The sequence below is a fragment of the Acidobacteriota bacterium genome (assembly GCA_030697165.1).
In the GTDB taxonomy this organism is placed as follows: Bacteria; Acidobacteriota; Vicinamibacteria; order Vicinamibacterales; family UBA2999; genus 12-FULL-67-14b.
This window is the reverse complement of record JAUYQQ010000010.1, coordinates 56,518-114,188: the sequence shown is the minus strand read 5'-3', so window position 1 is coordinate 114,188 and position 57,671 is coordinate 56,518. Positions and strand designations below refer to the sequence as shown.

General features: G+C 66.4%; 51 protein-coding genes (2 of these 51 only partly in view). 33 read left to right on the top strand and 18 right to left on the bottom strand.

Annotated elements, in window-relative coordinates; genetic code table 11:
• The 3 genes from Q8T13_10730 to Q8T13_10720 all read right to left on the bottom strand — a co-directional run.
• Positions 1-452 carry the 5' portion of a sigma-54 dependent transcriptional regulator gene (locus Q8T13_10730; protein ID MDP3718228.1) on the bottom strand. 919 nt of this gene lie to the left of the window's left edge, so only the first 452 of its 1,371 coding nucleotides appear in the window; it begins with the start codon at positions 450-452; its stop codon lies off the left edge, out of view.
• Complete coding sequence (locus Q8T13_10725; GenBank protein MDP3718227.1) at positions 452-844, bottom strand: response regulator; 393 nt, start codon at positions 842-844, stop codon at positions 452-454. Before Q8T13_10725 ends, Q8T13_10730 begins: the two co-directional genes overlap by 1 nt.
• 68 nt (positions 845-912) lie before the next feature.
• The gene (locus Q8T13_10720) at positions 913-1,386 is read right to left on the bottom strand and encodes a response regulator (GenBank protein ID MDP3718226.1); all 474 of its coding nucleotides are present in this window, start codon (positions 1,384-1,386) and stop codon (positions 913-915) included.
• A gap of 110 nt (positions 1,387-1,496) precedes the next feature.
• Here Q8T13_10720 and Q8T13_10715 point away from each other — a divergent pair, with 110 nt between their 5' ends.
• Positions 1,497-1,988, top strand: coding sequence for a universal stress protein (locus Q8T13_10715; GenBank protein MDP3718225.1), 492 nt, complete (start codon positions 1,497-1,499; stop codon positions 1,986-1,988).
• Positions 1,989-2,000: 12 nt separating this feature from the next.
• On the opposite strand, the gene Q8T13_10710 is transcribed toward Q8T13_10715, so the two are convergent.
• A complete protein-coding gene (locus Q8T13_10710) occupies positions 2,001-4,118 on the bottom strand; it encodes an acetate--CoA ligase family protein (GenBank protein ID MDP3718224.1) in 2,118 nt (705 codons plus the stop codon).
• A 170-nt stretch (positions 4,119-4,288) separates the two neighbouring features.
• On the opposite strand from Q8T13_10710, the gene Q8T13_10705 reads away from it, so the two are divergent.
• Positions 4,289-5,200 (top strand): universal stress protein, encoded by a 912-nt coding sequence (locus Q8T13_10705; GenBank protein ID MDP3718223.1) that lies wholly within the window; start codon positions 4,289-4,291, stop codon positions 5,198-5,200.
• Here the strand turns inward: Q8T13_10705 and Q8T13_10700 are convergent.
• Positions 5,194-5,742, bottom strand: coding sequence for a hypothetical protein (locus tag Q8T13_10700; protein MDP3718222.1), 549 nt, complete (start codon positions 5,740-5,742; stop codon positions 5,194-5,196). The genes Q8T13_10705 and Q8T13_10700 overlap by 7 nt on opposite strands.
• Positions 5,743-5,757: 15 nt before the next feature.
• The gene (locus Q8T13_10695) at positions 5,758-6,192 is read right to left on the bottom strand and encodes a PA2169 family four-helix-bundle protein (GenBank protein MDP3718221.1); all 435 of its coding nucleotides are present in this window, start codon (positions 6,190-6,192) and stop codon (positions 5,758-5,760) included.
• Positions 6,193-6,480: 288 nt separating this feature from the next.
• Between Q8T13_10695 and Q8T13_10690 the strand changes: the two genes are divergently transcribed.
• Both Q8T13_10690 and Q8T13_10685 read left to right on the top strand, forming a co-directional pair.
• Positions 6,481-7,272, top strand: a complete 792-nt coding sequence (locus tag Q8T13_10690; GenBank protein ID MDP3718220.1) for a universal stress protein — start codon at positions 6,481-6,483, stop codon at positions 7,270-7,272.
• Between the two features lie 113 nt (positions 7,273-7,385).
• Positions 7,386-8,480 (top strand): AAA family ATPase, encoded by a 1,095-nt coding sequence (locus Q8T13_10685; protein ID MDP3718219.1) that lies wholly within the window; start codon positions 7,386-7,388, stop codon positions 8,478-8,480.
• A gap of 182 nt (positions 8,481-8,662) precedes the next feature.
• On the opposite strand, the gene Q8T13_10680 is transcribed toward Q8T13_10685, so the two are convergent.
• From Q8T13_10680 to Q8T13_10655, 6 genes are all read right to left on the bottom strand, one after another.
• The gene (locus Q8T13_10680; GenBank protein MDP3718218.1) at positions 8,663-9,103 is read right to left on the bottom strand and encodes a peptidase dimerization domain-containing protein; all 441 of its coding nucleotides are present in this window, start codon (positions 9,101-9,103) and stop codon (positions 8,663-8,665) included.
• A gap of 14 nt (positions 9,104-9,117) precedes the next feature.
• Positions 9,118-10,713, bottom strand: coding sequence for a peptidase M20 (locus tag Q8T13_10675; GenBank protein MDP3718217.1), 1,596 nt, complete (start codon positions 10,711-10,713; stop codon positions 9,118-9,120).
• 163 nt (positions 10,714-10,876) lie between these two features.
• Positions 10,877-11,527: a DedA family protein gene (locus tag Q8T13_10670; GenBank protein MDP3718216.1), complete on the bottom strand. Its 651-nt coding sequence runs from the start codon at positions 11,525-11,527 to the stop codon at positions 10,877-10,879.
• Positions 11,528-11,617: 90 nt separating this feature from the next.
• Complete coding sequence (locus Q8T13_10665) at positions 11,618-12,958, bottom strand: amidohydrolase family protein (GenBank protein ID MDP3718215.1); 1,341 nt, start codon at positions 12,956-12,958, stop codon at positions 11,618-11,620.
• Positions 12,959-12,981: 23 nt separating this feature from the next.
• Positions 12,982-15,621, bottom strand: coding sequence for an amidohydrolase family protein (locus Q8T13_10660; protein ID MDP3718214.1), 2,640 nt, complete (start codon positions 15,619-15,621; stop codon positions 12,982-12,984).
• A gap of 71 nt (positions 15,622-15,692) precedes the next feature.
• Entirely contained in the window at positions 15,693-17,684 is a 1,992-nt protein-coding gene (locus tag Q8T13_10655) for a S9 family peptidase (protein ID MDP3718213.1), read from the bottom strand.
• A 204-nt stretch (positions 17,685-17,888) separates the two neighbouring features.
• On the opposite strand from Q8T13_10655, the gene cmk reads away from it, so the two are divergent.
• Genes cmk through Q8T13_10640 form a run of 3 tightly spaced genes read left to right on the top strand, consistent with a single transcriptional unit; the run spans position 17,889 to position 21,399 of the window.
• On the top strand, positions 17,889-18,551 hold the full coding sequence (gene cmk, locus Q8T13_10650) for a (d)CMP kinase (GenBank protein ID MDP3718212.1): 663 nt from the start codon (positions 17,889-17,891) through the stop codon (positions 18,549-18,551).
• Positions 18,551-19,978 carry a pyridoxal-dependent decarboxylase gene (locus tag Q8T13_10645; GenBank protein ID MDP3718211.1) on the top strand — a complete coding sequence of 476 codons (1,428 nt, stop codon included), beginning with the start codon at positions 18,551-18,553 and terminating at the stop codon, positions 19,976-19,978. The genes cmk and Q8T13_10645 overlap by 1 nt, the downstream gene beginning before the upstream one ends.
• Positions 19,979-20,025: 47 nt before the next feature.
• The gene (locus tag Q8T13_10640) at positions 20,026-21,399 is read left to right on the top strand and encodes an NAD-dependent succinate-semialdehyde dehydrogenase (protein ID MDP3718210.1); all 1,374 of its coding nucleotides are present in this window, start codon (positions 20,026-20,028) and stop codon (positions 21,397-21,399) included.
• Positions 21,400-21,445: 46 nt separating this feature from the next.
• Here Q8T13_10640 and Q8T13_10635 read toward each other — a convergent pair whose 3' ends face one another.
• A complete protein-coding gene (locus Q8T13_10635; GenBank protein ID MDP3718209.1) occupies positions 21,446-22,195 on the bottom strand; it encodes a DUF6335 family protein in 750 nt (249 codons plus the stop codon).
• A 161-nt stretch (positions 22,196-22,356) separates the two neighbouring features.
• Between Q8T13_10635 and Q8T13_10630 the strand changes: the two genes are divergently transcribed.
• From Q8T13_10630 to Q8T13_10615, 4 genes are all read left to right on the top strand, one after another.
• A complete protein-coding gene (locus tag Q8T13_10630; GenBank protein MDP3718208.1) occupies positions 22,357-24,135 on the top strand; it encodes a 30S ribosomal protein S1 in 1,779 nt (592 codons plus the stop codon).
• Positions 24,136-24,234: 99 nt separating this feature from the next.
• Positions 24,235-24,576, top strand: a complete 342-nt coding sequence (locus Q8T13_10625) for an integration host factor subunit beta (GenBank protein ID MDP3718207.1) — start codon at positions 24,235-24,237, stop codon at positions 24,574-24,576.
• Positions 24,577-24,615: 39 nt separating this feature from the next.
• Positions 24,616-25,104, top strand: a complete 489-nt coding sequence (locus tag Q8T13_10620; protein MDP3718206.1) for an HIT domain-containing protein — start codon at positions 24,616-24,618, stop codon at positions 25,102-25,104.
• A 46-nt stretch (positions 25,105-25,150) separates the two neighbouring features.
• Positions 25,151-25,801, top strand: coding sequence for an acyl-CoA dehydrogenase family protein (locus tag Q8T13_10615; protein ID MDP3718205.1), 651 nt, complete (start codon positions 25,151-25,153; stop codon positions 25,799-25,801).
• 64 nt (positions 25,802-25,865) lie between these two features.
• On the opposite strand, the gene Q8T13_10610 is transcribed toward Q8T13_10615, so the two are convergent.
• Positions 25,866-27,029: an acyl-CoA dehydrogenase gene (locus Q8T13_10610; GenBank protein ID MDP3718204.1), complete on the bottom strand. Its 1,164-nt coding sequence runs from the start codon at positions 27,027-27,029 to the stop codon at positions 25,866-25,868.
• A gap of 181 nt (positions 27,030-27,210) precedes the next feature.
• Between Q8T13_10610 and Q8T13_10605 the strand changes: the two genes are divergently transcribed.
• The 10 genes from Q8T13_10605 (at position 27,211) to Q8T13_10560 (ending at position 40,420) form a co-directional block, all read left to right on the top strand.
• Positions 27,211-29,301, top strand: a complete 2,091-nt coding sequence (locus Q8T13_10605; GenBank protein MDP3718203.1) for a VWA domain-containing protein — start codon at positions 27,211-27,213, stop codon at positions 29,299-29,301.
• A 218-nt stretch (positions 29,302-29,519) separates the two neighbouring features.
• Entirely contained in the window at positions 29,520-31,193 is a 1,674-nt protein-coding gene (locus Q8T13_10600; GenBank protein MDP3718202.1) for a methylmalonyl-CoA mutase family protein, read from the top strand.
• A 45-nt stretch (positions 31,194-31,238) separates the two neighbouring features.
• Positions 31,239-31,640: a cobalamin B12-binding domain-containing protein gene (locus tag Q8T13_10595; protein MDP3718201.1), complete on the top strand. Its 402-nt coding sequence runs from the start codon at positions 31,239-31,241 to the stop codon at positions 31,638-31,640.
• Between the two features lie 48 nt (positions 31,641-31,688).
• On the top strand, positions 31,689-33,131 hold the full coding sequence (locus Q8T13_10590; GenBank protein ID MDP3718200.1) for a response regulator: 1,443 nt from the start codon (positions 31,689-31,691) through the stop codon (positions 33,129-33,131).
• A gap of 105 nt (positions 33,132-33,236) precedes the next feature.
• The gene (gene valS / locus Q8T13_10585) at positions 33,237-35,828 is read left to right on the top strand and encodes a valine--tRNA ligase (GenBank protein MDP3718199.1); all 2,592 of its coding nucleotides are present in this window, start codon (positions 33,237-33,239) and stop codon (positions 35,826-35,828) included.
• Positions 35,828-36,670, top strand: a complete 843-nt coding sequence (nadC, locus tag Q8T13_10580) for a carboxylating nicotinate-nucleotide diphosphorylase (GenBank protein MDP3718198.1) — start codon at positions 35,828-35,830, stop codon at positions 36,668-36,670. Before valS ends, nadC begins: the two co-directional genes overlap by 1 nt.
• Positions 36,670-37,461 carry a biotin--[acetyl-CoA-carboxylase] ligase gene (locus Q8T13_10575; protein MDP3718197.1) on the top strand — a complete coding sequence of 264 codons (792 nt, stop codon included), beginning with the start codon at positions 36,670-36,672 and terminating at the stop codon, positions 37,459-37,461. The genes nadC and Q8T13_10575 overlap by 1 nt, the downstream gene beginning before the upstream one ends.
• Before the next feature lie 58 nt (positions 37,462-37,519).
• Positions 37,520-38,311, top strand: coding sequence for a type III pantothenate kinase (locus Q8T13_10570; protein MDP3718196.1), 792 nt, complete (start codon positions 37,520-37,522; stop codon positions 38,309-38,311).
• Positions 38,312-38,337: 26 nt separating this feature from the next.
• Entirely contained in the window at positions 38,338-39,060 is a 723-nt protein-coding gene (locus tag Q8T13_10565; protein ID MDP3718195.1) for a hypothetical protein, read from the top strand.
• A gap of 97 nt (positions 39,061-39,157) precedes the next feature.
• Positions 39,158-40,420: a TRAM domain-containing protein gene (locus Q8T13_10560; protein MDP3718194.1), complete on the top strand. Its 1,263-nt coding sequence runs from the start codon at positions 39,158-39,160 to the stop codon at positions 40,418-40,420.
• Here Q8T13_10560 and Q8T13_10555 read toward each other — a convergent pair.
• Entirely contained in the window at positions 40,401-41,093 is a 693-nt protein-coding gene (locus tag Q8T13_10555; GenBank protein MDP3718193.1) for a gamma-glutamyl-gamma-aminobutyrate hydrolase family protein, read from the bottom strand. The two genes, Q8T13_10560 and Q8T13_10555, sit on opposite strands and share 20 nt — an antisense overlap.
• Positions 41,094-41,107: 14 nt before the next feature.
• On the bottom strand, positions 41,108-43,135 hold the full coding sequence (gene argS / locus Q8T13_10550; GenBank protein ID MDP3718192.1) for an arginine--tRNA ligase: 2,028 nt from the start codon (positions 43,133-43,135) through the stop codon (positions 41,108-41,110).
• Positions 43,136-43,204: 69 nt separating this feature from the next.
• On the opposite strand from argS, the gene Q8T13_10545 reads away from it, so the two are divergent.
• From Q8T13_10545 to prfB, 6 genes are all read left to right on the top strand, one after another.
• Entirely contained in the window at positions 43,205-43,795 is a 591-nt protein-coding gene (locus tag Q8T13_10545) for a hypothetical protein (GenBank protein ID MDP3718191.1), read from the top strand.
• 2 nt (positions 43,796-43,797) lie between these two features.
• Entirely contained in the window at positions 43,798-45,420 is a 1,623-nt protein-coding gene (locus tag Q8T13_10540; protein MDP3718190.1) for a tetratricopeptide repeat protein, read from the top strand.
• 25 nt (positions 45,421-45,445) lie between these two features.
• Positions 45,446-46,111, top strand: a complete 666-nt coding sequence (locus Q8T13_10535; GenBank protein MDP3718189.1) for an SPOR domain-containing protein — start codon at positions 45,446-45,448, stop codon at positions 46,109-46,111.
• Positions 46,112-46,120: 9 nt separating this feature from the next.
• Positions 46,121-46,810: an inorganic pyrophosphatase gene (locus Q8T13_10530; GenBank protein MDP3718188.1), complete on the top strand. Its 690-nt coding sequence runs from the start codon at positions 46,121-46,123 to the stop codon at positions 46,808-46,810.
• A gap of 9 nt (positions 46,811-46,819) precedes the next feature.
• Positions 46,820-48,358 carry an apolipoprotein N-acyltransferase gene (gene lnt, locus Q8T13_10525; protein ID MDP3718187.1) on the top strand — a complete coding sequence of 513 codons (1,539 nt, stop codon included), beginning with the start codon at positions 46,820-46,822 and terminating at the stop codon, positions 48,356-48,358.
• 37 nt (positions 48,359-48,395) lie between these two features.
• Positions 48,396-49,527 (top strand): peptide chain release factor 2 gene (prfB, locus tag Q8T13_10520; GenBank protein ID MDP3718186.1). Its coding sequence is split into 2 segments (ribosomal slippage): positions 48,396-48,464 and positions 48,466-49,527, totalling 1,131 coding nucleotides; the frame shifts between segments, so codons are not numbered across the junction.
• On the opposite strand, the gene Q8T13_10515 is transcribed toward prfB, so the two are convergent.
• Both Q8T13_10515 and Q8T13_10510 read right to left on the bottom strand, forming a co-directional pair.
• Positions 49,528-49,890 carry a hypothetical protein gene (locus Q8T13_10515; GenBank protein MDP3718185.1) on the bottom strand — a complete coding sequence of 121 codons (363 nt, stop codon included), beginning with the start codon at positions 49,888-49,890 and terminating at the stop codon, positions 49,528-49,530. It lies immediately after the preceding gene.
• A 110-nt stretch (positions 49,891-50,000) separates the two neighbouring features.
• Positions 50,001-52,268, bottom strand: coding sequence for a PBP1A family penicillin-binding protein (locus tag Q8T13_10510; protein MDP3718184.1), 2,268 nt, complete (start codon positions 52,266-52,268; stop codon positions 50,001-50,003).
• 126 nt (positions 52,269-52,394) lie between these two features.
• Here Q8T13_10510 and dnaK point away from each other — a divergent pair, with 126 nt between their 5' ends.
• The 6 genes in view from dnaK to hemW are tightly spaced (at most 60 nt apart) and all read left to right on the top strand, a layout consistent with a single transcriptional unit that may run on beyond the window.
• Positions 52,395-54,317 carry a molecular chaperone DnaK gene (gene dnaK / locus Q8T13_10505; GenBank protein MDP3718183.1) on the top strand — a complete coding sequence of 641 codons (1,923 nt, stop codon included), beginning with the start codon at positions 52,395-52,397 and terminating at the stop codon, positions 54,315-54,317.
• A complete protein-coding gene (locus Q8T13_10500; protein ID MDP3718182.1) occupies positions 54,317-55,429 on the top strand; it encodes a J domain-containing protein in 1,113 nt (370 codons plus the stop codon). Before dnaK ends, Q8T13_10500 begins: the two co-directional genes overlap by 1 nt.
• Positions 55,426-55,860 (top strand): helix-turn-helix transcriptional regulator, encoded by a 435-nt coding sequence (locus Q8T13_10495; protein MDP3718181.1) that lies wholly within the window; start codon positions 55,426-55,428, stop codon positions 55,858-55,860. Before Q8T13_10500 ends, Q8T13_10495 begins: the two co-directional genes overlap by 4 nt.
• A 60-nt stretch (positions 55,861-55,920) precedes the next feature.
• Positions 55,921-56,562 (top strand): sigma-70 family RNA polymerase sigma factor, encoded by a 642-nt coding sequence (locus Q8T13_10490; GenBank protein MDP3718180.1) that lies wholly within the window; start codon positions 55,921-55,923, stop codon positions 56,560-56,562.
• A 24-nt stretch (positions 56,563-56,586) separates the two neighbouring features.
• Entirely contained in the window at positions 56,587-57,438 is an 852-nt protein-coding gene (locus tag Q8T13_10485; protein ID MDP3718179.1) for an ATP-binding protein, read from the top strand.
• A 26-nt stretch (positions 57,439-57,464) separates the two neighbouring features.
• Positions 57,465-57,671, top strand: the beginning of a protein-coding gene (gene hemW / locus Q8T13_10480; GenBank protein MDP3718178.1) for a radical SAM family heme chaperone HemW. It continues 939 nt past the right edge of the window; 207 of the gene's 1,146 nt are visible here — the first part of the coding sequence; it begins with the start codon at positions 57,465-57,467; its stop codon lies off the right edge, out of view.

Here is a 57,671-nt window from a genome sequence, read left to right as displayed (position 1 = left end):
ACGATCGGCGCGCTGTCACCGACGATGCTGCCGGGGCCGTAGGGCTGCGCCTGGCGCGCCCGCAGCGTGCGGACCTCGCGCCGCAGGTGCGTCGTCTCGAGCGCCTTCTCGACCAGCAGCACGACTTCGTCGAGATCGAACGGCTTGGTGGCGTAGTGAAAGGCGCCGGCCTTCATCGCCTCGACCGCGGTCTGCACGCCGGTCTGCCCGGTCAGCATGATGACCAGCGTGTCGGGATCCGATTCCTTGATCTGCTTGAGCACCGACAACCCGCTCGCGTCGGGCAGCCCGATGTCGAGCAGCACCAGGTCGACGCCCTCGCGGTGTTGCGACAGCGCTTCGGCGGCGGTGGCGGCCTCGAGAGTGCGGTAGCCCTCGTCTTTCAACCGGCTGGCCAGCGACCATCGAATCAGTTGCTCGTCGTCGACGATCAGGATGGTGGCGTGTGGCATCAGGATGGCCGGGGTGTGCCGGTCAGGCCGAGAAGCTGGGCGAGCTCGGTGAGCTCGAACGGCTTGTTGAGGACGCCGATCACGCCGAGCTCGAGGGCCGCGGCGACGATCTCGGCCGTGCCGAACGCAGTCATCAAGACCACCGTTGACAGCGGCAGCAGCTCGCGCACACGGCCGAGCAACGACAGGTCGTTGACATCCGGCAGCCTGAGGTCTAGCACCACGACATCGAACGCCGTCCCGGCGTCGCCGATGGCACTAAGCGCACTGGCCCCGTCGGCCGCCTGGGCGACGACGAAGCCCAGGTCGCTGAGGGTCTCGCTGACCGACCAGCGGATCAACGCCTCGTCATCGACCACCAGGGCCGTGCGCGGCCGCGGACGGTCGGACAAACGGGATTCTTCGCCTGCTGAAATGGGCTGCACGAAGCCGCCAGTATGGCCCATGTTGGCGCCATCCATCAACGCGCCGGGGTCAACGCCTCCACCACGACGCGGCTCAACTCGCTCAGTTCAAATGGCTTGTTCAGGACGGCACGTACCCCCAACTGGCGGGCGGTGAACATGACTTCGGGCGTGCCGAAGGCGGTCATCAGGACCACCGGCGTTTCGGGCAGCAATTGGCGGATGGTGGCCAGCAGCGACAGGTCGCGCATGTCCGGCAGCCGCAGGTCCAGCACGATCACATCAAAGGGCAGGGCCGTGGTGGTAATGGCCTGTAAGGCCGAGGCGGCGCAGTCGGCCTGCTCCACATCAAGGCCGAGGTCGGCCAGGGTCTCGGTGACCGACCAGCGAATCAGCGGTTCATCGTCGACGACCAGCACGTGGAGTGGGTGTTTTTTCACGGCCGTCCTCAGAATCTCTCGCGCCGTCCGGACCGGTATCGGTGAATCAAACCCGATAACCCGAGCGAACGTGGTGGCGATCGCGTCCATGCCGAATCTCGTTTCAATAATCGGGCCATGGCTGGAGCCGGAGGATGGCATGTATTGTGCTCACCTGGTGGTCGCCGGCGCATCCGCCGCGCGATTTGATGAGGCTTCCAATGGTTGTGCTGAAGAACATTCTCGTGGCCACCGACTTCGGCGAGCCATCAGCCGTCGCCATGGCGTACGGCCGTGATCTCGCCCGCTCCTACAACGCCACCCTCCACGTGCTGCATGTGGTGGAAGACGTGATGATGCGCTACAGCCCCGAGGTGGGTTTTGCCATTCCGGACCTGCAGCGGGACCTCGAGAAGGCCGCGAAGCGCGACCTCGAGGCGTCGATCACCGAGGACGACCGCAAGACCCTCAAGTTGGTTGAGGTCGTGCAGACCGCCTTCAACGTGCCCGGCGGCGTCACCGAATACGCACGCGCCAACGCCATCGACCTGATCGTGGTCGGCACGCACGGCCGCGGCGCCGTGAAGCAGTTGTTGCTCGGCAGCGCCGCCGAGCGGATCGTGCGCACGGCGCCGTGTCCGGTGCTGGCGGTGCGCGCGAACGAACGCGACTTCATCGCGCCCGACGCGCTGGTCGCGGCCGCGAAGGCCTAGCGCATCACCGCGTTAGCCCGGTGGGCGTGGCTGAACGGCGTCGACCCGCACGCGCACGTCGATCGCCGACACGCCCCCGGGCAACACCTTCACCGGGTTGAGATCCAGTTCCTGGATCTCGGGGCACAGGCCGACCAGCGCCGAGATGCGCAGGATGGCGTCCCGGAACGCCGGTTCGTCCGCGGGTTCGGCGCCGCGGAACCCGCGCAGCAGGCGCACACCCTTCAGCGACTCGACCATCTCGTGCGCATCGCGATCGGTCACCGGGTGCAGCCGGCACGCCGAGTCGGCGAGCAGATCCACGAGCACGCCGCCGCTGCCGCAGACCACGACGTGGCCGAAGACGGGGTCGTTGATCGCGCCGATCATCATCTCGGCGCCGCCGTTCACCATGGGCTGCACCAGCAGCCCCTCCATGCGGTCGCCGAGCGCGCCGGTCAGTTCGGCGGCGGCCTGGCGGACCGCCAGCCTGGACTCGAGATTGAGCCGCAGGGCCCGGTGTTCGGTCTTGTGAAGCAAGGACGCGCCGACGGCCTTCAGTGCCACCGGCAGCCCGACCTTTACCGCCGCGTCGACGGCCTCGTCGATCGAGGTGGCGAGAAGGGATCGCGGCGTCGTGATCCCGGCCGCTGAAACCAGCGCGTTCGCCTCGACCGCCGACAGCCAGCCACCACCGCGCCGCACGGCCGTGTCGACGACCGCGCGCGCCAACCCTTCCTGGATGTCGGGAAACGCCGGTGCGTCACTCGGTGGCTGCCGCCGCCACTCGCCGTAGGTCGCGACCCGCGACAGCGCAATGGCCGCCGGTTCCGGGAAGGCGTAACACGGTACCGCCGCCAGCGATTCGGGCGCCGCATGGCTCCGCATGAACACGCCCGACACGGGCTTGCCCGACTCCGCCGCTGCGCCGGCAATGGCCGTGGCGACGTCATCGGCGCTGGTGATCAGGGGCGGAATGAAGATGACGATGGCGCTATCGACGTTGGGGTCGGCCAACAGCAACTGCAAGGCCTGCCGGTACTGGGCCGGCGAGGCCGAGGCGAGCATGTCGACCGGGTTGTGGACGGCGGCCGCGGCCGGCAGCAATGTCTTGAGCCCGACCTTGGTCTCGGCCGTCAGCTCGGCGGCGAGCAGGCCATGCGCCAGGCAGGCGTCGGCGGCCAGGATGCCTGGACCGCCGGCATTGGTCAGAATCGCGACCCGGCGCCCCTGCGGCAGCGGTTGTCGCGACAGCAGGGTCGCCACATCGAACAACTCGGTGACCGTGTCGGTCCGGATCACGCCGGCCTGGTGAAAGAGCGCGTCGACGAAGTCGTCGCTCGAGGCCAGCGCGCCGGTATGCGAGGCGGCGGCGCGCGCGCCAACCGGTGAGCGTCCCGACTTGAGCGCCACGATCGGCTTGGTGCGGCTGATGCGGCGGGCGATGTGGCTGAACTTCGACGGGTTGCCGAAGCTCTCCAGGTACAGCAGGATGACCGCCGTGCTCGGATCCGTTTCCCAGTAGAGCAACAGGTCGTTGCCCGACACGTCGGCCTTGTTGCCCACCGAGACGAAGGTCGAGATGCCGATGTTCAGCTGGCGGGTGTAGTCGAGAATCGCGAGGCCGAGCGCGCCGCTTTGTGTCGACATCGCCACGCCGCCCGCCGGCGGATACACCGGCGAGAACGTCGCATTCAATGCGAAGCGCGCATCGGTGTTCAGCAGGCCCATGCAGTTGGGGCCGATCAGCCGGCTGCCGGCACTGCGAATCTTCCGGACCATTTCGCGCTCGACCGCGCGGCCCTCCTCGCCGCACTCGCCGAAGCCGGCGCTGATGATGCAGATCGCGGGCACCTGTTTCGCGAGGCAATCGTCCACCGCCGCCGGCACCTGCGCCGCGGGTACCACGATCACCGCCAGGTCCACCGCCGAAGGGATGTCGGCGACCCGCGGATAGGCGGTCAGGCCCTGGAGAGTGGCGGCAGTGGGATGCACCGGCACCACCGCGCCTGTGAAACCGGTGGCCAACAGGTTATGAAGCACTTCCGACCCGATCTTGTTGCGCTCGCGGCTCGCGCCGACCACGGCGACACACGACGGCTCGAAGAACGGGGTAAGGGCCTGGCGGGATGGAGGGGGCAACTCGGGCAAACTCGGATCCTCGGCTCAACCCATGCACGGACCGGGCCAGCGCGGAATATTACTCAGGTGGCTGGAAATGTCGCGGTTCGAACGCCAGCCAGACCGGCCGGCGGGGCTTTTCTGATGGCATGGAGGTTGCCCTCAAAATCAGTAACGGTCATCCAGAAAGGGACCAGGTCATGAGCCCCGACATCAAGAGCATTCTCGTTCCGGTGGACTTCAGTTCGAACTCCTCTCGCGCCCTCGACTACGCCCACACCCTGGCGACGCGTTTCAGCGCGTCACTGCATCTCGTTCACGTCTGCGAGGTGCCGTCGCTGACCACCGGGTCGATGGACGCGTACGCGGTTGCATACTCGAACTGGAGCCAGCAACTGGGCGAAGAGGCCGAACGCGAGCTCCTGAAGCTGTTGCCGAAACTGACCGGCATCACCGTGACGACGGAAGTGCTGTTCGGCAGCCCGGCACGGGCCCTGGTCACGGCGGCGACCAATCGCAAGGTCGACCTCATCGTGATGGGCACGCACGGGCACGGGCCCTTGATGCATGCGCTGATGGGCAATGTCGCCGAGCGCGTGGTGCGCACGGCGCCCTGTCCGGTGCTGACGGTACGTGAGCCGAAGGAAGCTCAGCACCGGTCGGCGTCGGCCACCGTCATCACGGCCGCCTTCCTGGCTGCCGCACTGCTCCTGCCCGGAGCTGCCATCCCGGCGACGGCTCAGCAGGCCGCCTCGCAACCGGCCACGGAAATGCGCCAGCGAGTGACCGGCGGTGAAGTGTATCGAACCTACTGCGCCACCTGCCACGGAACAACGGGCCGCGGCGATGGTCCACTGGCTAGCTCCATGCGGCGCCCGCCGACCGACCTCACCGAGATCGCCAAGCGTAATGGCGCGGAGTACCCGTCAGAGCTGGTGTTCCGCACCATCGACGGCAGGACGCCGGTGCGCGGGCACGGTGGGCCCGACATGCCGGTGTGGGGTGATGCCTTTGCCCGTTCGCGCGATGGCGGCGATGCGGCGGCGGTGAAGGAACGGATCGATTCGCTGGTCGAATTCATCCGCACGCTGCAGGTGAAGCCGGCTCACTGACGCGAGGGAATAACGCGGACCGACATCTGGCTGAGGCGATCGAAGCGGCTCGCCTCGGCGCGAATAGGCCACCAGTCGTAGAGGAACACCTCGAGCGGCCGCCACATGGCGACCCAGCCGCCGATTAGCAGGCTCTCGCGGAAGATCCCGCCGAAGCGGTTGTCGGCCAGGGTGGTAGCGACCAAATCACCGAGCACGATCGACGCGGTCAGCGCCGCGAGTCCAATCATCATGCTGGTGCGCCCGACCCGCAGCACCTGGCGCAGCCGCCGGCGCGTGACGAGCGCCCGCTGCTTGAAGAACTCGCCGATGGCCTCGCGCAGCATGGCCGCGTCGGCCGGTGTCGGGTCGACCCGATCGATGTGGACCACCAGGCACAGAGGCGGCTCGCCGTGCAGTTCAGTGGCCCAGCCGACAATGAACTCCTCCGCCCTGGGATCGAGGTCGCGCTCGCGAAACGGCGTCGGGTCGAGCGAGTTGAACAACTGCTTCAGCTCGCCGACGTGCACCTCGATCAATCCCCGTTCCGTGGTCTGCGGCACGACGCCTACATTACGCTAGGTGAGGTTTTCGGCCAGCGCTTCCTCGCTACGGCAGACCTCTGCGTATTGCCGCTCCACCATGTCGCGAACTGACGCCGGCAGAACGCCCGCCAGCGCGTCCCTGAACGCGGCTACCGTCATGCTGTTGCCGCGCCGGGTTTCGGCCAGGATCGCGCGATCATCGTGTCCGCTCCAGTTGTCGCGCACGTCCATCCACTTGCGATGCAGTGAGGCGGCGGTCGTGCCATCGGCCGCCTCGGACCCGCCAAATCGCTGCGCGTGCGGCTGTAGCTCTGCCGCGACCTGCGAGCGACGACGAGCGAGGTCGGTGAAGAGCGTCTTGAACGCGGGATCACTCACCAGCTCGGCAGCGTGGCGGAAACCAGACTCGCTGTCCTTGCAGGTTTCGATCAGGTGATTCAGGATCGCTCGAGAACTGGAATCGGGCATGACTTCCTCCTGGCGCGATGGCAGCGACGCGCCGCCGACGCCACCGCGACCAGATGCACAGTTCGCGCCACGCGAGTTCGGGCTAGGCCACCGTCAAGGCCGACTGGTGATCGCACCCATGGCCATCGAAATGCGTGCCGACGCGGCCGTGCGACCGCCAGGACCGCCGTGTGGGGCTTCCGTGGGGGAAATCCCCCGTTTGTCGCGATATTCCCCCACGCGAGGCTGGGTGCGGTCCCGGTGATCCCCTGACTTGACGCGCCTGGCGGCGGCACGAACCTTGCCCTAATGTCGGTCGTGATCCTTTGTGCCATCGATCTGGGACCGCTCACGGGGCGGGTCTTGTTTCACGCCTACGGCCTGTCCAGGGTGCTCGACGCAGACCTGCGCGTCCTGCACGTCAGCACCGACGATTCGGAGGACCTCAAGGAGCGCGTGCTGGCTGAATGCGCCCGCGCGGTGCCGTACGAGGTGAACCTCGACAGCGCGAAGGTGATCGTCGCCACGGGTCGCGTCTCGGAAGCCATTCAGCGCGAGGCCTTGCACCACCACGCCACGCTCATCGTCGTTGGCTCGCGAGGACACGGCGGCCTGGCGCGGCTGCTGCTCGGCTCGACCAGCGAGGCCTTGTTGGGGCTGGCTCGTACGCCGGTGCTGCTGGTGCCGCCCACCGAAATCAACATCGTCAGCGCGGGCGATCGGCCGGCCCTCACGTGCGGCCCGGTGGTGGTGCCAGTCGACCTGGCCTGGCCGTGTGACCACCAGCTGCAGCTGGCCAGCCGCGTCGCACGGATCGCCGCCCAGGACCTGATCCTGATGACCGTGGCGCGCAGCAAGCTTTCCGACCACGATGCCGCCGCCCGGTTGCGGCGCCTCGCGCACGGCCTTACGCCCGTCAAGCCGAGGTCGTTGATCGTGAGGCGAGGAGACGTGGCCGAGGAGATCTCGCGATGTGCCGTAGCGGAAGGCGCCGGCCTGGTGGTGATGGGGCTGCGGGAGCCGCCCAGGGGCCGCCCCGGGATCATTGCGTCGGCGGTGCTCAAGACCGGCCGCGCGTTCGTGCTGGCGGTGCCCGGCTAGTGCCTCCAGATCCTCAGCAAAATGCCGTTATGGCGAAATTACACGTGAGTAATTTTGCCCTCCAGTGAAAACAGTCGTAGACCGGACTCGTGGCCGCGCTTACCCGTTACCTCATGCCCCAGGTCCGACGCGATCTGGCCAGGAAGATGGTCTTCGTCGCGGGTCCGCGACAGGTCGGGAAGACCACACTCGCCAAGCGCCTTCCAGGAGGAACGGCGGGCTATCTGAACTGGGATGTCGCCGAACATCGCGAACGCATCCTCCGTCGCGAGCTGCCCGCCACGAAGCTGTGGGTGCTCGACGAGCTCCATAAGTACCGTACCTGGCGGAATTCTCTCAAGGGTCTGTTCGATGGCCGTTCGCGCGGGCAGCAGATTCTCGTTACCGGCAGCGCGCGGCTGGACTTCTATCGCTTCGGAGGCGATTCGCTCCTGGGCCGCTATCACCTGCTTCGCCTGCATCCCTTGTCGGTCGCGGAGTTGGGCCTGACCAAGCCCGCGGAGTTGCAGGATCTCCTCAATCTTGGAGGCTTTCCCGAACCGTACTTCAGTGGCTCGGCTACGGAGGCGCGTCGCTGGTCACGCGAACACCGCACCCTGCTGGTCCGCGAAGAAGTCGCGACGCTCGAACGCGTCCAGGACTTGGGCAATCTCGAGTTGCTGATGCTTCGCCTGCCGGAGCTGGTCGGCTCGCCGTTGTCGATCAATGCCCTGCGCGAGGATCTTCAGCTCACGCACAAGACGGTCGCGAACTGGCTCCAGATTCTGGAGCGGCTCTATGCCATCCATCGGCTCCCGCCGTTCGGCGCACCCCGCATTCGGGCCGTCAAGAAGGAACAAAAGCACTACCACTGGGATTGGAGCGTCGTGCCAGAGCCGTCGCTGCGATTCGAGAATCTGGTGGCCGGGCACCTTTTGAAATGGACGCATCACGAGCAGGATGCCAGGGGTCGGGACGTCGAGCTGCGCTACTTCCGCGATACCGACCGCCGCGAGGTGGACTTCGTCGTCGTCGAAGGAGGGGCGCCACAGTTGATGGTTGAATGCAAGTGGGCCGATACCGAGGTCGATCGCAGCCTGAAGTACCTGAAAGCACGGTTCCCAAAATACGAGGCGCGGCAGGTATCGGCGGTCGGTACCAAGGACTACGTCACACCAGACGGCATTCGCGTGGCCCCGGCGACGAAGCTCCTTCGCGGGCTGGTGTAGCCGACGCGCCTTTCGTAGACGCCACGATATTCCCGATCGGGAAAATCGTGCCATGCCTAAAATCAAAAGTCGACAAATATCCCGATCGGGAATACTTGTGCAAGACCACGAGAACAAAACATCTCGTTATCTCCTTACCTCCTGTTGAAGGGCGTCGTGAGAACCCGTCCTGATCTCCGACTTCAGAACGGCTTCACCGAAGACCGGACCGTCGCCGGCGCTCCGGCCGTCAAGTCTCCGGCCTTCACGCCACGGAACTTGTTCTCAGCGTCGGCGCCGTCAGCCGCGGCTTTCGACACGGCCGCTACCAGCGCCTGATATGCGGCGGCATTGGCGGCGGTCAGCCTCATCTCGATGAGACCGTCGGACGCGATCGAATTCACCGAGTTCCCGCCAGTGAGGTTCGTGATTTGGTAACTGCCGGTGGGCAGTGCCTGTTGAATCAGGATGACTGCACGAGCGGCCGCGTGAAGGGCGCTGACACGCCCATAGGCGCCGGAACTATGGCCGCCGGGCCCCTGGAACTCGACGCGCAATCCTCCGGACTGCTGGGCCGAGGCGGGCATACCGGAGGCGGCGAGACCGGCTGCGAATGCGATGGCAACGATCAAACGCTTCATCATGCGATGCTCCACTGTTACCGGGCGACTTCGCGCGTTCGCTTGCCAATCGGGCCGGTGGCTGGTGGCACGACGGTGCCGTCCGCAGCGTGGTACCCAGACACGATCAGCGCTGCCGTAAGCACGCGGTGCATGCGGGCCACCTCCGTCGCAGGCAGGCCTCGCGTCCCCCACTCCCAGAACGCATGTCCGCCGGCGCCGGCGGCCGAGGACGCCAGGGTGAATTGATAGGTGGGGATGCCGGTGTTGGCCGGCACGTTGTCGTTCAAGCTGCCCGATCCGGTGCCGACCACCGGCGACGTGAGGACCCCCAACTGCATGCCCGATTGAAGACCCGCATGTACAGCCACGTTATCGACGCTGTCTGCCACGAACGCCGGCCGCAAGCCAAACCACATCAACTCCAAGGTGATTCCTTCCGGGCTGCCATCCTTGCGCCCATACCGGGCGTTCTCTGCCGACGCGCCCGCCTGAAACATGGGCTCGATCGTGTTGCGCATGACGTCGAGCGGCTCCTTGCGCGTCGAGCGCATGTCCACCTCGAGCGAGCAACTCGGCACGACCGTGCCGCCCGCCGGCGGTGGCTCGCAGCTCGCGCGGCCGACGGTGTAGGTGGTGCGCGGCGCGCCGGCCTGGAGATCCGACGGGGTCTTGACGTCGGCAATCTTCGCGATCGCGGCGGCCATTGCCTCGGGCGCACTCGGGCTCTTACCGCCCCCGCGGGGCACCGGCGCCTTGAACTTCATCTCGAAACGGTAGCTGCCGGTGAAGTTGACGGTCCCGCCGCCCTCGAGGCCGAAGTTGGCGACGATGTTGAGGGGATTGGATCCGGTGCCGGCCTTCTGGTCGAAGCCGTAGAGCTGCTTGACGCCGGCCAGGTTGCCCTTGCCTTCCTCTCCGGCGGTGCCGCAAATCCAGATGTCGTAGACCGGCCGAATTTTGTGTTTCTTCATTGCCGCCGCAAGGACGAATGCGTTTGACGTGCTGGGCATCATGTCGCCGTAACCAGGCACGTAGATACGCACGCCGCCGCCGGCTTCGGCTTCCTTCGCATTGGCGAAGGCCTTGCTGGCCATGGCGTACTTGTCGTTCTCGATGACGCGGCCGCGAGCGTCGAATGACAGCTCGTCGGGGATTGCGGCCAGCTCCTCAGGTGTTGCGACCACCGGCTGTGCGTACGGCTGGAGCTTGATGCGGATCGACGGGTCACCCGTCTTCGGCAGTGTTTCGGGATTGACGACGTCGATGTGTCCTTCGACGAGCACCTTGGGGAACTGGCCCTGGTAGTGCTGCGCGTCAGGGCGACCCGAGTACGACCCCTTGATCACCACGCACGCGTTGTAGACCGGAAGGCCATCGACGATGTTCGTGTCGGAAGCGGGAATAATCCCATCGGCGCGGGTCATCACTTCGTCGCGAGAGAAGCCCCATTCCTCCACCAGCCGGCGATGGATCTCGGCCGCCTTCAGGTGCTCTTCGCGCGACGGCGAGGGGATGCGAACGAGTTCGAGGAACTGATTCCATCGCGCCTTGGCGGCCGCATCCGTGCTCTGATCCTTCAGCAGTGCTAGGACCTGCGGATCGTTGGCGATCTTCTCCGCCGCAGCGACCACCGACGAAGGAATCGTCGCTGGAGTCCCGCCCGCAGCTTGAGCAGGTTGAGAACTCTCGCTCTGTCCCGTACCGCTGCCGAGAGCGACGACCGTGACGAGAACGATCGCCGTTTTGGAAAACGCGCTTCCCTGGTTAGGTCTCTTCATTTAGTCTCCCGCCCCGTCAGGCCGTGGCCCCTCGCCGTTGACGGTACATCTCGATCGCGATCGGGAGCACCGACACGAAAATGATGCCCATGGCGACGAGCGAGAAGTTGTCCTTGACCACCGGCACGTTGCCGAACGCGTAGCCGGCGCCCATGCAGACGCCCACCCAGATGAAGGCGCCGAGTACGTTCCACAACAGGAAGGTAGCGCGGTTCATCGACGCGGCCCCCGCGACAAACGGCACGAAGGTGCGCACGATCGGGACAAAACGGCCGGACGCGATGGCCATGCCGCCGTGCTTCTCGAAGAAGATGTGTGCCTTGTCGAGGTGGTCACGATTGAGCACCTTGTGCAGGAACCCCTGGTAGTCTTGCGCGGAAAACACCTTCGGCCCGGCATAGCGGCCGACGGAGTAATTCACCGAATCGCCGGCGATCGCCGCGACGATCAGCAGGGTAGCCGTCAGCCACGGGTCGAGCGCGCCGGTGGCGGCCATGGCCCCCGCCGCAAACAACAGCGAGTCGCCTGGAAGAAACGGCCAGATGATCAGGCCGGTTTCGATGAAGACGATCGCAAACAGCATGGCGTAGACCCACACGCCGTACTGCGCCACGAACTCCGCGAGGTGCACATCGAGATTCAGAAACAGGTCGAATACGTATTCCATGAACCTATATAGGTTAGTGCTTAAGTGCCTAGGGTGCCTAGGGTGCCTAGGGTGCCTAGGGTGCCTAGGGTGCCTAGGGTGCCTGGGGTGCTAGTTCAGGCGAACCGTCCGCCCGGCGACGAACACGTGCCTGATGGTGGTCTTCTCGTCGAATAGCTCACCCTCGGTAACGATGAGGTTGGCGATTTTGCCGCGGTCCAGTGAGCCGAGCCGCTCGGCCGCGCCGGCCAGGGTCGCCGCGTGCATCGTCAGCGCCCTGAGTGCCGCGTCCTTGTCGAGTCCCGCCGCCACCGTCTTCTGAGCGTTCTTCAGGAAGTCTTTCGGTTCCGACAGCCCATTCGACTCGAAGGCGAACATGACGCCGGTCTGGTAAAGCGCGGCCGGCCCCTTCGGCGCGTTGGCCCGGTCGCGCAACACGCGCAGGGGTTCGTCGGCATCGGGCGCCAGCGAGGCCCGGCGCACCGGGAAGTTCAGGCTGAAGATCACGCGCGCGCCGGCGGCCTTGAGGTCGGCCGCCACCGCTTCGACCTCGCGCGCGGCGGTGATGATGGGGTCGAGCTTGAACTCCTTCGCCATGCCAAGGGCGCGCCGGATCTCGATCGCGCTGGTCGCGCGAAAGGCGACCGGCAGTCGTCCCGCTACGGCGGGACCCATGGCCTCGAGGTCGGCGGCGTACGGCCGCGGCCGGGCCTGCTGGTACCACTGAGCATCCACGAAGGCCTGCCGGTTGAACGCGACGAGGCCCATCAGCGAATTCGGATACACCTCGCCGCCGGCCGGCGAGCCCGAAGTGCCGACGTGCAAGGCCACCGGCGCGCGCACGACCAGCGGGCGGCGGCGGTCGTCGGCGACGGCGCCAATCTGCGGCGCGTCGGCGCCAAGTGCCGTCAGCACCAGCGCGCTCTGGCCGCGGATGCCGTCGCTGCCAGGGGTGGCGAGCGACGCGGTGATGCCGGCCTGTGCCGCCTTCAGCAGCGCGGGGGATGCCGGGTTCATGTGATCGGCGGCGCGTAAATGGGGCCGCAGCAGCGTGGCGCGCTTGACGCGCTCCAGGTCTTCGGTCGTCTGCGCGTTTTCGGCGCGCGGCACCGCCGGCGCCTCGAGCCCGGCGCCGCTCCCCATGTCGATCAGCCCGGGATACACCGTGAGCCCTTTCCCCGCGATGATGATCGCGCCCGCCGGGACCGTGACGTTGGCACCAACGGCCGTGATCACGCCGCCAGAAAAGACGATGGTGGCGTTATCGAGCGGCGCCGACGACACCGGCACGATCCGCGCGCCGGTAATGGCATAGGAATACGTCGCCTCCTGCTGCGCCGATACGCGGATCAGGAGAAATGCGACCACGAGGGACGCGAAGAAAACGAAGTTCACGAAGCCATGCTTATCAAGAAATGGCTTCGCGTCTTTCGTGTTGACCTTCGTGTCCATCGTGGTTGCCTTTGGCTGAGTACTCATCGCTGCACCGCCGGACGGCTCGAGAAGCGCTCGTAGAGCTCGGTGTGCTTGCTCTTCACGCCCACGTCCCGGCCGTTGATGAAGATGTGCGTGAACTGCGTCCTCATCTCCATCGGGTCGCCGTTGGCAATGAAGAAGTTGGCGAGCTTGCCGGCCTCGAGTGAACCGACGCGGTCGGCGACGCCAAGAATCGTGGCCGCGTCGAGCGTCAGCGCCTTCAGCGCGCGATCACGGTCAAGGCCCCATGCCACCGAGATCGCCGCTTCGTAAGGCAGCAGCCGGTTGTTGGCGGCGCCACCGGTGCCGAACGCAAACTGCACCCCGGCCTGGGCCAGCTCACCCGCGGCCCGGTAGGTGGCCGCGTGGTGATCGTCCTCGCGCGTCGGCAGGGTCAACACCGACCCGAGCACGACCGGAATGTTCTTCGACTTCAGCAGCGGTGCCACCCGCGGGGCCTCCAGTCCGCCCATGATCACGATCTTGATGCCCGTGCGATCGGCAAAGGCAACCGCATCGGTGATATCGCCCGCGGAGTCGGCCGCGACAAACAGCGGCTGCCGGCCTTGCGCCACCGGCACCAGAGCGGCCAGGTTCCAGTCGGTGGTGCGCTCTGCCGCCGGAATGCCGGCGTAGGCGCGCGCCCGGGTCACCAGGTCTTCCACCCGCTGCACCCGCGCATCGCGTTCCTTCTTCAGTTCCTCGAACTTGCGGTTGGCATCGGCGTTGCCACCAAATCCGCCGCGAACGATGGGCGGGAACTGGAAGCTGAGGCCGGCCACCGGCGCGAGCGTGGCTTCTTCCCACGTCCAGCCGTCCAGGTTCATCACCGCGATCTGGCCGCCGATCAGCCCGCCGGTCGGCACGACCGCGACCGTCGTGATGCCGTTGACGCGTGCCACCGGAATGGCGTCGCTGTCGGACTGGTAGGCGACCTGCGCCTTTACCGACGCGTTTATTTCGAGCATTTCGTTCACGTCCTCGAACCCGCGCGCGCCCGGTTCGTTCAGGCCGACCGAGGTCCGGGCATCGATGAAGCCCGGATACAGCTCGCCGCCTTTCGCGTCAATCACCTGGGCGCCGGCCGGAACGGCCACATTGGCGCCGAGCGCCTCGATCCGGTTGCCGCGAATGAGCAGCGTGCCGCGCTCGATCGCTGGTCCGCTGACGGGAAAGATCCGCGCGTTGGTGATGGCCACCACCGCCTGGTTTCCGCTCGCCGCCTTTTGAGCCGCCGGTACCGCTACGGGCGCCACCGATCCGAACGTTTCTTCCGCGCCCTGGGGTGTTTGTGGCGTTTGCGGACCGCTCGCCGGCCGCCCCTCGGCGGCGGTCAAGGTGCCCTTCTCACGTCCCGCATCAGTCATGCGGCGATCCTCGGCCAGCCGGTCGTAGTACTGCTGGCCGTCGATGTAGACGCGGTCGACGATCGCGTAGGTGCTGAGCGGGTGCTTGTTCCAGATCACGACATCCGCGTCCTTGCCCGCTTCGAGCGAGCCCACGCGCGCGTCGATCCGCAGCTGCCTGGCCGGATTGATCGTCACCAGCGCCAGCGCCTCATCGTCGGTCAGTCCGCCCCAATGGATCGACTTGGCGGCCTCGGTGTTCAGGCGCCGGGAGTGCTCGGCGCTGTCGGAGTTGATCGACACCAGCACGCCGCGCTGGTGCATCATGGTGGCGTTGTAGGGCGTCCCGTCCTCGGCTTCGATCTTGTAGGCCCACCAGTCGGAGGAAGTCGAGCCGCCGGCGCCGTGCTTCGCCATTTCGTCCGCGACCTTGTAGCCCTCGAAGACGTGCTGGAAGGTGGCGATCTTGAAGCCCATGTCTTCGGCCAGCCGCATGAGCATCAGCGTTTCGTCGGCGCGGTAGGTGTGCGCGTGCACCAGGCGCTTGCCCTCGAGAATCTCGACGAGCGGTTCGAGTTGCAGGTCACGCCGCGGCGCGGGCGTGTCGGCGCTCGCCCGTTTCTGGCGCTCGTAGTCCTGCCATTCGCGCTGGTAGGCCCTGGCACGGCTGAACGCATCGCGAATCACGAACTCGACGCCCGGCCTGGTGAGCGGATAGCGGCGCGGGCCACCGGGACCGTACTGGCGCAGCCGCTTGGGATTCTCGCCGAGCGCGAACTTTATGCCGGGCATGGCGCCTTCGAACTTCAGGCCCTCGGCGTCCTTGCCCCAACGCATCTTGATCACGGTGTTCTTGCCGCCGATCGGGTTGGCGCTGCCATGCAGGAGGTTGGCGGTCGTCAGGCCGCCGGCCAGGTCGCGATAGATGTTGATGTCGCTCGGGTCGAGCACATCGTCGGTGCCGGTCATCGAGCTCACCGTGATGCCGCCCTCGTTGATGGACTCGAGCGCGATGTGCGAGTGCGCGTCGATGATGCCCGGCGTGACGAACCGCCCCTGGGCCTCGACGACCTCAGCGCCGGGCGGGATGTTGGTGCCCGGCCCGCCAACGGCGGCAATCTTGCCGTCGCGAATCACGACGATGCCGTTTGCGATGGTGCCGCGGGTCACCGTCAGCACGGTGGCGCCGCGGATGGCGATGACCGATGGCCGGGGCGCTTGTGCGACCGGCCGCGCTTGGTGCGCGGCCATCAAGGCGAGTAAGACGGCAAGCGTAATGCGCATTGTGTTCATGTTTCGACTCCCGACTCCCGACTCTCGACTCTCGACTCCCGACTCCCGACTCCCGACTCCCGACAGTGTCGCTACTGCACCGTTCCGGTTGACTGTCCCCAGATGTACTTCGAGAACCAATCGAGATTCTGCTGCATGGCACCGCGATTGGCCTTCGGCTTGGTCAGTCCATGGCCGAAGCCCTTGAAGATCGCCAGCTGCACCGGCACGTTCTGGTCGCGCAAGCCCTGGTACAACTGGAACGCATTCGGGATGGGCACCCGCAGATCGTTCTCACCGTGCTGGATCAGCGTGGGCGTGCGGGCCTGCTTGATGTAGGTCATGGGCGAGGTGTCGGCGTAGATCTTCGGGTCGTCCCACGGCGTGGCCTTGAGGTACTGGCGCGTGAACGGATGGATGTCGGTGTTGACGTAGTAGGTCATCCAGTCGGAAATGCCGGCGCCGACCGAGATGGCCTTGAAGCGATCGGCGTGACGCGTGGTCAGGAACGCCGAGATGTAGCCGCCCTGGCTCCAGCCCATGCTGCCGACGCGGTCCTTGTCGACCAGTCCCTGCTGCACGAGCGCGTCAATGCCCGAGAGCACGTCCCAGGCGTCGCCGATGCCGAGGTTGCGGACGTTCAGCGATCGAAACTTCTCGCCGTAGCCGGCGCTGCCGCGGTAGTTGGGCTCGAGCACCAGCGCGCCCTTCGCGAGGAAGGCGTCGATCGGGTAGTAGCCGGTGCTGCCGTAGGGCACCGGCCGCGACACGCCGGTTGGTCCGCCGTGAATGACGACGAGCAGGGGATAGCGGCGGCCGGCCTGGAAGTCGGCCGGCTTGTGCAGCACGCCTTCAATCTCCGCACCGTCCTGGCTCTTCCAGCGGATGGTCTCGCGCGCGTGCTTCGGCCACCAGCCGATTTGCGCGGCCGTGTCGCTGATCTTCGTCGCCACCATCGTCTTCACGGGCGCGATGTAGACGTCGGGAAAGTCGGTTGGGCCGGATCCGAGGAAGGCCACGGTGCCACCGTCCGGGGTCAGCGAGAACGAGCCGCCGATCCACTGATCGCGAACCGCGTGCTTCGTCGTCTTCATCGTCACGGGATCCAGGTGAAACAAGTACGACCACGTCCGCTGTGACGCGGACATGAAAATGCCGGCGCGGGTCCACGCGACCAGGCCCGGGGATTCGTCGAACGCATCCGTCAGGCTGCGAACGTCGTTCCTGCCGGGGGTCACGACTGCGATCACGCCGTTCTGGTAGAAGTAGAACGGCTTGCTCATGGCCGACGAGAACGCGATCTGCGAACCGTCGGGCGACCACTGGGGGTTCGAGTCGGGACCGGCCTGCGTGACGATGGCCTCGCGCGCACCCGTGGCCACCGTCACGGCAGAGATGTCCGCGGAAATGCCGTCACCGGGATCGCTGGTGATGCGGTGGTCGAACGCGATCCGGGTGCTGTCGGGCGACCAATCGAAGCTGCCCACCACGAATGCGCCCTCCGTCAGCCGCGTGACCGTCTTCGAGGCGAGGTCGAGGACGTGGAGGTGCGTGTAGCGCTGATCCTCGTCTTCAATGCGAAGGTCGCCCCACTGCTTCTCGCGTTCCTTCATCACGTCGGTGACCGCGTCGCTCATCGTGAAGGCGATGCGGTCGCCCTTGGGCGACCACGAGAAGTTGCTGACGCCCTCTTCACCGCTGGTCAGCTTCTCGGCTTCACCGCCGGCCACCGCGATGCGATAGAGCTGCCGCTTGCCGTCGCGATCGGACACGAAGGCCAGCGACGCCCCATCAGGCGACCACGCCGGCTGCATGCTCGACTTGCTGGCGTTGGTCAGCTGCCGCGCCGGGCCCGTCGTATCGCCGAGCCACAACTCGGTCTCGTACGCGTTTTCGTCCCAGTTGGTTTCGCGGATCGTGAACGCCACCCGGCGGCCATCGGGCGAGATCGCGGGCGAGCCTGCCCGCTTGAGGTTAATCAGGTCGTCGATCGACGGCGCCGCTGGCGCCTGCGCGCCGGTCGGGACCGCCGAAACCCCGAGACAGAGGCCAAACAGGCCGGAAACCAATAAGAGTCTGCGCATCAATGCACTCCCAGCGCATGCTAACCTTGAACCACCGTGTTTGAACCAACGTGTTTGAACCCTCGTGTTTGAACCCTCGTGTTTGAACCCTCGTGTTTGAACCCTCGTGGTTGAACCCTCGTGGTTGAACCCTCGTGGTTGAACCCTCGTGATTGAACCGTCGTGATTGAACTACCGTGATTGAACTACCGTAATGGAACCCTCGTGAAGAACCTCATCATCGCAATCGATGGGCCGTCGGGCGCCGGCAAGGGCACCCTGGCCCGCACGCTGGCCACCCGACTTGGCTATTTGCACGTCGACACCGGGGCGATGTTTCGCTCGGTGGCGTGGAAGGCCGCACACGACGGCTTGTCGCTGGACGACGATGCGGCGGTGTCGGCGCTGGCCGAGACGGCGGTGCTCGAGCAGGTCGAGGGGCGGATTGCGATTGACGGGCACGATGTGACCCGGGCCATTCGCACCCCCGAGATCGACACGGCCGCCGCGTCGGTCGCCCGCCTGCCGCGCGTGCGCGAGGTGCTGGTCGCGCGCCAGCGCGCCCTGGGCGCCGGCGGCGCGGTCGTGATGGAAGGCCGCGACATCGGCACCGTGGTGTTCCCGGACGCCGACCTGAAGATCTACCTGGATGCGTCGGCCGAGGAGCGGGCACGGCGCCGAACCTCCGACACCGCGCACACCGGCGGCAGCGATGGCCTGGCGAACGTGCAAAGCGAGCTGGCGGCCCGCGACCAGGCCGACTCAACCCGTGCCGTGGCGCCGCTGACGCTGGCCAAGGACGCCGTCTACATCGATACCACCGAGATGCCGCTCGAGGTGGTCGTCAACCACGTGATGATGTTGCTGCTCGACAAGATCGAGATCTGATGACCCCCGAAGAGTTTCGCAAAGCCGGTCACGCGCTGATCGACTGGATTGCCGACTATCGGGCGACCGTAGAGTCGCGCAAGGTGATCGCCCAGTCCGCGCCCGGCGACGTCAAGGCGATGTTGCCACCGGCACCACCGAAACAGGGCGAGGCCTTCGAGTCGATTGCCGCCGACATCGATCGGGTCGTGATGCCGGGGATCACCAACTGGCAGCATCCGCGCTTCTTTGGGTACTTCCCCTCGAATGGCCTGTTCTCGAGCGTCCTTGGCGACCTGCTGAGCTCTGGCCTTGGCGTGATCGGCCTCGCCTGGCAATCGAGCCCCGCGCTGACCGAAGTCGAAGAGGTCACGGTCGACTGGATGCGGCAAATGCTGGGACTGAGCGGCGCCTGGAGCGGCGTGCTCAACGACACGGCATCAACGAGCACGCTGGTGGCCCTGTTATGCGCCCGCGAGCGGGCGACCAACTACAGTCTCGCCCGCGGCGGCTTGCAGGCCGAACCCAAACCGCTCATCGTCTACACCTCGGCCCAGAGTCACAGCTCGGTCGAGAAGGCCGCGCTGCTCGCCGGTTTCGGCCGGGACCAGGTGCGCCTGGTGCCGCACGACACGGCCTTTGCGATGCGTCCCTACGCGCTCGACGCGCTGATCCAGGCGGACCTGGCCGCCGGCAACCAGCCTTGCGCCGTGGTGGCGACGACCGGCACCACGACCTCGACCGCGCTCGATCCGCTCGCGGCAATTGCGCAGATCACCACCAAGTACGGCGTGTGGCTGCACGTGGATGCGGCGATGGCCGGTTCGGCGATGATTTTGCCCGAGTGCCGCTTCATGTGGGACGGGGTCGAGCAGGCTGACTCCCTGATCGTCAACGCGCACAAGTGGCTCGGCGCGGTCTTCGACTGCACGCTCTACTTCGTTCGCGACCCCGAACACCTGGTGCGGGTGATGTCCACGAACCCGAGCTACTTGCAGACCGCGGCCGATGGGCGCGTGAAGAACTACCGCGACTGGGGCTTGCCTCTTGGACGGCGCTTCCGCGCGCTGAAGTTGTGGTTCCTGATTCGCGAACAAGGTGTCGAGGGATTGCAGTCGCGGCTCCGCCGTGACATCGAGAACGCGGAGTGGCTCGAGCAGCAGATCAAGGCGACGCCCGGCTGGAAGGTGTTGGCGCCGGTGCCGCTGCAAACATTGTGCGTGCGCCACGAGCCCGGTTGGCTGAGCGACGAAGCGCTCGATGCGCACACCCAGGCCTGGGCCGCGCGCGTCAACCAGTCCGGCGCGGCCTACTTGACGCCGGCCCTCCTCGACGGCCGCTGGATGGTGCGCGTTTCGATTGGCGCGGAACAAACCGAGCGCGTCCACGTCGAGCAGCTGTGGGCGCTGATGCAACAGGCCGCGACGTCCGGAGAGCGGGGGCTTTAGCCCCCGCTAGAATGGCGACGGCTAAAGCCATCGCCCTCCATACCATTATGAAATCATTCAACGTTATCAACCCCGCGACCGGCGCCAGCATCGGCGCCGCACCAGACGCGACCGCCGACGACGCCCGAGCCGCGATCGCGCGTTCTGTCGCCGCCTTCCCGGCTTGGAAGGCGACGACGGCGTTCGAACGCGGCGAGATCTTGCGCCGCTGGCGCGAACTCATCCTGAAGAACGAAGACGTTATCGCCCGGCTGATGACCAGCGAGATGGGCAAGCCCATCACCGAGTCGCGTGGCGAGGTGAAGTACGCGGCGGGCTTCGTCGACTGGTACGCCGAAGAAGGCAAGCGCGCGTACGGCGACGTCATCCCGACGCACGCAGCGGGCAAGCGGTTGCTGGCCACGCGGCAACCAGTGGGACCGGTCTACGCGGTCACGCCGTGGAACTTTCCCGCGGCCATGGTCACGCGCAAGGTCGCGCCGGCGCTCGCCGCCGGCTGCACCGTGGTGCTGAAGCCCGCCGAGCAGTCGCCGCTTACCGCGGTGCTGCTCGCGCAGCTATGGGTGGAGGCCGGTGGTGCCGCCGACGTGTTCCAGGTGCTGACCACCGCCGATCCGGTGGCGGTGTCCGAGCCGTTCTTCGCCGACGCGCGCGTGCGCAAGCTGACCTTCACCGGCAGCACCGAAGTGGGGAAGCTGCTCTACGCCCAGGCCGCGCGCACAGTGAAGCGCGTCTCGCTCGAGCTGGGCGGGCACGCGCCCTTCCTGGTGTTCGAGGATGCCGACATCGCGGCGGCTGTCACCCAGGTGATGGCGACCAAGTTCCGCAATGCGGGCCAGACGTGCGTGTGCGCCAACCGCATCTACGTGCATGAATCCATTCGTGATGCGTTCGTCACGAAGATGGCCGAGGCCGTGCGCGCGTTGCGCGTCGGCGATCCGACCAACGACGCGACGCAGGTCGGCCCCCTGGTCGATCGCGCGGGCCTCGACAAGGTCGCCGCCCACGTCGCCGACGCGGTGGGGAAGGGGGCGCGCGCCGTCGTGGGTGGACAGGCCGGACCGGGCCTGTACTTCGAGCCGACGCTGCTGGTCGATGTCGCCGCCGGCATGCGCATTCTCGAAGAGGAGACCTTCGGTCCAGTGGCGCCGGTAGTCGGCTTCACGTCCGAGGGGGACGTGGTCGCCGCGGCCAACAACACGCCGTACGGCCTGGCCGCGTACGTCTGGACGCGCGACCTGGGCCGCGCGTTTCGCGTGGCCGAAACGCTGGATTATGGAATTGTCGGGGTCAACGACGGGTTGCCGGCGACGCCCCACGCGCCGTTTGGCGGCGTGAAGGCGTCGGGCATTGGTCGCGAAGGCGGCCGCTGGGGCCTCGAGGAATATCTCGACGTGAAGTACGTGTCGATCGCGATATAACGCCGGGTTCATTTTTCCTGCCACGGCGAAAAATGAACCCGGCGTCTTATTCCTCGTCTTCGAAGTCGTCCTTCGAGGCCGGGTCGAGTTCCCAACGGTGGGTATCGCGTTCCGCGATCTCGGCGCCACCCTGCAGTTCCTCATCGTCGGCGTACTCGACGCCGAGCGCGCGACCGATCTCATCGACCACATCCTGATCGGGCGTCGGGTTGTCGCCGCCGGGCGACTCGTCGCCCTGCGATTCGGCGTTCTGCCAATTGGCGTCGATGTCGCCGCCGGTGAGCCGGGGGCTGGCGCTGTTGTTCTTTTTCAGGGTGTCGCGCAGTTCCTCGCCACCGGAGTGCGCGGCCGACGCGAGGCCCGCCATGCCCAGGCTCGACGGGATGCCGTGAATGTCGGCCACGGTCTTGCGCGGCCGGTCAAGGTTGGGCTTCTTGAGGGAGTCCACCGCAGCCCTGGCGCCGGCTTTCACCGCTTTCACGTTGACCACCGCCTTCTTCACGACCTTGACCGCCTTGGCCTTGGACCTGGTTGCGGCCTTGGTGGCCGACGCCTTGGCGCGGGCAGCTGACTTCTGGGCCTTCTTTACCGTCTTCTTCACGGCGACCGTGGCCTTCTTCACGGACTTGCCGGCCTTGCGGGCGACCGCCCTAGCGGCCTTGGCGCCCTTTCTGACCGTCGTCTTTGCCTTTTTGGCGGCTTTCTTGACGATTTTCCGAGCGGCGGCTCTCGGCGCGGCCTTCTTCTGGGCCTTCTTGGCCTTCTTGGCGGGCCGTGCGGGCTTCTTGCGGGCCATGGCAAAATCCTCCAGGGATTCTTGACAGTTGGCGCTAAGTAACGTAACCTCTATCGGTTACGCGGGGCGCCAGTTTCCAGTTCACTTCACAAGCAACGCTGTGATCACGCCGCTGGCACCCTGACAGTAGCAAATCTGAGAGTAAAGGACACGCACCGATAATGGCAATTTCGCAGGACGAACAAAACCCCGCTACAGAACCAGGCGCGGCGACCCCCGCGGCCCGGGTCCCGGGGAAGCAGGCGCTCAAGACCACGTCACCCTGGGGGCACGACGATGATACCGACCCACAGGAGTATGCCCGCCTGTTGGACCTTTACGATAACAGCTTCCGCAACCTCGCGGAAGGTGAAGTCGTCAAGGGAACCGTTCTCAAGGTCACCGCAAACGAAGTCGTAATCGACGTCGGTTACAAGTCAGAAGGCGTCATTGCCGTCGAGGAGTTCCTCGACGAAACAGGCCAGGTCATTGTTCGCGAGGGCGACGTCGTCGACGTGCTGCTCGAGCGCACCGAAGACCGCGAAGGCCACATCGTTCTCTCGCGCGAAAAAGCCGAGAAGATGAAGATTTGGGACGAAGTCGAGCGCGCCTTCCAGGAACGGAAGGTCGTGATCGGCCGCGTCGTCGAGCGGATCAAGGGCGGCCTCGCGGTGGACATCGGCGTCCGCGCGTTCCTGCCCGGCAGCCAGATCGACGTGCGCCCCGTGCGCAACCTGGACGCCCTCAAGGGCCAGGAACTGCGCATGCGCGTCATCAAGGTCAACAAGAAGCGCGGCAACATCGTGCTCTCGCGCAAGGTTCTGCTCGAAGAGGAGAACGCCGAGAAGAAGAAGTCGACACTCGAGACGCTCGCCGAGGGCAAGGTCCTGCGCGGCGTGGTCAAGAACATCACCGACTACGGTGCGTTCATCGACCTGGGCGGCATCGACGGCCTGCTGCACATCACCGACATGTCGTGGGGCCGCGTCGGCCACCCGTCGGAGCTGTTCAAGGTCAACGACGAGATCGACGTGGTGGTGCTCAAGTACGACCAGGCCACCGAGCGCGTGTCGCTTGGCCACAAGCAGTTGATGGCCGACCCGTGGACCACGGTGATGGATCGCTTCCCGGCCGGCGCCCGGATGGCCGGCAAGGTGGTGAGCCTGACCGACTACGGCGCGTTCATCGAGCTGGAGCCGGGCGTTGAAGGCCTGATCCACGTGAGCGAAATGTCGTGGAGCAAGCGCGTGAAGCACCCGTCGAAGATCCTCAACGTGGGGGATTCGGTTGACGCGATGGTGCTTGGCGTGGACCCCGCGGCGCGCCGCATCTCGCTCGGCCTCAAGCAGGTCGAGAGCAACCCGTGGCACGAGCTGGCCGAGAAATACCCGGTCGGCACGAAGATCAAGGGCAAGGTCCGCAACCTGACCGAGTTCGGTGCGTTCGTGGAAGTCGAAGAAGACATCGACGGCCTGATCCACATCTCGGACATGTCGTGGAGCAAGCGCGTGAAGCACCCGAGCGAAGTGCTCAAGAAGGGTGACGTCGTCGAGGCGATGGTGCTCAGCATCGACGCCGAGAACCAGCGCCTGTCACTGGGCCTCAAGCAGCTTGCGACCGACATCTGGGAAGACTTCTTTGCCCGTCACCAGGTCGGTTCGACCATTGAAGGCAAGGTGGTCCGCATGACCAACTTCGGCGCGTTCGTCGAGCTCGACGAAGGCATCGAGGGCCTGATTCACGTGAGCGAGTTCGACGATTCGCAGGGCGGCGAGAAGATCGATCTGGAAGTCGAGAAGTCGTACCAGATGAAGATCATCAAGCTCAGCCCGGCGGAGCGGAAGATCGGCCTCAGCATTCGGGCACTGACCAACGCCAACTACCGGGCCGACTACGAGTCGTTCTCGGAGGCGCAAGGCCAGGGCGGCGCGACGCTGGGCGATCATCTGAAACACAAGTAAGGTGCCTCAGGTGCCTAGGGGGCCTAGGGTGCATGAATGCATCCGGCACCGCACCTTAGGCACCTGAGGCACCTTAAGCACCTGAGGCACCCTGAATTTATGACAAAGGCGGAACTGGTCGAAGAAGTCTCGCGTGTCTCGGACCTCACGAAGAAGCACTCGGAGGTCATCGTCGACACCGTGTTCGAGAGCATCATCGATGCCCTCAAGCGCGGTGAAAAGATCGAGCTGCGCGGATTCGGCAGTTTCCGCCTTCGTAAACGCGAGCCCCGCAAGGGCCGCAACCCGAAGACCGGCGACAAGGTGGACGTGCCGCCCAAGCGCGTCCCGTATTTCAAGCCGGGCAAGGAATTGAAGGACCTGATCAACCGGGAAACGGGGGAGCCGCCGATCGACGGCACCCCGGCCCCGCCCGCCGAAGGCCTCTCCGGCCCCCTGTGATGTGGTGGCGACCCTTCAGGGTTGCCCGAGGGGAACTCAATGGAGCGCATCTGGTCTCCCTGGCGACATTCCTACGTGACCCGCGGTAAGGAAGCCGACCAGTGCGTGTTCTGCGAGGCACCCTCATCTGGTGAGGGCCGTACGCTGATCGTTCACGAAGGCGCACTGGCCTACGTCATCCTCAACCTCTATCCCTACAACGCCGGCCACCTGATGGTGGTGCCACGCCGCCACGTCGCGACGCTGGCGGTGCTCGAACGCGACGAGCTGACCGAGATGGCGCTCCTCACGCAGCTGTCCGAAAAGGCGCTGACGGAAGCGTTCCAGCCGCAGGGCATCAACATCGGCATGAACCTCGGCCGTCCGGCCGGGGCGGGCATCGTCGATCACCTGCACATGCATCTCGTACCGCGGTGGAACGGCGACACGAACTTCATGACGGTGGTCGGGGAAGTGCGGGTGCTACCGGAAGAGCTGCCTCGAACGGCTGAGCGGCTGCGTCCGATTTTTGAAAGACTCGCCGGGTAATGGCTATAATCGACGCTTATCGCCAGCGTTGATTAACCTTATCCATATGACCTTCGATCTCACCCCCGAACATCAAGCCCTTGTTGACCGTGTCCGTGCTGCCGTGGCCGCTGGTCCAACCCTGGATTCACTGAAGGCCCTGCTTCATCGGGATGCCGTGCCGGCGACGCTCGTCGTCGAGGAGGTGTCGATCGCCGATGCCGGTCTCGGTGCGCAACTGGGCTTCTCGGCGCTGGCGGGCGGCACGGCCGGCCCGGTGATGGCCTTGCCGGGACTGCTCGGCAGCGAAGACGCCTTGGCCGCTGTTGGCGAGGCGCACCCGGTTCGCGCGCGGCTGGTTGCGGCGGCGGTGGCGCTCGGCGTCGCCCGTGCCGCAATCGCGCACGCGGTGGCGGCGATGAAGACTGCCGGCGTCAAGCCGGGCCCTGACGAGCAGAGGCCCCATTGGATCATTGCCGACAGCGCAACGGAAGTCGAAGCGGCGCGCATGGTGACCTACCGGGCCGCTCAAGCCCTCGATTACGGAGACAGCGCGGCGGCGGTGCTGGTGGCCCGCGCGAAAGCGTTTGCGGCGAATGCGGCCGAGCACGCGGCCGATGCCGCGATTCGAATGGAAGGGCCGGGAGGCTACGTTCGGGGCGGCGTGCTCGAGCGCCTCACGCGAGACGCCCGAACCCTTGCGGTGATTCTGACCTAGGCGGGCAGGCGGGACTTCCGCCTTCGCTCAAGCTACGGCGGACTACGCAAGTCCCGCCTCGACATCATCCGAGAATATTTTTAGCGATCGTCATCAGCTGCATGTTCGTCGTGCCTTCGTAGATCTGTCCGATCTTCGCGTCGCGATAGAGCTTCTCGACCGGGTACTCCTTCACGAAGCCGTTGCCGCCGAACAGGTTGATCGCCATCGAGGCGACCCGCTCGGCCACCTCCGACGAGTACACCTTGCACATGGCTGCTTCCGTCAGGAACGGCAGGCCCGCGTCGCGCAGCCGCGCCGAGTTGTAGACCAGCAGGCGGGTCGTTTCCACGTCGGTGGCCATCCGCGCCAGCTGAAACTGCACGCCCTGGAAGTCGGCGATCGCCTTGCCGAACTGCTTGCGCTCCTTGATGTACTTCACCGTGTGATCGAGGGCGCCCTGCGCCAGGCCCAGCATCTGCGCGCCAATGCCGATGCGCCCCTCGTTCAGCGTCTCGATCGCGACCTTGTAGCCCTTGCCGACCTCACCGAGGATTTGCGACTTCGGCACGATGCAGTTGTCGAAGAGCAACTCGCAGGTGCTGCTGGCGCGAATGCCGAGCTTGTCTTCCTTCGTGCCCACGGTGAAGCCCGGTGTGCCGCGATCGACGATGAAGGCGGTGATGCCGCGGTAGCCGGCCTCGGGATTGATGGTGGCGAACACGATGAACATGTCCGCCTCGTTGCCGTTGGTGATCCACAGCTTGCGGCCCGTCAACGCGAAGCCGTCCCCCTGTTCCACGGCGCGCGTGGTCAGCGCAAAGGCATCGCTGCCGGCGCCGGCCTCCGACAGGCAGTAGGCGCCAATCGTGTTCGACGCCAGCTTGGTGAGATAGGTCTTCTTGATCGCGTCGCTGCCCCAGCGCATCACGGCGTTGATGACGAGCGTGTTCTGCACGTCCACCAGCACGCCGACGGACGGATCGACCCGCGACAGGCTTTCGACGGCCAGCACCGAGTGGAAGAACGTGCCGCCGGCGCCGCCGTAGCTTTCCGGCACCTCGACACTAAGCATGCCCATGGCGAACAGCTTCTCGATCAGGGCCGGCGACATCACGGCGTGCTCGTCCATGTCGCGGGAGAGCGGACGGACTTCCTTGTCGGCAAACTCGTAAACGCTGTCGCGGAAGATGGCTTCATCTTCGGCCAGCCTGGTCAGTGCAGGGGTGGTGGTAACTGTCTGATTCATGAAAACCTCAACCGACGAAAGCCACAGAGGACACCGTGGACACAGAGTAAGACTTTCACGAAAACCCAAAGGACAGGAATTGCCGTGGTCGAAGAAGGCGTTTCCTCGGTGTTCTCGGTGTCCTCTGTGGCCCGGGTACGTGCGGCAGCGGAAAACTCAATGTTATCATCGACCCACGAGCATGCGCATGACCCCTCCGCGCTCGGTTCTCCTGCTGACGGCATTGCTGGCCGCGGCTAGTCTGCGCGCCTCCGGGCAGGAAAAGCCAGTGCCTCCCCCGACGGGGCAGGAGAAGCCGGCGGCCGAGACGCCCGCCGCCCAAACGCCGGCGGCGCCCGACGGCGGCCAACCGGTGTTCCGCACCGGCATCAACTTCATCCGCGTCGACGCCACCGTCACCGACCGCCAGGGCAACCCGGTTGACGACCTCACGCTCGAAGATTTCGAGATCAGCGAAGACGGCAAGCCACAGAAACCGGAAACGTTGCGCCTGATCAAGATCGATCCGGCGGTCGCGCCCAGCTACACGCAGCGGACCATCCGCACGCGGCTCGACGAGGAGACGGCGGCCGCCGACGAAACGTCGCGGATCTTCGTGTTCTTTCTGGACGACTACGCCGTGCGCCGCGAGAGCAGCATGTCGGTGCGCCGGCCGCTGATCGAGTTCATCACCAATGAACTGGCGCCGAACGATCTGGTCTCGGTGATGTATCCGTTGACCCCGATCGATGCCGTGACGCTGACCCGCAACCACCAGGGCGTGATCAACACCATCGAGAAGTTCGAGGGCCGCAAGTACAACTACGACCCGATCAACGACCTGGAGCGGCAGTACGTCTACAAGCTGACGCCCGATGCCATCGAACGGCTGCGCCGGCAGGTGTCGCTGACCGCCATCCGCGGCATCTCCACCAAGCTGGGCTCCCTGCGCGAGGGCCGCAAGTCGCTGATCCTCGTCAGCGAGGGCTATTCGGCGCTGCTGCCGCCGCAGTTGCGCAGCGACCAGCCGGGCGGCTTCGGCGACCCCGGCCGCGCGACGCGCGACCCGTTTGCCGCCGACAACAATCTGATGGAGGATCGCGTGCAGTTCTCGGCCAGCCTGGACTTGCTCCAGGAACTGGAGGACGTGTTCGCGGCGGCCAATCGTAACAACACCTCCATCTACGCGGTTGACCCCCGCGGCCTGTCAACCGGCGAGTTCGACATCAGCACCAACATCTCGGGTACGACCAGCCAGCGCTTCCTCAACAACAGCATGGATAGCCTGCGCTCGCTCGCCGAAAACACCGACGGCCGGGCCATCGTCAATCGCAACGACCTGGGCACCGCGATGAAGCAGATCGTTCGCGATGCCAGCGCCTACTACCTGATCGGCTACACCTCGTCGCAGGCGCCGATGGACGGCAAGTTCCACGAGATCAGGGTTCGCGTGAAGCGGCCAGGCGTGCAGGTGCGCGCGCGCAAGGGGTATTGGGCGTATACCGAGGCGGACGCCAGGCGTGCCGAAGCCGGCCCGAGGGCCGGTCCGCCGGTGGCGGTGACCCGGGCGCTGTCGACGCTGGCGCCCCTGACGAACCGCCGCTACGTCCGCACGTGGATTGGCACCGAGCGTGGCACGAACGGGCTGGCGAAAGTGACGTTCCTGTGGGAGCCGATGCCCCCCACGCCTGGCGTTCGACGCGACGAAGCGCGGCGCGTGACCCTGCTGGCGACTACGGCGAACGGCGAGATTGTCTATCGCGGCCGCGTGCCGTCGACGATGGCGCCGACCGGGGCCGGGGCGGTGATCAGCTTCGACGCGAAGCCGGGCAAGCTCGACCTGCGACTCACCATTGAGGGCGACGGCACGGGGATGCTCGACACCGAGCACCGCGAGTTGATCGTGCCGGACCTGACCGCGGCAGAACTCATGCTTGGCACGCCGAAGGTGTGGTTCGCCAGGAACGCGCGCGAGTTCACCGCGCTCGCCTCGGGCACCGGCACGCCGCCCACGGCGATTCGCGAGTTCCGCCGCACCGATCGCCTGTTGATTCGGGTCGATGCGTTCGCGCCCGGGACCGCGCCGGCCACGGTCACGGCGGCGCTGCTGAACCAGGCCGGCGCGAAGATGAGTGAGGTCGTCGTGGCGCAGCCGGCCGCGGCGGGCGAGCCCTACACGATCGATTTCTCGCTGGCGAGTTACGCAGCGGGGCAGTATCTGCTGGAGTTGACCGCGAATAGCGAGGGCCACCAGCCCGTGAGCGAACTCGTGGCCTTCCGACTGACGTCCTAAGAGCTCCGGCTAAAGCCGGAGGCTACTCTGACTACGCTCCGGCTAAAGCCGGAGGCTACAACCTATTCCGTGTCGGTCGAAACGATCCAAAGTAGCGTTGACATCGTCAGGATGTCAATTTCATATCATGTGCATGAGTTTTTGATATCGTTTGGCGACACTGAATTACAGGTGCCTCGGGGACCGAAACCTCCCGTCAGTCTTATAATTAGGGCGATATGAAAAGCGTGGCCGACCCGGCAGGCACCCGGAAACAGCGCTGGGAACGTGAGATTCTCGAACCGACCCTGCGCAAGTCGCCGGAGCGGCAGGGCCCCTTCACGACGATCTCGGGCCGGCCGATCGAACGGCTTTACACTGCCGAAGACGTCGCCGGCATCGATTTCGACCGCGAGATCAACCACCCGGGTGAGTTCCCGTACGTGCGCGGCATTCATCCCACCGGCTACCGCGGCAAGCTGTGGACGATGCGCCAGTTTGCGGGGTTTGGGACGCCTGAAGAAACCAACCAGCGGTACAAGGACCTGATCGCCGCCGGCGGCACCGGCCTGAGCGTGGCGTTCGACCTGCCGACGCTGATGGGCCGCGATCCCGACCACGAGCTCTGCCTCGGGGAAGTCGGCAAGTGCGGCGTCAGCATCATGTCGCTCGCCGACATGGAGCGTCTGTTCGAGGGCATCTCGCTCAGCGACATCACGACCTCGATGACCATCAACTCGCCGGCGCCGATGATCTTCGCGATGTACCTCGTCGTCGCTGAACAGCAGGGCGCCGACTGGAAGACCATTTCAGGCACCATCCAGAACGACATCCTCAAGGAGTTCATCGCCCAGAAGGAATACATCTTCCCGCCGCGCCCCTCGATGCGCTTGATTACCGATATCTTCGGGTTCTGCGCGCAGGAGGTGCCCAAGTGGAACACCATTTCGGTGAGCGGGTACCACATTCGCGAGGCGGGCTCGACCGCGCTTCAGGAACTGGCGTTCACGCTGCGCGACGGCCTGGAATACGTCCAGTACGGCGTCGATGCCGGTCTCGACGTGGACGATTTCGTGCCGCGCATGTCGTTCTTCTTCAACTCGCACAGCGACTTCTTCGAGGAGATCGCCAAGTATCGGGCCGCGCGCAAGCTGTGGGCCGAGGCGATGAAGAACCGCTTTGGGGCCAAGAATCCCCGCTCGTGGGCGTTGCGTTTTCACACCCAGACCGCCGGCGTGTCGTTGACGGCCCAGCAGCCGTACAACAACGTCGTGCGCACGGCGCTGCAGGCGCTGGCCGCCGTGCTCGGCGGCACCAACTCGCTCCACACCAACTCGCTCGACGAGGCCCTCGCGCTGCCGACCAAAGAGACGGCGACCATCGCCCTGCGCACCCAGCAGATCATCGCCCACGAGAGCGGCGTGACCAACGTGGTCGATCCGCTGGGCGGCTCGTACTTCATCGAGAAGCTCACCCAGGACATGATCGACGGCACCTTGAAGTACTGGGACACCATCGACGGCATGGGCGGCATGGTCGAGGCGATCGAGCGCGGCTATCCGCAGAAGGAGATTGCCGAGGCCTCGTACCAGTTCCAGCAGGCGGTCGAGCGCAAGGAGAAGGTGATTGTCGGCGTCAACGACTTCATCCAGGCCGACGACAAGCCGATCGAGATTCTGTACATCGACGACACGGCGTCGGGCGTGCAGCTGAAGCGGCTGGCCGAATTGAAACAGTCGCGCGACCATGACCGCGTGCAGCGTTCGCTGGTGGCTCTGAAGGACGTGGCCAAGGGTACCGGCAACACCATGGTGCCGCTGCTCGAGTGCGTGCGCGCGTACGCGACCGTCGGCGAGATGTGCGACGCCTTGCGCGAGGTGTGGGGCGAGTATGAGGAAGTGCCTGTCATTTAGCGAGCTGGTGGGTTGGTGATCTCGTGATCGGGATCTTGTGATTGTATGAGTCAAAAAATTCGCGTGGTAATTGCGAAGCCGGGGTTGGATGGCCACGATCGTGGTGCCAAGGTGATTGCGCGCGCCTTGCGCGACGCCGGCATGGAGGTGATCTACACCGGCCTGCGGCAGACGCCCGAGATGATCGTCTCGGCGGCGCTGCAGGAAGACGCCGACGTGATTGGGCTGTCGATCCTGTCGGGCGCCCACATGCACATCTGCCCGCGGGTCGTGGAACTGCTCAAGGAGAAGGGCCTGGACGACGTCCAGGTGGTGATCGGCGGGATCATTCCCGACGTCGACCTGCCCAAGCTGCATGCCATGGGCATTCGCGGCATTTTCATTCCCGGCACGCCGATGCAGCACATCATCGACTACATTGCCGCCAACGCGCGGGCCCGGGTCTGAGGTGTTGATGCCCACCCGTTCGTCCGATACCAGAAAGTAGGCGGTTGCATGCGCACCTTGCTGCTCGCCGACGACAGCATCACGACCCAGCGGGTCGTGGCGCTGACCTTTGCCGACGAGGCGTTCCGCGTGGTCACGGTGTCGGATGGGCAGCAGGCCCTGGACGCCATGGCCGCCGGGCGGCCCGATATCGTGCTGGCGGGCACGACCTTGCCGCGCACCAACGGCTACGAGTTGTCGGAGCGGATGCACGGCAGCGAGACGCTGCGCGACATCCCGGTGTTGTTGCTGTCGGGGGCGTTCGAGACGGTGGATGCCGCGAAGCTCGCGAGCTGCGGCGCCCGAGGGGTCATCGAGAAACCACTAGAGCCAACTGCTGTGATTAGTCGAGTACGAGAGTTGCTCGGTCTGAAGGAGGCGCGGCCGGCCCTGCCGGCGGGCCGCCTCGTGACCGCCGCCGATACGGCCGCCGACGCCAGGAAGCCGGGCCGTCCGGCCACACCGCCTGCGCGTCCGCCCCAGGTGTCGTCCTGGGACGAACTGCGCAAGGAGACCGGCCTCGAACCAGACGCCCGCCCGGTCGAGGGCGGCGCCAACGGCTCGGGCCGCGAAGACTATCTCGATACCCTCGACGCGGCGTTCGATTCTCTCGATCAGCACCTCGCCGGCCGCCACCAGGATTCGCAGGCCTCCAGCCGCAATCCGTCGCCGCCGATCGGCCAGTCGTCGGGCGCGGCCGACCCGCGCTCGCCTGGACGCCGGCCCGCGATGACGACCGATGGGCAGGCGTCGAACTCGGTCTTCGAAGTCGATACCGACTGGTTCTCGGACGAGCACAAGGAACGCGACCTGGCCGTTGGCCGCGACCTCGTGGCCGATACGCACGTGGCCCTGCCGCCTCGGCCCGAAGCCGGCCCCGCCAATCCGATCTTCGAAGTAGACGATGAGTGGTTTGCGGAGGACGAGAAGGCGCGTGAAATGCGCGTCGCCCAACAGCGCGAACTCGCCGCCGAGATGGGCATTCACGATGTCGAGTTGCCGGCCGCCGAGCCGGTGCCGAATGCGCCGGCGCCGGCGGAGAGGCTCGACTTCGATTTCCGCCTCGACGATCTGGCCGCCGCCCCGGTCGCGCCCGTGCCCCCAGCATCGGTCGGCCCGGTCGTGCCGGTCTCGCTGGCGCCGGTGCCGCCAGGTTCGGTGGCCGATGACTTTGCGGCGCTGCTGGCATTCGAGACCGGCGACGGTCCGGCATTGGCCGCGCCGGTGACCGTGCAGGCGGCCGCTCCCGAGGTGACCGAGGACATGCTCGATCAGATCGCGCAGCGCGTGGTCGAGCGGCTGAACGCCGCCTCTTTTGGCGCCGAGCTGCGCGCCGCCATCGCGGCCTCGGTCCGCGAGACCGTGCGATCGGTCGTCTCCGAGACGTCGGAGCGGCTGGTCCGCGACGAAATCGCGCGTGTCAGGACCCGCGCCGAACGCGACACCCAGTAAGTCTTGTGGAGGCAACCCTTCCTTGTCCGCCGTAGCTTCAGCGGCGGTGGCAGGGTTGCCTGGGACGCGTCCGCCCGGGCGTGTTCCGCGAGATAATGGGGGGATATGCCCGTTCCCGAGAAGCCCGCACTGGAAGGCCTGGAAGCCACGCTATCGGCGAAGTGGGAGCGTGACGGCACCTACCGGTTCGACCGCACCAAGTCCCGCGACCAGGTCTACTCGATTGATACGCCGCCGCCGACGGTAAGCGGGTCGCTTCACGTCGGGCACGTCTTCTCGTACACGCACACCGACATCGTGGCCCGCTTCCAGCGCATGCGCGGGAAGGAAGTGTTCTACCCCATGGGGTGGGACGACAACGGCCTGCCGACCGAACGGCGCGTTCAGAACTACTTTGGCGTGCGCTGCGATCCGTCGCTGCCGTACGACCCGAACTTCAAGCTGCCGGAAGAAGCCGACCCTTCGACAGGCTCAGGGTCGCCCCGAGCGAAGTCGAGGGGCGACAAGCAGGCGATTTCGGTGTCGCGGCCCAATTTCATCGAGCTGTGCGTCAAGCTGACGGTCGAAGACGAGAAGGTCTTCGAGCAGCTATGGCGGTACCTCGGCCTCTCGGTCGATTGGTCGATGACCTATGCGACGATCGGCCGTCCTGCCCAGCGCGTGTCGCAGATCATGTTCTTGCGGCATCTCGCGAAGGGGCTGGCATACCAGGTGGAAGCGCCGACCCTGTGGGACGTGGACTTCCGCACCGCGGTGGCGCAGGCCGAACTCGAAGATCGCGAACAGCCGGGCGCGTACCACAAGATTCATTTCGCCAAGGCCGGTGGGGACGGAGTGGTCGCGATCGAAACCACGCGCCCTGAATTGATCCCCGCCTGCGTGGCGCTGGTCGCGCATCCAGATGACGCGCGCTACCAGCCGCTGTTTGGGACGGAGGTGGTCACACCGATTTTCGGCGTGAAGGTGCCGGTGCTGGCGCATGCGCTGGCCGATCCCGAAAAGGGCAGCGGCATTGCCATGATCTGCACGTTTGGCGACACCACCGACGTGGTCTGGTGGCGCGAGCTCAAGCTGCCGGTGCGCGCCATCGTGCAGCCGAACGGCGCGCTCGGCCGCGTGCCCTGGGGCGAGCCGGGCTGGGAGTCGGCCGACGTGGCGCGCGCGCAACAGGCGTACGACCAGCTGGCCGGCCTGTCAGCGAAGAAGGCGCAGGCGAAGATGGTCGAGTTGCTGCGCGACAGCGGCGACCTGCAGGGCGACCCCACGCCGATCACCCACAACGTCAAGTTCTACGAGAAGGGCGATCGCCCGCTCGAGATCGTGACCAGCCGCCAGTGGTTCATCAAGACCATCGACCATCGCGACCAGTTCATCGGGCGCGGGCGCGAGATCGCGTGGCATCCGCAATACATGCAGGCGCGCTTCGAGAACTGGGTGAACGGGCTGAATGGCGACTGGTGCGTGAGCCGCCAGCGCTTCTTCGGTGTGCCCATCCCGGTCTGGTATCCGCTGCGCGCCGACGGCACGACCGACCACGGCCGCCCGCTGGTGCCGGCCGAGTCGCGGCTGCCCATCGATCCATCCACCGACGTGCCCGAGGGCTACACCGCCGACCAGCGCGGCCAGCCCGGCGGTTTCGCCGGTGATCCCGACATCATGGACACCTGGGCGACTTCGTCGGTGTCGCCGCAACTGGTGACCCTGTGGGAAAGCGATCCTGAGATCTTCGCGCGCACGTTTCCGATGGACCTGCGCCCGCAGGCGCACGACATCATTCGCACCTGGCTGTTCTCATCGGTGGTGCGCGCGCACTTCGAGAACGAGTCGGTGCCGTGGACCAACGCCGCGATCTCCGGCTGGGTGCTCGATCCCGACCGCAAGAAGATGTCGAAGTCGAAGGGCAACGTGGTCACGCCGCTGGGTCTGCTGCAGGAGTACGGCTCCGATGGCGTGCGCTACTGGGCCGCGCGCGGCGGCCCAGGCGTCGACACCGCGTTTGACGTCGGCCAGATGAAGATTGGCCGCAAGCTCGCCATGAAGGTGCTGAACGTGTCGAAGTTCGTGCTGGCGGGGGACCAGCCAGCCGGCGCGGTCACCGAGGCGCTCGACCGCGGCATGCTGCAGAACCTCGCCAGCCTCGTGGACGAGGCGACCGCCGAGCTCGATCAGTACGAGTATGCCAAGGCGCTGGCGAAGATCGAGTCGTTCTTCTGGGATTTCTGCGACAACTACATCGAGGCCGCCAAGTCGCGCCGCTACGGAGACTTCGGCGCCGACGCCGCGGCGTCGGCCTCGACCGCGATGCGGCTGGCGCTGTCGGTCCTGTTGCGCCTGCTGGCGCCGTACCTGTCGTTTGTGTGCGACGAGGTGTGGTCGTGGTCGAACGACGGCTCCGTGCATCGCGCGGCGTGGCCGACCCGCGCCGAGTTGATTGCCGTCTCTGGCACCGACGCCGCTGCCGAGCGATCGGTGCTCCACCTGACCGAGGCGCTCAACGCCATTCGCAAGGCCAAGACCGATCAGAAGGTGTCGGTCGGCACGCCGGTCCAGGAAGTGATCTACTTCGCCGGAGAGGACGCGGCGACGAGCCTGGCGCTCGTCGCGCGCGACCTGAAGGCGGCCTGCCGCGCCGACACCCTGGTGCTCAAGGCCGGCCCACCGCGCGTCGAGATCACGCTCAGGCCGGCCGAGGCGTAATGGTTCCGCCGCTGAAGCCGGAGGCGTATCGCGGCCTGGTTCGCGATGCGCTCGCCGAGGATCGCGGACAGGGCGATGCCACCAGCACCGCCACCATCGCCGTGGGCCAGCGCGCCCGCGGCGTGATCGTCGCCAAGGTGCCGATGGTGATCGCCGGGCTCGCCGTGGCGGCCGAAACGTTCGCGCAGGCCGACCCCGCTGCGGTGTTCGAGGTGCGGTGGTCCGACGGCGCCCACGTCGAAGCCGGGGAGGTCGTCGCCACGGTGACCGGCGATGCGCGCGCCCTGCTCGAAGCCGAACGCACCGCCTTGAATTTCCTGCAGCGCCTGTGTGGCATCGCCACCCTGACCGCCCGCTTCGTCGAGGCGGCGGCCGGCGGCATCACGATTCTCGACACCCGGAAGACCACCCCCGGCTGGCGCGCCCTCGAGAAGTACGCCGTCCGCTGCGGCGGCGGCCGCAATCACCGGCAGCGTTTGGACGATGGGATCCTGATCAAGGACAACCATAAGCGGCTGGCTGGTGGGGTGCGCGCCGCGGCCGAGCGGGCTCTTGGCGGCGCACACGGACTGCCGGTCGAAGTGGAAGTGGAGACACTCGAAGAACTGGACGAGGTGCTGCAGACCGGCGTCCCGCGCATCCTGCTCGATAACTTCACCACCTACGACATTCGGGAAGCAGTCGAGCGCATTGCCGGTCGCGCCGAGATCGAGATTTCGGGGGGCGTGACCCTGGCCCGCATTCCCGAACTGGCCACCACGGGGGCGCAGTACGTCTCGGTAGGCGCCCTCACGCATTCGGCGCCGAGCGCGGACCTCAGCTTCGAACTCGAGCCAGCCTGATGCTGCCCGACGACTTGGTGGCGGCGCTTGGCGCGCTGCGGGACCGGCGTGCCGGCCTGCCTCTCGACGTGCGCTGGCACGCGGAGGTGCCGTCGACCATGGATGTGGCGGCGGAGCTGGTGGCCGCAGGGGCGGCGCACGGCGTCGTGGTGGGGGCCGAGGTGCAGACCGCGGGACGCGGCCGCCGCGGCCGCGTGTGGGAATCGCCGCCGGCTGCGGGGCTGTACTTCTCGTTCATTGCCCGCCCGCCGCTCCAGGCGAACGCGACGCTCCCGCTGGTGACGCTGGCAGCCGGGGTCGCGGTGCGCGACGGCATTCACGCGGCCCTTGGATGGGCCCCGGCGCTCAAGTGGCCGAACGACGTGATGGTGGGCCGTCGCAAGCTGGCCGGCATCCTGGCCGAAGGCCTGGCGGTGGGGACGCCCGCGCAGGCGGTGGTGATCGGCGTGGGCCTGAACCTGCTGCCGTCAGCCTATGCGGCAGAGGTCGCCGCGCGGGCGACGTCGCTCGAAGCGGAACTGGGCCGTGCGGTCGACCGCGGGCAGGTGCTAGCCGAGATCCTGGGCGCATTGTCGGACCGCCTGGCCATGCTGGCCAGAAGTCCCGGTGATATTCTGCAGGCGTGGCGCGCGGCGTCACCAAGTGCGACCGGGACGCGCGTCGAGTGGGATGGCCGCACCGGAACGACGGCCGGCGTCGACGATTCGGGCGCCTTGTTGATTCGCACGTCGTCCAGCATCGAGCGCGTCATCGCGGGGGAACTGCATTGGCACCTGGGCACCAGCACCTAGGCACCGTGGCACCCTTGGCACATTTGGCACATTTGGCACATTTGGCACCCTTGGCACCATGCTCTTAGCAATCGACGTCGGTAACACCAATATCGTCATCGGCGTGTTCCAGGGACGCGAGTTGGTCCACAGCTGGCGGCTGACGACGATCCGCGAGCGCACGGCCGACGAGTTGGGCATTCTCGTGACCGACCTGTGCGAGCACCATCTGATCACGCGCCAGCAGATCTCCGGCATCGTGATCGCCTCGGTGGTGCCGCCGCTGACCGCCACGCTGCAGGCGATGGCCGTCAAGTACTTCGAGCGCACGCCGCTGCTGTTTGAGCCGGCGGTGAACGGCGGCATGCCGATTCTCTACGACAACCCGGCCGAGGTCGGCGCCGATCGCGTCGTCAACGCGCTCGCCGCGCTCGATCAATGGGGCGTGGGCACGCCGATCATCGTCGTGGACTTCGGCACGGCGACCACTTTCGATGCGATCTCCGCTAAGGGCGAGTACCTGGGTGGCGTGATTTGCCCGGGGCCGCAGATTTCCGCGGATGCGTTGTTCCAGCGCGCGGCACGGTTGCCTCGCATCGAGGTGAAGAAGCCGGCGAAGGTGATCGGCACCAATACCGTCGCGTCGATGCAGTCAGGCCTGTTCTGGGGCTACGTGGACATGGTCGAGGGCCTCGTGCGCCGCATGAAGGCCGAACTCGGTGGTCACGCGCTGGTGATCGCGACCGGTGGCCTCGCGGTGGTGGTGGCGCCCGAGTCGTCGCTGATCGATCACGTGGACGTCGAGTTGACCTTGTACGGCTTGCGGCTGGTCTGGGAGCGTCAAGCCCGCCACAGATTAGACACAGATTAAACACCGATGAATGGCGTTTCCCAGCTGTGACTGACGTCGACGGCTACTGCCGAGAGCTCGAAACCTACCTATGTCGCAAGAATGACGGCCACCTGATTCGCATCACGGGTCCGGCGTTCGAGCGGGTGGTGGCGTGGGCGCACCAGGGTATTCCCCTGAAGGTCGCCCAGGCCGGCATCGATCGCTACTTCGAGCGCTACTACCGGAAGGGACCGCGCCGGCGCCCGGTGCGGATTGATTTCTGCGAGGCCGACGTGCTCGACGCGTTCGACGACTGGCGCCGCGCGCTGGGCATTGCCGGGGTCGTGCCCGATGCCGCGGGCGGACCCGATGTCGAAGAGCCGGTGCCGGGCGCCGGCCGGTCGCGCCGGTCGCTGGCGTCGCAGATCGAACGGGCCCTCTCGCGCCTGACCGTGTTGCGCGGCAGTGACCAGGCGGGGCCGGCGATTGGCGCCGCGCTCGATGCCGCCGTGCGAGCCCTCGACGCGCTGCAGCCTGAGGCGGCGCGCGCCCGCGGCGAGGCCCGCGACGCGCTGCTGTTGCGGGTCGCGGCGATCGACGCCGGCCTCGTCGCGGCCGCGATCGCGGCCCTCGGCGAAGGGGCCCGGGCCGAGATCGAGCACGAGGCCGACGCCGAGCTGGCGCCGTTCCGCCAGCGCATGGCGGCCGAGGCCTACGCCCAGACGCGCCGCGCCGCGATCGATCGACTCGTTCGCCACCACTTCGGGCTGCCAGACATCGGGATGTAACGGGGCCTGGCACGATTACATCGATTTCGTGGCAGAAGTTGCCACGTTCGCAAGAACTGCTTCGTTTTGGACGTAACCGTGCCAGGCCCGGACATATATGCACAGAGGCGATCGACTCACGCTCACCATTGAACGGCCCGCGGCAGGCGGCCGCATGATCGCGCGCCACGAAGGCGCGATCGTCTTCGTGGCCGGCGCCATTCCCGGCGAGGTGGTCGAGGCCGAGGTGGAGAAGGTCCAGCGCGGCACCGGCTGGGCCATCACCCGCCGGGTGATCGAGCGGTCGCCCGATCGGGCGCCCGATGCCGCCGACGGCTCGTCGCCGTCCGATGGCGGCTGCGGCGGCTGTGTCTTCGCGCACATCGGCTACGACCGCCAACGCTCGATTAAGGCGGCGATCATCGAAGACGCGTTCCGGCGCCTGGGTCGCCTCACGCTCGATGCCCCCGTCGACGTGCTGGCGTCGCCGGTCGACGGCTACCGCATGCGGGCGCGCCTGCACGTGCGCAACAGCCGCATCGGCTTCTTTCGCGAAGGCACCCACTCGCTCTGTGATGCCGGGCCGACGCGACAGCTGCGGCCAGACACGCTGTCGGTGCTGCAGGCGCTGGAGCAATCGCTGAAATCACTGGGCCGCGACACGATCGGCGAGATCGAGCTGTCGGAGAACCGCGACGCGAGCGAACGCGCCCTTCATCTCGAGCTCTTGCCGAACGCCGATCCCTCGCGACTGGCAGCGGTGACGACCCTCGCGGGCCTGACCGGCGCGACCTGCGCGCCACCCGAGACCGCGCGGACGATGGACCTGTGGGGGACGGGGGTGGTGTCGGACGCGGTGTCCGGGGCCACGCTGTCGCGTCACGCGCGATCATTCTTTCAGGGCAACCGCTTCCTGTTGCAGCCGCTGGTTGATCACGTGCTGTCGCAGGTCGTCGACGGCCCGGTGCTGGACCTCTATGCGGGCGTCGGCTTGTTCAGCCTGACGGCGTCGCACGCCGGCCATGGTCCCGTGGTCGCTGTCGAGGGCGACCGGTTCTCATCGGCGGACCTGCGGCGCAACGCGTCGGCCCGCGAGGACGTCCGGGTGCGCAGTGAGTCGGTGGAAGACTACTTGCCCCATGCGACCAAGGCTGCGACCATCATCATGGACCCGCCGCGGACGGGACTGTCGAAGCAGGCGTTGGCCGGGGTGATGGCGGTGCAGGCACCGCGCGTGATCTACGTGTCGTGCGACGTCGCGACGATGGCGCGCGATGCGCGTCTCCTGGTGGATGCCGGCTACCAGATGGCCAACGTGCGCGCGTTCGATCTCTTTCCGAACACCGCGCACATCGAGACGGTCACCGTTTTCGCGCGTTAGCCGCCTGCACGAACCCCTCGAACAGCGAGCGGAACTCGCCCGTGCGCCAGAAGTTCTCGGGGTGCCACTGCACGCCCACGCAGAAGGCGTCGCCCGGTTTCTCCATGGCCTCGATCACGCCGTCGGGCGAGGTGGCGGTGACCTCGAAGCCGGGAGCCACTTTCGCCACCGACTGGTGGTGGCGGCTGTTGACGTGGCACGTCTCGCCGTCTTCCATGTGATCGGCCAATAGTTTCGACAACCGCGAGTCTTTCGACACCCACACTTCGTGGGCGACGTGTGCCCGCGGTTCGAGCACCGAATGATCGAGCGCGCCGGGCACCTGGCTGGGAATGTCCTGGATCAGCGTGCCACCCATGGCCACGTTCAGCAGTTGCATGCCGCGGCAAATGGCCAGGAACGGGACGTTCGCGGCGATCGCCGCCTTGGTCAGGGCAATCTCGAAGGCGTCGCGATCGGTCTCGGCCGACTGGAACGTCTCGTGCGGGGCCTCGCCGTAGAGCATGGGATCGACGTCGCCGCCGCCGGTCAGCATGATGCCGTCGAACCGCGCCACGATCTGTTCCGGTGACTCACCGCCGGCGGCCACTTCGACGGGCTCGCCACCGGCCCGGCGTACGGACTCCACATAGTCGGACATCCGGCGGTTCTGGGCGATCGCAATCAGGGCCATATGCAGCAAGCGTCCTACATTCGGGGTGGAACAGCAACGCCCATCAAGCCGAGCATGCGCGTCAGCTGGAGACGGAAATAAGCCACTGCCGCCGCCCGCCAGCGGCGGACGTCGTCGCGCTCCTCGTTGAGAATCTGGGCGCGGTGGTAGAAGGCGTTGAACATCTGGGCCAGGCCGAAGCCGTATTTCGCCAGGACCGCGAACTCCAGCGTCCGGACCACCTGCTCGACGACCTCGTCCAGGCGCGAGGCTTCGAGGACCAGGGCCCACAGCTCGTGGTCGCCGTCGCTGCCGTTGATGAAGTCGGGCGGGGCGGCCGGCAGCGGCCCGAGCATCGCGGCCTCGTCAAGCCCGAGGCGGTCGTGGAGCTTCTGGAAGATGTTGTTGGCCCGCACCACGGCGTACTGCAGGTACGGCCCGCTTTCGCCCTCGAAGCTGAGCGCTTCGTCGATGTCGAACGCGATCACCTTGGTGCGCGAGTACTTGATCAGGAAGTAGCGGACCGCGGCGATGCCGATCGTTTCGGCAATGCGGCGGCGCTCGCCCTCCGGCAGTTCGGGCTGGCGGCGGTCAACCTCGGTCATGGCCTTGTCGATCACGCGATCGATCAGGTCGTCGGCCTTGACGCCCAGGCCCTTGCGGCCGGACACTTCGACGAACGGCCGCTTGGCGTCCTCGGAGTCGGGCGGCGGCGCAAACCCGAGCTCTTTGGCGGTGGCGTGCGAGAGCGCAACCATCTCGTACGAAAAGTGGGTGAGGCGGTCGGCTTCGGCCGGGTGCCCAATCGCCGTCAGCGCCTGCTTCAGCAGCTTCTGCAGGTACGCCTGGCGCACGTCGATCACGTTGTAGGTGGCGGCGGCGGCGCCGAACGGTGGATGGTCCGGCACCGCCAGCGACGGATCGCTGGTCGTCGCCCAGAGCGTTTCGCCGTTCATGCGGGTCGCGAACGGCCGATAGGAGAAGTCGTGACCGAGCAGTCCTGACTTCCAGAACTGGTAGGCCATGTCCTTCGCCACGTAGACGGCGGTGCCGTTCGAGCGCACGATCACCTTCTCGCGTGACTCGGGGTCGTCGTCTTCCGGATTCGGCGGGGTGTCAGGATCGCCTGCCCTGAGCGGCGTCGACGTGTCGATCTTCATCACCCAGCAGCCGGCATGCTTGCCTTCGTTCTGGAGGTAGACCGCGCCGGTGGCTTTCATCGCCTCAAAAGCGCGGGCCCAGAACTTCAGGCGCAGGATGTCGCCTTCCCAGGTGAGCAGCTGGTAGTCGATGTTCAGCCGCGCCATGGTCTCGAGGTGCGCGCGCACCACCGTGTCGGCAATGAACGCGGCCAGGCCGGCCGTCGGCTCGACGCCGTGCTCGATGTCGTGCAGCGTCGCGGCGCGAATCTTCAGCCGTTCCTTGTCGCCGTCGTACCACTCGGTCACGCGGGCGTAGAGATCCCAGCAGTAGTAGTCAAAGCGCGTGGTCGCGGCCAGTTGGTGCGCGCCGGCCAGGTCGATCTTCTCGAACTCGCGGAAACCGACCACGACGTCGGCCACTTGCACGCCGGTGTCGTCGATATAGTTCTGCACCTCGACGGGCGTGCCGCGGAAGCGCAAGGCGCGAACCAGCGTGTCGCCCAGGGCGGAATTGCGCAGGTGGCCGATGTGCGCGGCCTTGTTCGGGTTGATCGCGGTGTGTTCGACGATGGTCTTGTCGGCGCGCTGCGGCGGCGCGGGCAGCGTGCCGGCGAGGCCGAGGCGCGCCAGCAGGAACGCGGGCCGATCCAGGAACACGTTGAGGTAGCCGTTCGGAGCCGCCTCGACCCTGGTGACGCCCGCGACCGGGCCGAGCGCGTCGGCGATCTCCTGCGCGATCACGCGTGGCGCCTGGCGCAGCCGGCGCGCCAGATCGAACGCGACCGGAGTGCCGAGGTCGCCCATGGTCCGGTTGGGTGGCGTCTCGATGGGGATGTTCAGGCCGGGATCGATGATCTCGTAGCGTTCGGCGAGCACGGCGCGCACACGCGCCTTGAGCTGTTCGTGAAGGGGAAGAATCATGATGCTGGTTCGTTGACTCGATCGAAGCGAAGCGGTACGATCACGTTATCATTTCCCCACGGCTTCGTCATGGTTGACGCTGGAATCGGCCGCCTGCTCATTTCGAGTCTGCACCAGGGCATTGCCGATGTTTCACCAAGCCGGCTCGATTTTTACGAAAACTGGTTGAGCCCGGCCGGGATGCGCGACGGGCGCATCGGCCTCGCGCCGCTCGGCGCCGTCCTCAGCTTCGTGCACCGGGAAGAGCCGCCGTCGAACGATCAGATTGCCACCCGAGCCGGCGTCTGTGCCGCCGACTGGACCTACCAGGAACTGTCGGGCCTGCGCCGATGGTACATCCACCGCCTGCCGCTCGGCCTGCGGTCGCGCGCCGCCCTCTCGCTGGCCAAGCGGCTGATCCTGGCGACGGTCAGGCAGTCCCAGGTCAAGCGACAGATGCGGGGCACCACGGCGACGATCGACATCGACTCGGAACTGTGCCGGCAGCTGCGCGACCCGGCGACCTTTCCCATGCGCGGGTTCTACGCCGCCGCGCTCCAGCAGTTATGCGCGCACTGCAATGTCGACGCGACCGTTCAGTTTGCCGGCGAGCGGCCGGGCGGCTTGAGCCTGGCGGTCACGGTGAACGGTGCCGGCCCCGGCCCGGCGGGTGCCGCGTAGTCGTGCGCGGGCGCCGCTGGGCCATCGTGGTCGTGTGCGCCGTGGCACTGGCGTGGCCGGCCGCCGCGGCGGCGCAACTGCCGGCCGGCACGCCGGTGGTGGTCCTGCCTTTCGACAACCCCGCCCAGGAACCGCGGCTCACGTGGATGCGCGAAGGCGCCGCCGTGTTGCTGACCGACTTGCTGGCCGCGAGCGGGGAGCGGGTCATCGATCGCGAAGAGCGCCTGCGCGCGTTCGACCGGCTGCAACTCCCCGCCGGCGCCGGGCTGAGCCGGGCCTCGTCGATCAAGGTCGGCCAGGTGGTGGGCGCCGGCGTGGTGGTGATTGGTGCACTCGAACTGAGCGGTGATCAACTGGTGGCCCGCGGCCGGGTGGTGCGCCTCGACACCGGTCGCTTGTTACCCGAAGTCCAGGTGTCGGGCGCCCTGGCCGAGGTGTTCGGCGTTTTCGGCCGCCTCGCGCACCTGCTCCGCGGCGTCACCGGCGAGCCGTCGCCGGTCCCGACCGACCGGCTGCCGCCCTCGATGCAGGTGTTCGAGTTGTATATCAAGGGCCTGGTTGCCGAGGCGCCGGCCACCGCGATCACGTTCCTGGAGCAGGCCCTGACGGCCGCGCCCCGGTTCGATCCGGCCCGGCTCGCGATCTGGGATCTGCATTCCGAGGCCTCGGCGCATCAGCGCGCGCTCGACGCGCTGGCCGGCGTGCGTGCCGATAGCCGCTACTCGCGCGAGAGCCGATTCCGCCGGGCGTTGTCCTTGATTAGCCTGAAACGATTCGATGACGCGCTGCAGACACTCCGCGCGCTGCAAGGCGAAGAGCGGTCGGCGGCCGTCACCAACGCGATCGGCGTCGCCGAGTTGCGCCGCACCGCGACGCCGCAACCCGGCCGTGCCACTTACTACTTCAGCCAGGCCAGCGAGATCGATCCTGCCGACGGCGACCTGTTCTTCAACCTGGGCTACGCGTACTGGATCGATCGGGATGCGCGCGCGGCGATCTATTGGCTGCGCGAGGCGGTGCGGCGCAATCCCGCCGACGGCGACGCGCACTTCATTCTGGGGGCGGCCCTTCACCAGACCGGCGCGACGGCCGAGGCCGCGCGCGAGCGCGAGCTGGCGGTCCGGCTCTCGTCGAAATACGTCGGATGGGAAACGCGTGCCGCCGGCGGCGACCCCGTGCCTCGCGGCCTCGAACGGCTGGCCGAGAAGCTCACGCCGTCAGCCAACCGCGTCGACAGCATCCTGACGTCGGCCGGCCAGCGCGACAACCAGACGCTGGCCGCGTTCCACCTCGACGCCGGCCGCCGCGCTTACCAGCGTGAGGCCGACCGCGAAGCGATCCAGGAACTGCGCCGCGCGCTGTATCTCTCGCCGTACCTGGCGGAAGCGCACTTGCTGCTCGGCCGCCTCTACCTGCGCGGTGGCCGCGCCACCGAGGCCGTGGAGGCGCTGAAGATTGCGCTATGGAGCGACGAGACCGTGCCCGCCCACCTGGCGCTGGCCGAGGCCTACCTCGAGGGGCAAGACACCGCCTCGGCGCGGGCTGAAGTCGACCGGGCGCTGGCCTTGGACCCCCAATCGGCCGAGGCCATGGCTTTGAAGGCCAAGATCGGCGGGGGGCCGTGATAAAATTCTGCCCAGATCTGCACTAATGGCCACAACCCAGGACGACGCGTTTCGCGAAATTCAGCTGAACGGCAAGCAATTGGTCTTCATGGCCATGGCCTTTGTCGTGATCGCCGTCGGGATCTTCCTGATGGGGGTCCAGGTCGGTCGCGGCGTCCGCGGCGAGCGCGGGTTGCCAGAGGGCGTCGAGATGGCTGCCGCGACGGCGGCCGAGTCGGAACCGCCGCTGCCGGCTGCGTCGGTTGGCCAGGGGTCGAGCGAGACCCCGGTCACCGCGGGTGAGAAGTTGAGCTACGCCGAGCGCCTCACCGGGAACGAGGGCGCCGCCGATTCGCTCAGGAAGACCGCTGAGCCCGCGCCTCCAGCCGAGCCGCCGGCGCCGAAGCCTGAGCCCGTGGGCGCCGCGCCGGCATCGCCGGCCGCCACCGCGCCGGCGACAGCGGCATCGACCGAACCAGCCGGTACCGGCTATGCCATCCAGGTGGCGGCCCTGCGTGAACGCAGCGAGGCCGACACCATCGTCAAGCGCCTGGCCGGCAAGGGATACCCCGCCTACGTGCTGGCGCCGGTTCAGGGGGCGCCGTCGGTGTATCGCGTGCGGGTCGGCAAGTTCAAGGACCGGCGCGAGGCCGACACGGTGGCCGCCCGCCTGCAGAAGGAAGAACAGTTCAAGCCCTGGGTCGTCCGCTAGGGCGCCCCCATGGTCACCACTCCGAAATCCCGGCAGCCAATCTGGCAGTTGATGGGCCGGTTGTTCAGGGCCCATCCGTGGCACGGCGTGCGCCTGGGCGACAAAGGCTCTGACGTCGTCACGTGTTACATCGAGATTACGCCGTCCGATACCGTCAAATACGAGCTCGATAAGGCGACCGGGCTCCTCAAGCTCGATCGCCCGCAGCGGTTCTCGAACTTCTGCCCGGCGCTCTACGGGCTGTTGCCGCAAACCTTTTGCGGCGTGCGGGTCGCCGCGTTGAGCGCTGAGAAGACCGGGAGAACGGGGATTCGCGGCGATCAGGATCCACTGGACGTGTGCGTCCTGTCGGAACGGCCGGTCTCGCACGGCGACATCCTGCTGCAGGCCATCCCCATCGGCGGCCTGCGCATGATCGACGGCAGCGAAGCTGACGACAAGATCGTTGCGGTCCTGGTCGGCGACACCGCGTATGGGGGCTTCCGCGACATCTCGGATTGCCCCGAGGCATTGGTATCGCGGCTCATTCACTATTTCGAGACGTACAAGCTCGCGCCCGGGACGGTCGCTAACCCGTGTGAGATCACCCATGTGTACGGGCACGAAGAGGCCTTCGAAGTGATTCGCCGCGCGCAGGCGGATTACCACGAGAAGTTCGGTTCACTCGAAGCGCTGCTTGACGCGGCCATGAAGGCCTAGCAGTCCGTGATGATCTCGGCTTCAACCCTGGCGGCGGTCGCATCGGGCGTGTTGCTGGCCCTCTCGTTCCCGCGGTACGGCCACCCGGCCGCGGCTTTCATCGCACTGGTGCCGCTCTACGTCGCGCTGAGCGGCTGGAACGGCCGTCCGGGCAGGATGCCCGGAATCACGGCCGGCCGGGGTTTTCGCCTTGGCCTGATCACCGGCTTCATCCACTTTGCCGGCACGGTCTACTGGACCGGTGCCACCGTGCAGACCTTCGGCGGCCTGCCGTGGCCCGTTGCCGTGTTCGTGACCGGCCTGCTCGTCCTATACATGGCGGCCTACGTCGCCCTGGCCTCGGCGGCTTCGGCGGTCTTCATTCGGCACTTCGGGTTCGTGGGGCTCGGGCTCGCCCCGGCCGCGTGGGTGGCGGCCGAATACACCCGGGGGCACCTGTTCGGCGGCTTCCCGTGGATCCCGCTGGGCAACACCATGGTGACGCTGTTGCCAATCGCGCAGATCGCGAGCCTTGTCGGCGTGTTCGGCCTGTCCGCGTTGGTGGCCGTGATCAACGCCGGGTTCGCGGCGACCGCGCTCGCCACCGGGCGAACCCGCGTGACCGCATTGGCCGGCACGATCCTGCTGATTGCGTCGGCGTCGGTGTGGGGCGGCCAGCGCATGGCCGAGAACCGCCTGACCCAGGGCGTGCCGGTCCGAGTAGGCTTGATCCAGGGCAACATCGCGCAGGTCGACAAGTGGAACCCCGCCCGCGCCGGAATGATCATGGAACGGTACGAGCAGTTGACGCGCCAGGCGACCGCCAACGGCGCCCAGTTCGTACTGTGGCCGGAGTCGGCGACGCCGTTTTTCTTCCAGGACGATCCCGGGGGCAACGCGATCCGGTCGATGGTCCGCGAACTGCGTGTCCCCCTGCTGCTCGGCAGCGACGAGGTCGAGCGCGGGCCGCCGCCGGATCGCTACTACAACGCCGCCTTCATGCTCGACCCGGCAGGCACGACCGCCGCGGTCTATCGCAAGATGCACCTCGTGCCCTTCGGCGAATATGTGCCGTTTCAATGGGCGCTGTTCTTCGTGGCGCCGCTGGTGGAGGCGGTCGCGGCGTTCACTCCCGGCGAGCGCGTCACCATGCTGCCGGTGCGCGAGCACATGGTGAGCACGGCCATTTGCTACGAAGTGACCTACCCCAGCCAGGCGCGCGAGGCGGTCCGGCAGGGGAGCGAGCTGCTGACGACGATCACCAACGATGCCTGGTACGGCGAATCGTCGGCGGCGTATCAGCACTTCGAGATGGCGGCGATGCGGGCGATTGAACAGGGTCGTTACCTGGTGCGCGCGGCCAACACCGGCGTCAGCGGCATCATCGATCCCTACGGCCGGGTCCTCATTCGCACCCGACTGTTCGAGACCGCGGCCGTGGTTGGCGAAGCCAGGTTCGTGCAGGAGCGCACGCCGTATGCCAGAATTGGAGACCTGGTCGCGCTGGTGGCCACCGTGCTGACGGTGCTGGCCCTGGGCGTGGCCGCTTGGCTGAAGGCGGAGCGCTAACGCGCCGACCGCCGGTAGGAGACCTGCTTTGGCACTCGTGATTGATGACCTCGTTCGCCGCGCCACCGACCTGCTGAAGCGGGCCGCCGACATGCGGAGCTATCTTTGACGATGCGCATGATCCGGGTGAGCTAGCTCAACTCGAACAGAAGGTCGCGGCCGCCAGTTTCTGGGACAACCAGGCCGACGCCCAGAAGACCCTGCAGCGCCAGCGCCGCCTGGCCGAAGACCTTGAACTCGGCGCCAGCCTGGCCGCGAAGATCGACGACATTGGCGTGCTGCTCGAGTGGGCGCGCAGCGGCGAAGACGTGCTGGCCGACCTGGCCCGCGCCCTCGACGCGCTCGGTGAGCAGGTCGAGGCCGCTGAGACCAAGAAGATGCTCAGCGGCGAGCACGACCTGGCCAACGCCATCATCACTATTCATCCGGGCGCCGGCGGGGTCGAGTCGCAGGACTGGGCCGAGATGCTGCTGCGCATGTATTTGAAGTGGGCCGAGCGCCGGGGCTTCAAGCGCGAGATGCTCGAGTATCAGCCGGGCGAAGAGGCGGGATTGAAGAGCGTGACGTTCACGCTAACGGGGGAGTATGCCTTTGGCCTGATGGCGGCCGAGGCCGGCGTGCACCGGCTGGTGCGGATCTCGCCGTTCGACCAGGCCGCGCGGCGGCACACCTCGTTTGCCTCGGTCTACGTGTGGCCCGAGTTCGATGACGAGGTCGCGATCGACATCCCCGAGAAGGAGCTGCGCATCGATACCTACCGGTCGAGCGGCGCCGGCGGCCAGCACGTCAACGTCACCGACTCGGCGGTGCGCATCACGCACTTGCCGACGGGCATCGTCACCTCCTGCCAGAACGAACGGTCGCAGCACAAGAACAAGGACGTGGCCATGAAGGTGCTGAAGGCCAAGCTGTACGACCTGAAGCAAAAGGAGCAGCAGGAGAAGCTGTCGCAGATTGGCGGCGCCAAGAAAGACATCGCGTTTGGCTCGCAGATCCGCAGCTACGTGCTGCAGCCCTACCAGATGATCAAGGACCACCGCACCAAGTTCGCGGAGGGCCAGGTCGACAAAGTCCTGGGCGGCGACATCGACGCGTTCATCAAGACGTACCTGATGCAGAAAGCCACCGGCACGCTGGGCCAGGCGGCCGGGGACGATGTCGACGAGTAGTTAGCGCCAGAGCTTGATCAGGCCGACAATGGCCGCGGTCTGGGTGACGGCGAAGATCAGCATCCACCGAAGCAGGTCGTGGTTGCGTTCGATCATCTCGACCTTGAGCGCGCCAAAGCCGTCGGCCATCTCCTTGCGGACCTTGCCAAACTCGGTGGCCATTTCGTGTCTGACCTTGCCAAACTCGGTCGCCATCTCGTGCCTGACCTTGCCAAACTCAGTCGCCATCTCGACCCGCAGCCGGCTGCTTTCTTCGGTGAGCCGCCGCTCGAATCGATCGGTGACAGTCCGGATGACATCGTTGGTGTCGTCGGTCATCACTACCTCCGCCCGATGGGCATTCCTCGCATACATCGCAGTCATTCCTTCTTCCTCGACGACCGCCTGACCGTATGACGACGGTGCCATCGTCGGCGGAGGCACGCAAGAGAAAATGAGCGAGAGGGACGAGATTTTACAGATCGCAGTTGGATCTATTGACGGGACGGCTGAGTGCCCGAGATGAACGCCTCGGTGATGATGCGGTCGCCGGCCTCGTTCGGCTGGCCACTGTCGCGATCGACCGCCATGAAGACGATGTTGCCGGGCGGGTCGAACGTAGGGGGATGTTCGCGGTCCGCGTAGAGATCGAGATACGACTTCATGAACTCGATCCACATCGGCAAGGCGGCGGTCGCGCCGGTCTCATTGCCGCCGATCGGCTTCTTTGCGTCGTGGCCCATCCAGACGCCGACGGTGATGTTGGGATCGAACCCGATGAACCAGGCATCGGTGTTGTCGTCGACCGTTCCGGTCTTGCCGGCGAGCGGCCAGTTGAGCGATCGCGCCGCGGCCGCGGTGCCGCGTTGCACCACGCCCTGAAGCAGGTTGGTCATCACGTACGCGGTATCGGCGCGAATCGCGTCTTTCGGCTGCGGCCGCGCCTCTTCCAGCAGGCCGCCTTCGCGATCGGTGATGGCCTGGGCCAGGAACGGCTGCATCCGGATGCCATGGTTCGGAAACGCCGAGAACGCGCTGGTGAGCTCCAGCAGCGTCACTTCCTGGGCGCCGAGCGCCATCGACAGGAACGGCCGGAACTCCTGCGAGAACCCGAACTTCTTCGCGTACGACGCCACCTGGCCGGGCCCCAGCATGTCGATGATCTTGACCGACGGGATGTTGCGCGACTGCTCGAGTGCATGGCGCAGCGTCATGCGGCCCTCGAACTTGCGGTCGTAGTTGCGTGGCTGGTAAAGCGGCTGGCCGGCGCCGGCGTTGAAGCTGGTCGGCTCGTCCACCAGGATCGTGGTGGGGGTCAGGCCGCGATCGATGGCCGCGGTATACAGGATGGGTTTCACGGTCGAGCCCATCTGACGATAGGCCTGCGTGGCGCGATTGAACTTGCTGCGTCCGAAGCTGTAGCCGCCGACCATGGCCAGCACTTGACCGGTGCGGTTGTCGATGACCACCAGCGCGCCTTCGAGCACCGGTGTCTGCTCGAGCGCCACGGTGGCCGTGGCGCCCTCGATGGCGGTCAACTGGACATCGATCAGGTCGCCGGCCTTGACCAGGTCCCGGGGCGACGTCCGGCGGGTCCACTGGATGGCGGCCCTGGTCAGTTCGCCGGTGAGCGAACCGATGCGCAGTTGCGCGCTCGTGGCGTTGACCGAGCGCACCACCGCGGGCACGATGTCGCCGGCCGCCATACGGCGCGCCCAGCGGTCGTGCTTGAAGGTGTCGACGGTGCGGCCTTCCGCAATCACGTTGCGGGCCGGCTTGCGGAACCCGCGGCGCTTGTCGACACGCCGCAGGCCGCGATCGACAGCGAGGTTGGCGGCCTGTTGCAGCCGCAGGTCCAGCGCCGTACGGACGGTGAGCCCGCTTTCATACAGGGCCTTGGCGCCGTAGCTGGCTTCGAGGTGCTTGCGGACCTCTTCGAGAAAGTAGGGCGCCTGGCTGGTGGCGGCCGTCGGGTCGCCGTCCACGGCAATCGGCTTCTGCTTGGCTTCCTCGGCGACGGCGGCGGTAATGAAGCCTTCGGCGGTCATGCGGTCGAGCGCGTAGTTGCGGCGGCGGCGCGTCGCCTCCGGATTCACGAACGGACTCTGCCGGACGTTGCCCTGGATGATGCCGGCGATGGTGGCGGCCTCCTCGAGCGCGAGGTCCCGGGCGGGCTTGCGGAAATACAGCTGCGATGCCGCTTCCACGCCGTAGGCGCCGTGGCCGAAGTAGATCTGGTTGCAATACATCGTGAAGATCTCTGGCTTCGTGTATCGCTTTTCGATCTGCACCGCGACGAGCGACTCCTTGATCTTCCGTTCCCAGGAGCGATCGCCGGTGGTGAACCCGATGTTGGTGGCAAACAGGTTGCGGGCGAGCTGCTGGGTGAGGGTGCTGCCGCCCGGTACCCGTCCGCTCGACACGATGTCGCGCACGAGGGCGAGCATCATGCGCGAAATGCTCAGCCCGGCATGGTCGAAGAAGTTGCCGTCTTCGGCGGCGAGGATCGCTTGTCGCAGGTTCTCGGGAATGTCGGTGTACTGGATGACGACGCGGCGCTCGACGGCGAACTCGCCGACCAGCTGATTGTCTTTGCCGAGCACGCGGGTGATGGTGTTGGGCGCGTAGTCGTCGAGCGCGCTCACCTCGGGCAGGTCGCCGGAATAGGCGAACAGGACACCGGAGAGGGTGCCGAGCAGGGCCGCGGCGACGAAGAGCGCAGCGAAGCCGGCGTGACGTGCGTAGCGGATGGCGATGGTCATTCGTGGCGCTGCCCCTGAGCGGAGTCGCAGGGATAAGTCTCAGTATACCAGTCAGTTCCCCGGAATGGGCCGACCCATCCCGATCGATTCATTGACAGGGCTCCACTCAGATTTCATACTAAGACCATGAGCAAAATCATTGGCATCGATCTGGGCACCACCAATTCCGTCGTCGCAGTGATGGAAGGCGACCAGCCCACCGTCATTCAGAACGCGGAAGGAAGCCGGATCACCCCATCGGTCGTCGCCTTCAGCAAGACCGGCGAACGCCTGGTCGGCCAGGTGGCCAAGCGTCAGGCCGTGACCAATCCCGAGAACACCATCTTCTCGATCAAGCGGTTCATGGGCCGCCGTTTCGACGAGGTCAACGAGGAGATGAAAATGGTTCCGTACCGCGTCGAGCGCGCGGGCAACGGCGACGTGCGCGTCAAGGCGCAGGAGCAGGACCTCGCGCCGCCGCAGCTGTCGGCGATGATCCTGCAGAAGCTGAAGCAGGCCGCCGAGGACTACCTCGGGCAGGCGGTGACCAAGGCCGTGATCACGGTGCCGGCGTACTTCAACGACGCCCAGCGGCAGGCGACGAAGGAAGCGGGCCAGATCGCCGGCCTCGAAGTCATGCGCATCGTCAACGAGCCGACGGCCGCGGCCCTGGCCTACGGCCTCGACAAGAAGAAGGACGAGACCATTGCGGTCTACGACTTCGGTGGCGGCACCTTTGACATCTCGATCCTGGAAGTGGGCGAGGGCGTGGTCGAAGTGAAGTCGACCAACGGCGACACGCACCTCGGTGGCGACAACCTCGATCAGCGCGTGATCGAGTGGATCATCGACGAGTTCCGCAAGAGCGACGGCATCGACCTGGGCAAGGATCGCATGGCCTTGCAGCGCCTGCGCGAGGCCGCCGAGAAGGCCAAGATGGAGCTGTCGTCGGTCATGGAGACGGAGATCAACCTGCCGTTCATCACGGCGGATGCCAGCGGGCCGAAGCACCTGGCGATGAAGCTGTCGCGGGCGAAGTTCGAGTCGCTGGTCGAGGAGCTGTTGCAGAAGACCGTCGGCCCGACCAAGACCGCGCTGACCGACGCCGGCCTCGATCCCTCGAAGATTGACGAGGTCGTGCTGGTCGGCGGGTCGACGCGCATTCCGCGGGTGCAGGCGATCGTCAAGGAGATCTTCGGCAAGGAACCCCACAAGGGCGTCAATCCGGATGAGGTGGTCGCCATTGGCGCCGCCATCCAGGCCGGCGTGCTGGCGGGCGAGGTCAAGGACCTGCTGCTGCTCGACGTGACGCCGCTGTCACTGGGGATCGAGACGATGGGCGGCGTGATGACGCCGCTGATCCAGCGCAACACGACCATCCCCACGCGCAAGAGCGAGGTGTTCTCGACCGCGTCCGACAGCCAGACCAGCGTCGAAGTGCACGTCGTGCAGGGCGAGCGCCCGCTCGCGCGCGACAACCGCACGCTCGGCCGGTTCCACCTGGTCGGCCTGCCGCCGGCGCCGCGCGGCGTGCCGCAGATCGAGGTCACCTTCGACATCGACGCCAACGGCATTGTCAACGTGTCGGCCAAGGACCTCGGCACGCAGAAGGAGCAGAAGATCACCATCACCGCCTCGTCCGGCCTCAGCAAGGACGAAGTCGACCGCATGATGCGCGAAGCCGAGGCGCACTCGGATGAAGACAAGAAGCGCCGCGAGGAGATCGAGATTCGCAATCGCGCCGATCAGGCGATCTACACCGCCGAACGGATGCTGAAGGACACCGGCGAGAAGATCGCGATCGCCGACAAGAATGCGATCGAGAACGCCATGGCCGAACTGAAGACGGCCATCGACGGCAACGACACGCCCGGCATGAGCAAGGCGATGGACGTGTTGATGACCGCGCAGCACAAGGCATCGGAAGCGCTCTACAAGAACCAGGCCGAGAGTCAGGCCCCCCCCGGTGACGCGGGTGCCGGCGCCAGCGGCGGTGCGAACGAGGGCGCGCCAAAGCCCGACGCCGGCGACGTGATCGACGCCGAAGTGGTTGAGGACGACAAGAAGTAGTGGACCTTTACATCGTGCTCGGCGTGGAGCGTGGCGCGCCGTCCGGCGAGATCAAGAAAGCCTATCGCCGGCTGGCGCGGCGCCTCCATCCCGACATCAACCCGGGCGACCGCGAGGCGGAGACACGGTTTCGGCAGGTGCTCGACGCCTACGAGACGCTGATCGACCCCGATCGGCGCCGGCGGTACGATTCCGGCCAGCTGAGCGCGATTTCGGAAGAGGAAGCGGCGTCGTTTGGATTCGCCGGTTTCGACTTCTCCAGTCGCGTGCATGCCGAGCGGACGACGACGTTTGGGGAATTGTTCGAGGAGGTGTTTTCGCGCCGGGTCGGCCGCGAGCCGTCTGAGGGCGCCGACCATGGCGCCGACATCCATGCCCGCGCCTCGCTGACGTTCGAAGAGGCGTGGCACGGGGTGCAGCGCGCGGTCACGGTCACCCGGCAGGACACCTGCCGGTCGTGCGCCGGCGGCGGCTTTCAGCGCGTGGCCGAGACGCGGTGTGTCGCCTGCGAGGGCAGTGGCGCAGTGCGTTCGGTGCGCGGTCACATGGTGTTCGCCAAGAACTGCCCGACCTGCGGAGGATCCGGACGGCTGAAACAGGAAGAATGCGCGCCCTGTCATGGCCAGGGGGTGGAGCCGCGGTCAGAGACCCTGAATGTGCGCATCCCGGCCGGCGTGGCCTCGGGCGCGCGGGTGCGCATTGCCGGGAAGGGGCATGCAGGTGTCCGCGGCGGGTTACCCGGCGACCTGTTGATTGATGTCGAGGTGCTCGAGCATGCGGTCTACCGCCGCGAAGGCGATGAACTGCACCTGACCGTGCCGATCGCGGTGCACGAGGCGGCGCTCGGCGCCAAGATCGACATCGACACGCCGGACGGCTCGGTGCGATTGCGCGTGCCGCCGGGCACGCAGTCGGGCCAGCGCTTCCGGTTGCGCGACCGCGGCGCCGCCGGCCGCAACGGCCGGCGTGGCGACCTGGTCGCCGAAGTGCGCATGCGCCTGCCCAAGGTGCTCGACGAACGATCGAAGGAATTGCTCCGGGAATTTGGCCGGATCAACGGTGAAAGCGTCAGGGAGTCCACCTCCGCTCGAGCGACGGCGGATAAACAATGACCAAGCGACAGGGCAAGGCATACTTCATGATTAGCGTCGTCGCGCAACGCTACAACATTCATCCACAGACCTTGCGGTTGTACGAGCGGGAAGGATTGCTGAAGCCTTCACGAACGGAAGGCAACACGCGCCTGTATTCCGAAGAAGACCTTGAGCAGCTGGAAACAATTCTGGCACTTACCCGAGAGTTGGGCGTCAACCTCGCCGGCGTCGAGATCATCTTGAATATGCGCCGCAAGATGGAGCAAATGCAGGGCGAAGTGAACGAGTTCATGGAATATGTGAAGCGCGAACTGGCGCGCGGCATCGACGACTGGGAGCAGCGACTGGGCACCGCGCTGGTGAAGGCGTCGCCGACGGATTTGGTGCGTGCCGCGCATCCTGGCCCTGATGCGACGGTGAGCAAGACTGACACCAAGAAAAAAAATTAACGACTGTCGCAGACGGTTTTACGTCTGGTGACGTACCAGTTGTACTGGTAAACTTCGCTCGTGGTCAGGAAGTTCGAATCGCTGGCATCCGAATCCGAAACCCTTCACGCATACCTGCGAGAGATTTCCAGCTTTCCGTTGCTCACGCCGGATGACGAGCAGCAACTCGGCCGCCAGATCCAACAACACGGCGATGAAGACGCGCTCGGCCGGCTCGTGCAGTCGAACCTGCGCTTCGTCGTGCAGTATGCCAAGCGGTTCCGCCGGCTCGGCGTGCCGCTGCTCGACTTGATTCACGAAGGCAACCTGGGCCTGATCGAAGCCGCGCGGCGGTTCAATCCTGCCCAGTCCGACACGTTCCAGGCGTCGGCCCTGTGGTGGATTCGCCAGGCGATGATGCACTTGCTCGCTGAAGCGTCGCGCTCGCCGGAGGTCAGTTCCTCGGGCTTGATGGCCGCGGCCGTCGCCGGGCGCCAGGTCGAAGCCATTCGCGTGGCGCTCGAATACGCCCATTCCACCGCGAGTGGCGCCGAGGTGCGCGAGCCGGCCACGAGCGACGTGGAAGACCTGGAAGTGCACCTGCAGAACGAGGGCCGAAAGCGCCGCAAGGCCCGCAAGGCGGTCAAAGGCCCCCTCAAGATCGAAGCCGGCGCCCTGCATGCCCTCCGCCAGCACAGCGTGCTGCGCAGCTACTTGAATTAGTAGCCAGTGCCAGAGTTCGCCGACATGGAATGCCCCATTTGCAACGGATCACGCTGGAAGAGCGTGGACGTCGCCGGCGTCGAGCGCATGACGCGCTGCGACTGCTGGCGCGACGTTGTGAAAGAGCGCTACCTCGCCGAGTCGCGGATTCCCGCCAAGTTCGCCAAGGCGGAACTGACCAACTACATTCCCGATACGGATTCACAGAAAGACGCACTGCGGCAAGCCCAGCGCTTTGTCGAGGCGTTTCCCGCTGCGCAGAAGGGGATCGTGTTCTACGGCCCGACCGGGGTGGGCAAGACCCACCTGGCGGTTGGCTTGTTGCGCACCGTCATTCGCGACAAGGGCGCCCGCGGCTTCTTCTTCCAGACCACCGAGTTGCTGCGCCTCGTGCGCGAAACCTACAACCGGTCGGTCGATGAAACCGAAATGGAAGTGCTGCGCCCCGTGCTCGAAGCCGACGTGCTCGTGCTCGACGACCTGGGTGTCGAGAAGACCTCCGAGTGGGTCCAGGAAACCCTCGGACTGGTGATCAACACTCGTTACAACGCCCGCCGCGCCACCATTGTCACGAGCAACCTGCGCGATCCCATCGACAACACCGACATGAACTCTTTCATGGTGCAGCTGGGCGTCCGCTCACGTTCGCGGTTGCTCGAGATGTGCGAGTGGGTCGAGGTGCAGGGGACCGATGTTCGCGACGTCGAACGGGTGACGGCAGCGGCCAAGTCTGGCCACCTGCCGGAGCCGCCAGAACGAATCACCCGGAAAGGCCCGCTGCCGGGCAAGTCCGGCGGCATGGCGCGCGCGCGACTGAAAGACAGCGGCACGCAGTTCGAGTTGAACTGGTCGGGCGGCAAAGCCGGCAGTAAGTAGCCGCGGCACCCTGGCACCCTGGCACCGTGGCACCGATCGGTCTTTATCTCCACATTCCCTTCTGCGCGGCGATCTGCAACTACTGCAATTTCAACCGGGGCTTGCACGACGAGGGACTGCGACGCCGCTATGTCGAGGCGCTGGTCGCCGATATTCGCAGCCACGCGGCCTCGGGCGTAGCGGCCGACACAATCTTCTTCGGCGGTGGGACGCCGTCATTGCTGACGCCAGGG

What these genes read in the sequence shown, in the direction of transcription:
- Q8T13_10720 (MDP3718226.1), bottom strand. Translation starts at nt 1,386, where the DNA reads ATGGACGCGATCGCCACCACGTTCGCTCGGGTTATCGGGTTTGATTCA.
- Q8T13_10715 (MDP3718225.1), top strand. Translation starts at nt 1,497, where the DNA reads ATGGTTGTGCTGAAGAACATTCTCGTGGCCACCGACTTCGGCGAGCCA.
- Q8T13_10705 (MDP3718223.1), top strand. Translation starts at nt 4,289, where the DNA reads ATGAGCCCCGACATCAAGAGCATTCTCGTTCCGGTGGACTTCAGTTCG.
- Q8T13_10695 (MDP3718221.1), bottom strand. Translation starts at nt 6,192, where the DNA reads ATGCCCGATTCCAGTTCTCGAGCGATCCTGAATCACCTGATCGAAACC.
- Q8T13_10690 (MDP3718220.1), top strand. Translation starts at nt 6,481, where the DNA reads ATGTCGGTCGTGATCCTTTGTGCCATCGATCTGGGACCGCTCACGGGG.
- Q8T13_10685 (MDP3718219.1), top strand. Translation starts at nt 7,386, where the DNA reads ATGCCCCAGGTCCGACGCGATCTGGCCAGGAAGATGGTCTTCGTCGCG.
- Q8T13_10680 (MDP3718218.1), bottom strand. Translation starts at nt 9,103, where the DNA reads ATGATGAAGCGTTTGATCGTTGCCATCGCATTCGCAGCCGGTCTCGCC.
- Q8T13_10670 (MDP3718216.1), bottom strand. Translation starts at nt 11,527, where the DNA reads ATGGAATACGTATTCGACCTGTTTCTGAATCTCGATGTGCACCTCGCG.
- Q8T13_10665 (MDP3718215.1), bottom strand. Translation starts at nt 12,958, where the DNA reads ATGGACACGAAGGTCAACACGAAAGACGCGAAGCCATTTCTTGATAAG.
- Q8T13_10660 (MDP3718214.1), bottom strand. Translation starts at nt 15,621, where the DNA reads ATGAACACAATGCGCATTACGCTTGCCGTCTTACTCGCCTTGATGGCC.
- Q8T13_10655 (MDP3718213.1), bottom strand. Translation starts at nt 17,684, where the DNA reads ATGCGCAGACTCTTATTGGTTTCCGGCCTGTTTGGCCTCTGTCTCGGG.
- Q8T13_10645 (MDP3718211.1), top strand. Translation starts at nt 18,551, where the DNA reads ATGACCCCCGAAGAGTTTCGCAAAGCCGGTCACGCGCTGATCGACTGG.
- Q8T13_10640 (MDP3718210.1), top strand. Translation starts at nt 20,026, where the DNA reads ATGAAATCATTCAACGTTATCAACCCCGCGACCGGCGCCAGCATCGGC.
- Q8T13_10635 (MDP3718209.1), bottom strand. Translation starts at nt 22,195, where the DNA reads ATGGCCCGCAAGAAGCCCGCACGGCCCGCCAAGAAGGCCAAGAAGGCC.
- Q8T13_10630 (MDP3718208.1), top strand. Translation starts at nt 22,357, where the DNA reads ATGGCAATTTCGCAGGACGAACAAAACCCCGCTACAGAACCAGGCGCG.
- Q8T13_10625 (MDP3718207.1), top strand. Translation starts at nt 24,235, where the DNA reads ATGACAAAGGCGGAACTGGTCGAAGAAGTCTCGCGTGTCTCGGACCTC.
- Q8T13_10620 (MDP3718206.1), top strand. Translation starts at nt 24,616, where the DNA reads ATGGAGCGCATCTGGTCTCCCTGGCGACATTCCTACGTGACCCGCGGT.
- Q8T13_10615 (MDP3718205.1), top strand. Translation starts at nt 25,151, where the DNA reads ATGACCTTCGATCTCACCCCCGAACATCAAGCCCTTGTTGACCGTGTC.
- Q8T13_10610 (MDP3718204.1), bottom strand. Translation starts at nt 27,029, where the DNA reads ATGAATCAGACAGTTACCACCACCCCTGCACTGACCAGGCTGGCCGAA.
- Q8T13_10605 (MDP3718203.1), top strand. Translation starts at nt 27,211, where the DNA reads ATGCGCATGACCCCTCCGCGCTCGGTTCTCCTGCTGACGGCATTGCTG.
- Q8T13_10600 (MDP3718202.1), top strand. Translation starts at nt 29,520, where the DNA reads ATGAAAAGCGTGGCCGACCCGGCAGGCACCCGGAAACAGCGCTGGGAA.
- Q8T13_10595 (MDP3718201.1), top strand. Translation starts at nt 31,239, where the DNA reads ATGAGTCAAAAAATTCGCGTGGTAATTGCGAAGCCGGGGTTGGATGGC.
- Q8T13_10590 (MDP3718200.1), top strand. Translation starts at nt 31,689, where the DNA reads ATGCGCACCTTGCTGCTCGCCGACGACAGCATCACGACCCAGCGGGTC.
- valS (MDP3718199.1), top strand. Translation starts at nt 33,237, where the DNA reads ATGCCCGTTCCCGAGAAGCCCGCACTGGAAGGCCTGGAAGCCACGCTA.
- nadC (MDP3718198.1), top strand. Translation starts at nt 35,828, where the DNA reads ATGGTTCCGCCGCTGAAGCCGGAGGCGTATCGCGGCCTGGTTCGCGAT.
- Q8T13_10575 (MDP3718197.1), top strand. Translation starts at nt 36,670, where the DNA reads ATGCTGCCCGACGACTTGGTGGCGGCGCTTGGCGCGCTGCGGGACCGG.
- Q8T13_10570 (MDP3718196.1), top strand. Translation starts at nt 37,520, where the DNA reads ATGCTCTTAGCAATCGACGTCGGTAACACCAATATCGTCATCGGCGTG.
- Q8T13_10560 (MDP3718194.1), top strand. Translation starts at nt 39,158, where the DNA reads ATGCACAGAGGCGATCGACTCACGCTCACCATTGAACGGCCCGCGGCA.
- Q8T13_10555 (MDP3718193.1), bottom strand. Translation starts at nt 41,093, where the DNA reads ATGGCCCTGATTGCGATCGCCCAGAACCGCCGGATGTCCGACTATGTG.
- argS (MDP3718192.1), bottom strand. Translation starts at nt 43,135, where the DNA reads ATGATTCTTCCCCTTCACGAACAGCTCAAGGCGCGTGTGCGCGCCGTG.
- Q8T13_10545 (MDP3718191.1), top strand. Translation starts at nt 43,205, where the DNA reads ATGGTTGACGCTGGAATCGGCCGCCTGCTCATTTCGAGTCTGCACCAG.
- Q8T13_10535 (MDP3718189.1), top strand. Translation starts at nt 45,446, where the DNA reads ATGGCCACAACCCAGGACGACGCGTTTCGCGAAATTCAGCTGAACGGC.
- Q8T13_10530 (MDP3718188.1), top strand. Translation starts at nt 46,121, where the DNA reads ATGGTCACCACTCCGAAATCCCGGCAGCCAATCTGGCAGTTGATGGGC.
- lnt (MDP3718187.1), top strand. Translation starts at nt 46,820, where the DNA reads ATGATCTCGGCTTCAACCCTGGCGGCGGTCGCATCGGGCGTGTTGCTG.
- Q8T13_10515 (MDP3718185.1), bottom strand. Translation starts at nt 49,890, where the DNA reads ATGACTGCGATGTATGCGAGGAATGCCCATCGGGCGGAGGTAGTGATG.
- Q8T13_10510 (MDP3718184.1), bottom strand. Translation starts at nt 52,268, where the DNA reads ATGACCATCGCCATCCGCTACGCACGTCACGCCGGCTTCGCTGCGCTC.
- dnaK (MDP3718183.1), top strand. Translation starts at nt 52,395, where the DNA reads ATGAGCAAAATCATTGGCATCGATCTGGGCACCACCAATTCCGTCGTC.
- Q8T13_10495 (MDP3718181.1), top strand. Translation starts at nt 55,426, where the DNA reads ATGACCAAGCGACAGGGCAAGGCATACTTCATGATTAGCGTCGTCGCG.
- Q8T13_10485 (MDP3718179.1), top strand. Translation starts at nt 56,587, where the DNA reads ATGGAATGCCCCATTTGCAACGGATCACGCTGGAAGAGCGTGGACGTC.